54 protein-coding genes, 2 pseudogenes and 1 riboswitch (1 of these 57 cut by a window edge) are annotated in these 56,609 nt (G+C 62.7%); of the genes and pseudogenes, 36 read left to right on the forward strand and 20 right to left on the reverse strand.

Features of this window, described 5'->3' with window-relative positions; all coding sequences use genetic code 11:
* The first annotated feature begins 107 nt into the window (after positions 1-107).
* The 5 genes from ACR65J_RS13485 to ACR65J_RS13505 all read left to right on the forward strand — a co-directional run bounded on the left by ACR65J_RS13485 (position 108) and on the right by ACR65J_RS13505 (position 9,308).
* Entirely contained in the window at positions 108-959 is an 852-nt protein-coding gene (locus ACR65J_RS13485; protein WP_440169738.1) for a DNA-methyltransferase, read from the forward strand.
* Positions 960-1,347: 388 nt separating this feature from the next.
* Complete coding sequence (locus ACR65J_RS13490) at positions 1,348-2,859, forward strand: AAA family ATPase (protein WP_440169741.1); 1,512 nt, start codon at positions 1,348-1,350, stop codon at positions 2,857-2,859.
* Positions 2,860-2,885: 26 nt separating this feature from the next.
* The gene (locus tag ACR65J_RS13495) at positions 2,886-4,883 is read left to right on the forward strand and encodes a hypothetical protein (protein ID WP_440169743.1); all 1,998 of its coding nucleotides are present in this window, start codon (positions 2,886-2,888) and stop codon (positions 4,881-4,883) included.
* 133 nt (positions 4,884-5,016) lie between these two features.
* A complete protein-coding gene (locus ACR65J_RS13500; protein ID WP_440169746.1) occupies positions 5,017-6,930 on the forward strand; it encodes an ATP-binding protein in 1,914 nt (637 codons plus the stop codon).
* Positions 6,931-7,019: 89 nt separating this feature from the next.
* Complete coding sequence (locus tag ACR65J_RS13505) at positions 7,020-9,308, forward strand: nSTAND3 domain-containing NTPase (protein ID WP_440169748.1); 2,289 nt, start codon at positions 7,020-7,022, stop codon at positions 9,306-9,308.
* A 65-nt stretch (positions 9,309-9,373) separates the two neighbouring features.
* Here ACR65J_RS13505 and ACR65J_RS13510 read toward each other — a convergent pair whose 3' ends face one another.
* Positions 9,374-9,949, reverse strand: a complete 576-nt coding sequence (locus ACR65J_RS13510) for a recombinase family protein (RefSeq protein WP_440169751.1) — start codon at positions 9,947-9,949, stop codon at positions 9,374-9,376.
* A gap of 825 nt (positions 9,950-10,774) precedes the next feature.
* Positions 10,775-12,025, reverse strand: coding sequence for a hypothetical protein (locus tag ACR65J_RS13515; protein ID WP_440169754.1), 1,251 nt, complete (start codon positions 12,023-12,025; stop codon positions 10,775-10,777).
* Positions 12,026-12,263: 238 nt separating this feature from the next.
* Between ACR65J_RS13515 and ACR65J_RS13520 the strand changes: the two genes are divergently transcribed.
* Entirely contained in the window at positions 12,264-13,187 is a 924-nt protein-coding gene (locus tag ACR65J_RS13520) for a hypothetical protein (RefSeq protein WP_440169756.1), read from the forward strand.
* 530 nt (positions 13,188-13,717) lie between these two features.
* On the opposite strand, the gene ACR65J_RS13525 is transcribed toward ACR65J_RS13520, so the two are convergent.
* Positions 13,718-14,287: an HNH endonuclease signature motif containing protein gene (locus ACR65J_RS13525; protein WP_440169758.1), complete on the reverse strand. Its 570-nt coding sequence runs from the start codon at positions 14,285-14,287 to the stop codon at positions 13,718-13,720.
* A gap of 923 nt (positions 14,288-15,210) precedes the next feature.
* Positions 15,211-15,429: a helix-turn-helix domain-containing protein gene (locus ACR65J_RS13530; RefSeq protein WP_440169760.1), complete on the reverse strand. Its 219-nt coding sequence runs from the start codon at positions 15,427-15,429 to the stop codon at positions 15,211-15,213.
* A 116-nt stretch (positions 15,430-15,545) separates the two neighbouring features.
* Between ACR65J_RS13530 and ACR65J_RS13535 the strand changes: the two genes are divergently transcribed.
* The 7 genes from ACR65J_RS13535 (at position 15,546) to ACR65J_RS13565 (ending at position 20,451) form a co-directional block, all read left to right on the forward strand.
* The gene (locus ACR65J_RS13535; RefSeq protein ID WP_440169763.1) at positions 15,546-16,358 is read left to right on the forward strand and encodes a hypothetical protein; all 813 of its coding nucleotides are present in this window, start codon (positions 15,546-15,548) and stop codon (positions 16,356-16,358) included.
* A gap of 2 nt (positions 16,359-16,360) precedes the next feature.
* A complete protein-coding gene (locus ACR65J_RS13540) occupies positions 16,361-17,854 on the forward strand; it encodes a tyrosine-type recombinase/integrase (protein WP_440169766.1) in 1,494 nt (497 codons plus the stop codon).
* 339 nt (positions 17,855-18,193) lie between these two features.
* Positions 18,194-18,643: an Asp23/Gls24 family envelope stress response protein gene (locus ACR65J_RS13545; RefSeq protein WP_440169769.1), complete on the forward strand. Its 450-nt coding sequence runs from the start codon at positions 18,194-18,196 to the stop codon at positions 18,641-18,643.
* Complete coding sequence (locus ACR65J_RS13550) at positions 18,640-18,831, forward strand: hypothetical protein (RefSeq protein WP_440169772.1); 192 nt, start codon at positions 18,640-18,642, stop codon at positions 18,829-18,831. The genes ACR65J_RS13545 and ACR65J_RS13550 overlap by 4 nt, the downstream gene beginning before the upstream one ends.
* Positions 18,828-19,208 (forward strand): hypothetical protein, encoded by a 381-nt coding sequence (locus ACR65J_RS13555; protein WP_440169775.1) that lies wholly within the window; start codon positions 18,828-18,830, stop codon positions 19,206-19,208. Before ACR65J_RS13550 ends, ACR65J_RS13555 begins: the two co-directional genes overlap by 4 nt.
* Complete coding sequence (locus ACR65J_RS13560) at positions 19,205-19,843, forward strand: Asp23/Gls24 family envelope stress response protein (protein WP_440169777.1); 639 nt, start codon at positions 19,205-19,207, stop codon at positions 19,841-19,843. Before ACR65J_RS13555 ends, ACR65J_RS13560 begins: the two co-directional genes overlap by 4 nt.
* Positions 19,840-20,451: a hypothetical protein gene (locus ACR65J_RS13565; RefSeq protein WP_440169780.1), complete on the forward strand. Its 612-nt coding sequence runs from the start codon at positions 19,840-19,842 to the stop codon at positions 20,449-20,451. The genes ACR65J_RS13560 and ACR65J_RS13565 overlap by 4 nt, the downstream gene beginning before the upstream one ends.
* Before the next feature lie 21 nt (positions 20,452-20,472).
* On the opposite strand, the gene ACR65J_RS13570 is transcribed toward ACR65J_RS13565, so the two are convergent.
* A complete protein-coding gene (locus ACR65J_RS13570) occupies positions 20,473-22,296 on the reverse strand; it encodes a glycoside hydrolase family 13 protein (RefSeq protein ID WP_440169782.1) in 1,824 nt (607 codons plus the stop codon).
* Between the two features lie 140 nt (positions 22,297-22,436).
* Between ACR65J_RS13570 and ACR65J_RS13575 the strand changes: the two genes are divergently transcribed.
* The 5 genes from ACR65J_RS13575 to ACR65J_RS13595 all read left to right on the forward strand — a co-directional run bounded on the left by ACR65J_RS13575 (position 22,437) and on the right by ACR65J_RS13595 (position 27,129).
* Positions 22,437-23,726: an ABC transporter substrate-binding protein gene (locus ACR65J_RS13575; RefSeq protein ID WP_440169784.1), complete on the forward strand. Its 1,290-nt coding sequence runs from the start codon at positions 22,437-22,439 to the stop codon at positions 23,724-23,726.
* 7 nt (positions 23,727-23,733) lie between these two features.
* Positions 23,734-24,771, forward strand: a complete 1,038-nt coding sequence (locus tag ACR65J_RS13580; RefSeq protein ID WP_440169786.1) for a carbohydrate ABC transporter permease — start codon at positions 23,734-23,736, stop codon at positions 24,769-24,771.
* A complete protein-coding gene (locus ACR65J_RS13585; protein ID WP_440169788.1) occupies positions 24,768-25,667 on the forward strand; it encodes a carbohydrate ABC transporter permease in 900 nt (299 codons plus the stop codon). Before ACR65J_RS13580 ends, ACR65J_RS13585 begins: the two co-directional genes overlap by 4 nt.
* Positions 25,664-25,912, forward strand: coding sequence for a hypothetical protein (locus tag ACR65J_RS13590; RefSeq protein ID WP_440169790.1), 249 nt, complete (start codon positions 25,664-25,666; stop codon positions 25,910-25,912). Before ACR65J_RS13585 ends, ACR65J_RS13590 begins: the two co-directional genes overlap by 4 nt.
* A 161-nt stretch (positions 25,913-26,073) precedes the next feature.
* A complete protein-coding gene (locus ACR65J_RS13595; RefSeq protein ID WP_440169792.1) occupies positions 26,074-27,129 on the forward strand; it encodes a LacI family DNA-binding transcriptional regulator in 1,056 nt (351 codons plus the stop codon).
* Between the two features lie 19 nt (positions 27,130-27,148).
* On the opposite strand, the gene ACR65J_RS13600 is transcribed toward ACR65J_RS13595, so the two are convergent.
* Entirely contained in the window at positions 27,149-28,039 is an 891-nt protein-coding gene (locus ACR65J_RS13600; RefSeq protein ID WP_440169794.1) for a DUF8083 family protein, read from the reverse strand.
* Positions 28,040-28,073: 34 nt separating this feature from the next.
* Entirely contained in the window at positions 28,074-28,880 is an 807-nt protein-coding gene (locus tag ACR65J_RS13605; RefSeq protein WP_440169796.1) for an exodeoxyribonuclease III, read from the reverse strand.
* Positions 28,881-29,038: 158 nt separating this feature from the next.
* Between ACR65J_RS13605 and ACR65J_RS13610 the strand changes: the two genes are divergently transcribed.
* The 4 genes from ACR65J_RS13610 (at position 29,039) to ACR65J_RS13625 (ending at position 32,732) form a co-directional block, all read left to right on the forward strand.
* Complete coding sequence (locus tag ACR65J_RS13610; RefSeq protein WP_440169799.1) at positions 29,039-30,163, forward strand: enoyl-CoA hydratase/isomerase family protein; 1,125 nt, start codon at positions 29,039-29,041, stop codon at positions 30,161-30,163.
* Positions 30,156-31,172, forward strand: coding sequence for a 3-hydroxyisobutyrate dehydrogenase (gene mmsB / locus ACR65J_RS13615; RefSeq protein ID WP_440169801.1), 1,017 nt, complete (start codon positions 30,156-30,158; stop codon positions 31,170-31,172). The genes ACR65J_RS13610 and mmsB overlap by 8 nt, the downstream gene beginning before the upstream one ends.
* Positions 31,169-31,945 carry an enoyl-CoA hydratase gene (locus tag ACR65J_RS13620; RefSeq protein WP_440169803.1) on the forward strand — a complete coding sequence of 259 codons (777 nt, stop codon included), beginning with the start codon at positions 31,169-31,171 and terminating at the stop codon, positions 31,943-31,945. The genes mmsB and ACR65J_RS13620 overlap by 4 nt, the downstream gene beginning before the upstream one ends.
* A gap of 118 nt (positions 31,946-32,063) precedes the next feature.
* Positions 32,064-32,732, forward strand: coding sequence for a DedA family protein (locus tag ACR65J_RS13625; RefSeq protein WP_440169805.1), 669 nt, complete (start codon positions 32,064-32,066; stop codon positions 32,730-32,732).
* A 19-nt stretch (positions 32,733-32,751) separates the two neighbouring features.
* On the opposite strand, the gene ACR65J_RS13630 is transcribed toward ACR65J_RS13625, so the two are convergent.
* The 5 genes and pseudogenes from ACR65J_RS13630 to ACR65J_RS13650 form a co-directional block, all read right to left on the reverse strand.
* Positions 32,752-33,537: a MerR family transcriptional regulator gene (locus tag ACR65J_RS13630; protein ID WP_440169807.1), complete on the reverse strand. Its 786-nt coding sequence runs from the start codon at positions 33,535-33,537 to the stop codon at positions 32,752-32,754.
* 68 nt (positions 33,538-33,605) lie between these two features.
* Positions 33,606-33,941: a hypothetical protein gene (locus tag ACR65J_RS13635; protein WP_440169809.1), complete on the reverse strand. Its 336-nt coding sequence runs from the start codon at positions 33,939-33,941 to the stop codon at positions 33,606-33,608.
* A 120-nt stretch (positions 33,942-34,061) separates the two neighbouring features.
* Positions 34,062-34,265 carry a cold-shock protein gene (locus ACR65J_RS13640; protein WP_013599688.1) on the reverse strand — a complete coding sequence of 68 codons (204 nt, stop codon included), beginning with the start codon at positions 34,263-34,265 and terminating at the stop codon, positions 34,062-34,064.
* 132 nt (positions 34,266-34,397) lie between these two features.
* A complete protein-coding gene (locus tag ACR65J_RS13645) occupies positions 34,398-35,024 on the reverse strand; it encodes a response regulator (RefSeq protein ID WP_440169814.1) in 627 nt (208 codons plus the stop codon).
* Positions 35,021-35,641 (reverse strand): annotated as a pseudogene (locus ACR65J_RS13650) (sensor histidine kinase); the annotation flags it as partial. The pseudogene ACR65J_RS13650 and the gene ACR65J_RS13645, both read right to left, overlap by 4 nt.
* 256 nt (positions 35,642-35,897) lie before the next feature.
* On the opposite strand from ACR65J_RS13650, the gene ACR65J_RS13655 reads away from it, so the two are divergent.
* Both ACR65J_RS13655 and ACR65J_RS13660 read left to right on the forward strand, forming a co-directional pair.
* A complete protein-coding gene (locus ACR65J_RS13655; RefSeq protein WP_440169817.1) occupies positions 35,898-36,461 on the forward strand; it encodes a GlcG/HbpS family heme-binding protein in 564 nt (187 codons plus the stop codon).
* A 9-nt stretch (positions 36,462-36,470) separates the two neighbouring features.
* Positions 36,471-37,160: an ankyrin repeat domain-containing protein gene (locus ACR65J_RS13660; RefSeq protein ID WP_440169819.1), complete on the forward strand. Its 690-nt coding sequence runs from the start codon at positions 36,471-36,473 to the stop codon at positions 37,158-37,160.
* A 125-nt stretch (positions 37,161-37,285) separates the two neighbouring features.
* Here ACR65J_RS13660 and ACR65J_RS13665 read toward each other — a convergent pair whose 3' ends face one another.
* Genes ACR65J_RS13665 through ACR65J_RS13680 form a run of 4 tightly spaced genes read right to left on the reverse strand, consistent with a single transcriptional unit; the run spans position 37,286 to position 41,391 of the window.
* A complete protein-coding gene (locus ACR65J_RS13665; RefSeq protein ID WP_440169821.1) occupies positions 37,286-38,470 on the reverse strand; it encodes an acetyl-CoA acetyltransferase in 1,185 nt (394 codons plus the stop codon).
* Positions 38,467-39,138 (reverse strand): CoA transferase subunit B, encoded by a 672-nt coding sequence (locus ACR65J_RS13670; RefSeq protein ID WP_440169823.1) that lies wholly within the window; start codon positions 39,136-39,138, stop codon positions 38,467-38,469. Before ACR65J_RS13670 ends, ACR65J_RS13665 begins: the two co-directional genes overlap by 4 nt.
* Before the next feature lie 25 nt (positions 39,139-39,163).
* Positions 39,164-40,606: a short-chain fatty acid transporter gene (locus ACR65J_RS13675; protein ID WP_440169825.1), complete on the reverse strand. Its 1,443-nt coding sequence runs from the start codon at positions 40,604-40,606 to the stop codon at positions 39,164-39,166.
* A 29-nt stretch (positions 40,607-40,635) separates the two neighbouring features.
* Positions 40,636-41,391 (reverse strand): CoA transferase subunit A, encoded by a 756-nt coding sequence (locus ACR65J_RS13680; protein ID WP_440169827.1) that lies wholly within the window; start codon positions 41,389-41,391, stop codon positions 40,636-40,638.
* Between the two features lie 162 nt (positions 41,392-41,553).
* Here ACR65J_RS13680 and ACR65J_RS13685 point away from each other — a divergent pair, with 162 nt between their 5' ends.
* Positions 41,554-42,351, forward strand: a complete 798-nt coding sequence (locus ACR65J_RS13685; RefSeq protein ID WP_440169830.1) for an IclR family transcriptional regulator — start codon at positions 41,554-41,556, stop codon at positions 42,349-42,351.
* 105 nt (positions 42,352-42,456) lie between these two features.
* Here ACR65J_RS13685 and nadE read toward each other — a convergent pair whose 3' ends face one another.
* Entirely contained in the window at positions 42,457-43,311 is an 855-nt protein-coding gene (gene nadE / locus ACR65J_RS13690; RefSeq protein WP_440169832.1) for an NAD(+) synthase, read from the reverse strand.
* Between the two features lie 75 nt (positions 43,312-43,386).
* On the opposite strand from nadE, the pseudogene ACR65J_RS13695 reads away from it, so the two are divergent.
* The 5 genes and pseudogenes from ACR65J_RS13695 to ACR65J_RS13715 form a co-directional block, all read left to right on the forward strand.
* Positions 43,387-44,646: pseudogene (locus ACR65J_RS13695) on the forward strand (FAD-dependent oxidoreductase); the annotation flags it as partial.
* Between the two features lie 48 nt (positions 44,647-44,694).
* Positions 44,695-45,279: an orotate phosphoribosyltransferase gene (gene pyrE / locus ACR65J_RS13700; protein WP_440170132.1), complete on the forward strand. Its 585-nt coding sequence runs from the start codon at positions 44,695-44,697 to the stop codon at positions 45,277-45,279.
* 143 nt (positions 45,280-45,422) lie between these two features.
* Positions 45,423-46,169 carry a GAF and ANTAR domain-containing protein gene (locus ACR65J_RS13705; protein WP_440169835.1) on the forward strand — a complete coding sequence of 249 codons (747 nt, stop codon included), beginning with the start codon at positions 45,423-45,425 and terminating at the stop codon, positions 46,167-46,169.
* Positions 46,170-46,251: 82 nt separating this feature from the next.
* The gene (locus ACR65J_RS13710) at positions 46,252-46,872 is read left to right on the forward strand and encodes a hypothetical protein (RefSeq protein ID WP_440169838.1); all 621 of its coding nucleotides are present in this window, start codon (positions 46,252-46,254) and stop codon (positions 46,870-46,872) included.
* 69 nt (positions 46,873-46,941) lie between these two features.
* Positions 46,942-47,982 (forward strand): alpha/beta hydrolase, encoded by a 1,041-nt coding sequence (locus tag ACR65J_RS13715; protein WP_440169840.1) that lies wholly within the window; start codon positions 46,942-46,944, stop codon positions 47,980-47,982.
* On the opposite strand, the gene ACR65J_RS13720 is transcribed toward ACR65J_RS13715, so the two are convergent.
* Entirely contained in the window at positions 47,979-48,815 is an 837-nt protein-coding gene (locus ACR65J_RS13720) for an HAD-IIA family hydrolase (RefSeq protein ID WP_440169842.1), read from the reverse strand. The two genes, ACR65J_RS13715 and ACR65J_RS13720, sit on opposite strands and share 4 nt — an antisense overlap.
* A 72-nt stretch (positions 48,816-48,887) precedes the next feature.
* On the opposite strand from ACR65J_RS13720, the gene ACR65J_RS13725 reads away from it, so the two are divergent.
* The 4 genes from ACR65J_RS13725 to ACR65J_RS13740 all read left to right on the forward strand — a co-directional run bounded on the left by ACR65J_RS13725 (position 48,888) and on the right by ACR65J_RS13740 (position 52,220).
* Positions 48,888-49,547, forward strand: a complete 660-nt coding sequence (locus ACR65J_RS13725) for a TrmH family RNA methyltransferase (protein ID WP_440169845.1) — start codon at positions 48,888-48,890, stop codon at positions 49,545-49,547.
* 233 nt (positions 49,548-49,780) lie between these two features.
* Positions 49,781-50,614 (forward strand): putative endonuclease domain-containing protein, encoded by an 834-nt coding sequence (locus ACR65J_RS13730; RefSeq protein ID WP_440169848.1) that lies wholly within the window; start codon positions 49,781-49,783, stop codon positions 50,612-50,614.
* Positions 50,615-50,777: 163 nt separating this feature from the next.
* Positions 50,778-51,797 (forward strand): class II fructose-bisphosphate aldolase, encoded by a 1,020-nt coding sequence (fbaA, locus tag ACR65J_RS13735; protein ID WP_141158310.1) that lies wholly within the window; start codon positions 50,778-50,780, stop codon positions 51,795-51,797.
* Positions 51,798-52,220, forward strand: coding sequence for a DUF3151 domain-containing protein (locus ACR65J_RS13740; RefSeq protein ID WP_440169852.1), 423 nt, complete (start codon positions 51,798-51,800; stop codon positions 52,218-52,220).
* Positions 52,221-52,307: 87 nt separating this feature from the next.
* Here the strand turns inward: ACR65J_RS13740 and ACR65J_RS13745 are convergent, their stop codons facing one another.
* Together ACR65J_RS13745 and ACR65J_RS13750 are read right to left on the reverse strand one after the other, a co-directional pair.
* Positions 52,308-52,940 carry a uracil-DNA glycosylase family protein gene (locus tag ACR65J_RS13745; protein WP_440169855.1) on the reverse strand — a complete coding sequence of 211 codons (633 nt, stop codon included), beginning with the start codon at positions 52,938-52,940 and terminating at the stop codon, positions 52,308-52,310.
* A gap of 210 nt (positions 52,941-53,150) precedes the next feature.
* On the reverse strand, positions 53,151-54,359 hold the full coding sequence (locus ACR65J_RS13750; RefSeq protein ID WP_440169858.1) for a cobalamin-independent methionine synthase II family protein: 1,209 nt from the start codon (positions 54,357-54,359) through the stop codon (positions 53,151-53,153).
* Between the two features lie 13 nt (positions 54,360-54,372).
* Positions 54,373-54,477, reverse strand: a riboswitch (SAM riboswitch).
* Between the two features lie 410 nt (positions 54,478-54,887).
* On the opposite strand from ACR65J_RS13750, the gene ACR65J_RS13755 reads away from it, so the two are divergent.
* Together ACR65J_RS13755 and ACR65J_RS13760 are read left to right on the forward strand one after the other, a co-directional pair.
* On the forward strand, positions 54,888-56,177 hold the full coding sequence (locus ACR65J_RS13755) for an adenylosuccinate synthase (protein WP_175319083.1): 1,290 nt from the start codon (positions 54,888-54,890) through the stop codon (positions 56,175-56,177).
* Positions 56,178-56,368: 191 nt separating this feature from the next.
* Positions 56,369-56,609 carry the 5' portion of a YegP family protein gene (locus ACR65J_RS13760; protein ID WP_440169861.1) on the forward strand. Its footprint extends 131 nt past the window's final position, so only the first 241 of its 372 coding nucleotides appear in the window; the start codon lies at positions 56,369-56,371; its stop codon lies beyond the right edge, outside the window.

Genomic DNA, 56,609 nt, shown 5'->3' on the forward strand with positions numbered 1-56,609 from the left:
TCTCGGGAGTTAGAGCGTTGTGATCAGACAAACCGTCGGAGATGTCTTACACTGAGACCAGACACAGCGACGCATTAGCTGTCGTTAGAACTTCTATGAGGACTTACATGGCACAGGCTGTACCCGAACAATCGGAGCTAGCACCGTTTGCTACCGGCCACCGCGGCCTGCAGAGGTGGACCCTATACAACGGTGACTGTCATGCGGTGTTGCCGGAACTGGCCCCTGAGTCCGTCGATTGTGTCGTCACGTCGCCCCCGTACTTCTGGCAGCGCGACTATGACGTCGATGGCCAGTTCGGCATGGAGCCCTCTATCGATGGGTTCGTCGATAACATAGTCCAAACTTTCGAGGCTTTGAAACCCGCGCTCAAGGCCAGTGGCACAGTGTTTCTGAACTTAGGCGACACGTACTACAGCGCCAAGGGGCGGCCGCACGGTGAAGACAAGAAGCATAAAAGCCGGCGAATGTCGCAACTGCGGGCCGTTGACGGACCGGGGCTCGGATTACCACGAAAGTCATTGATCGGCATGCCGTGGCGTACCGTGCTCGGCTTGCAGGAGGCCGGATGGACCCTGCGGAGCGACATCATCTGGGTTCGTAATTCCGCTATACCCGAACCCACCGCCAAGGACCGCCCTTGGAGGAAGTTTGAGCACATCTTTCTCCTAAGCAAGAGTCCGCGTTACTTCTTCAACAGGGAAGGCCTTGCGGGCGAGGAGGATGTTTGGTTTATCGAGCCGGAACGCAAGTCCCTGGCAAGAGGGACGCACTATGCTCCTTACCCGCGCGACCTTGTACGAAGGGCAATCTCGGCCGGTTGCCCTGAGGGGGGCGTAGTGTTGGATCCCTTTGTAGGTGGAGGAACCACCATGGACGTAGCCTTGGACGAGGGTCGAGATGCCATCGGGATTGAGCTTAATCCTGCGTTCGCAGCGGGGATTGCTGCTGCTTTGTAATCAAGGTTGAATAGATTGATAGCCTGTCCACGTGCCATACGTGAGCCTGGAACTCCTACAACTGTCTGCCGCTGAACTTCGCGGATGCCATCCGCTAACCCTGATCAGCATTCCGGCGCTGTTGCGTCAGGCATCGATCGATCGCTCAGCTCCTACGGAGCTTCGCCCATTTGGCAGTGGGCAGGAGAATGCTCTACTCAAATGTTTTCGTGTAACAGAGGGTCCCCGGCCATTTGTCGGAGTGTGGAATGAGAAAGTACCGCCCCAGTTGGTCCGCGCGGATTACGCTGGGTCAACTCTTCAGCGACAGAGGACGCGAGACTCAGAGGCCAGGGCAGCCTTCGTCGATGACAGTAGCGCATCGAAGAAAAAACGGGAGAAGTTCGCTTTGAAGGCCGATGCCGGCAGCGCCCTGTTGGCCATCAACGTTAGGACCGTACCTAAAGCGGCTCTCGCCGCTTGGCTCAGCAGGGATCACGAATTTGCTCCCGGGGCGACAATGCAAGATCTCACGTCCTGGTTTGAAGAAGAATTCCCTACAAAGGGCACCGACCTTGACCTTCTCTACTCGAGCGAGGTTCCAGCCGAGCTCCAAAATGTACAACCGTTTTCCAATGAAAAACCTTCTGCCGACGAAATAATTGACGCGTTACAGATCGATGTGGAAGACGCCCGCCGTCATAAACGTGGAGGTCTAAGCGCAGCTGTTGTCGAAGAGCTGGAAGACGAGGGCTCTATGGATGACTTTCTCTGGACGCGAAACTCGGTAGTGGAGCCGCTGCGAGATGCTGATGTGGAGGGGATAAGCAAGAGGGCATTGGACATACTCAATGCACGTCACGTCTTGCTCCCGGACGCGGAGAACTTGGTTCGACGATGTGTTATCGCTTTACTTGGGGGACATCTAGTGCTTCAGGGGCCTCCCGGCACCGGCAAGACGACCCTGGCGAGGGCTCTGGGTGAGGCCTTCAATGTCGAATTGTTCGAGTCCACAGCAACTAGTGATTGGTCACCATTTCACGTTATCGGCGGGTTCCGCCCAAACGCGGACGGCGGGTTGATGCCTGTCTATGGAAAGATGACAGAGGCAATACTTAGGTGCGCGGACGTAGTTCGAGCTGAGGTCAAGAGCAACGAAGTTGCTGCTCCTGAAGAAGCCCAAGTTCCCAGTGACTCCTCGCGAAAGCAAGCAACTTGGTTGTTCATTGATGAGTTCAATAGGGCGGACATAGATAAGGCCATCGGTTCGCTTTACACGGTCTTGTCCTCCATCGACTCAGGTCATCTCGATCGTTCACCTATAGATCTGTGGTTTGAGGAGGATCCCCGCAGCCAACAGCTTTGGGTTCCGGCTCGTTTCCGTATTATCGCGGCGATGAACGATTTGGACACGTCCTACGTCAATTCACTTTCGCAAGGGCTAAAAAGGCGCTTCCGCTTTGTCACCGTGGGCGTTGTAGGCCTCCGCGGCACGACGGAGTTGCCCGTCTCGACGGAACTTCTTGCGGCTTTTAGAAACGCTTACGATTGGCTGTCTCGCACTTATGGAAAGACAGTGTCCATGGAAAATTCGGAAGATACACTGGCCAAAGTACAGCCGGCGATGGAGACGTTGCAGCAACTGGTAGACACTTTGAGGACGAGTACAGAGGACGGGCCGGGGCTCCCTCTAGGAACAGCGCAAGTCGTAGATGTAATGAGAATGATGCTTCTGGCAGTGGTAGGGGGCGGCAAGGATGCAGCAGGTGCTCTCGATCTAGCTGTAGCGGATGGCGTTGTCCCTCAGATGTCTAATGTCTACATAGGCCAGGGACAGCAGCTCAATGAACTCATGGGGCAGCTCAAGCTCCCCCTCTCTGCCTCGGCTCTAGCGGATCTGTTGCTTCTTGGGTCGGCCTGAGTGGCTGGCGATCCAGGCTGGCAGCGGTGATGGAGGAAGACGGTGCGCAGCTAGTTGGTCTTCCCGAGGGCTACTTTTCCCGAGAAGCTAGGGCCGCAGCTGCTCGCATTGCCTTGCCATTGGTAGCTTCCTACTTCGTTTCAGGACAAACTCAGCTGGCGCCAATTGCAGCTTTCGCCTCTACCGATAAACACTCAGCCCTTGACGCGGCAATCGTGGGCCTTCGACTCCGCGTGGCGCTTGCTATGGGCAGAGAACTTGAAAGCATCCTAAAGGCAGTGGTAGCGAGGCCCAACTTTCGGTATGAGCTGACAAAGTCACAGAGCGTCGGGGCCGTTGTTGGGCAGTTAGATGTCACTGAGTATTCATTGTCCAGAGGAGTCTTGACGGAGACGGCGATCTTCCCCGTCCTGAACATAGAACGCGGCCGAGTCACACCTGAAAATCAACTTGCAACACACGCTGTGATCTGGCTCCTTCAAGAGATTCGGGATACGGCACGGCTCACCAATGTCCCCTTAGATAGCCCCGAGAAACGTGAATTGACCCGGCTCACGAAGGCCTTGAAGCGTTTCCTAGTTCTTCCGCTCTTTACCTCCTGCCTGAAGTCGGTGTCCCATTTCCGTACCGGCCCAGATAGCCAACGCCTAGCCCGCATGGTTAGGACTAGGCTCCGACGCGGTGAAGTGGCGTTCCCAGAGGCTTATAGACAACTTGTGGATTGGACGACTCGATTCGCTGAGGGAACTCTCTCCGAGGAGGGTGCCAAAGAGTGGCTTCACTACGGGCCAGCCTTTGACACTCGGCTCTTCGAACTCTGGTGTGCCAGCCTGCTTGCCCAGACCATAAGCGACGCGCTGCTGTTGGCAGAACCCGACCTCTGCGCCGGCTGGCGGAGCAATGGGGTACTTTACCGCTGGGAAAGGCCCGGGGGCTTGCTCGAGCTGGTGTACCAACGGTCAGTCCCGACCATCACTAATGGCGAACGTCAGCCTCGCTGGAAGCGCACGACTGGGGGCAGAAAGGATCTCGGCGGCATCCCGGATCTTGTGGTCAAGGCCACGAGCGCGGTAGGTGACGTGCGGCTTGTCATCGTCGACCCGAAGCTACGGCAGCGACAAACGGTTCCCACGGAAGAGCTATACAAGATCTTGGGCTACTTCGAGAATTACCAGCTTTCGGCTCAAGCCCTTGGCGCAGTGACGTATTACGAGCCGGTCAAAGAGGACTTGTCCCTAGATACGTATGAAACCCATGACAATGGGAAGCTTTTCGCCATTCCGCTGGATCCGTTGCGTCCGCAAGCTGGTAAGCAGGTTTTGCGACCCCTCGTAGAGTGCATCCTCGAACAAATTGGTTATGTCACTCCACAACAAAGGAACCGCGAGCATGGGCGGGCCGAACAGGAGGGGCGCCCTGAAGCTGTAATTTTATCCAGGCTCGAAGAGCTGAAGTGCGTCGAAGTTACACTCGGTCCTGGACTCGAAGCGTCGAGGGCTCGTGTGGAGATGGCGCTGGGAGAGCGACGGTGGGCGGCATTGACCTCGTCGACGCAGAACATGCTTGCCACATCCGAACATGTTGGCTTCACGCTTAGTCACACTGCAGACTACTCGTCTGCAGTGGTCGGGCTTTGTGCCGCTTTAGAAGTTGTGATGTATGACGCTCTAGCAAGTCCAGTGCTGGAACGAGACTCGAATGCAAACGATGGTCGGCACATTATGCTTGGAGCCCTGATTGACGGAGTTCAACACGGGCTCGTAGGAAAAGGTAACAAGCTTTCGAAAGCCATCGGAGAACATCTTCACAGTGCTGGACTAAACCAGCCCGAACTCGAAAGACTTGTTCCGCTGTGGTGGGACGTGAACCGAGAGTTTCGGATTCCAGCGGCACATCGCGAAACGATGAGTGCGCAACAGTGGAGAAAGGCTTGGCGCAGTCTGATTGGCTCTGGGCAGGTCCTTGGCGCCACCATAGACGTGTTAATGCTCTCAAACAGGAGTTCCGAGAACTTGAATACCTGAGGCCACAGAGGTTCGAAGCCAGGGACAGAAATTCTGCCCTCACGGAGCTTCGCACGCCTCGGTGTCTGCATAAGATGTGAGTCCAAGCTTGCGGTACTAGCAGTTAGAAAGGTGTAGCTCGACTATGGGGCAATTGGAGTCTGATCTGGGGAGCGAGGAGAGAGACTTCCCGGCTGATTCCGGCTCCGAAGCGGGTGCCTCCATCAGCTATACCGTCGTTGAACCGGAATTTGACCTTGACGCACTCTTCGCAGAGATGGAAGAAGTGGACCTAAACCGGGAAACACTCCTGCTGCCTATCGAGAGTGTAACTCTCCAGAAGTTCAAGCAATTCAAAGAAGTTCAAGTCGATATGTCCCCGGGGATAACCCTCATGGCTGGAGGAAACAATTCAGGGAAGTCATCGGTCTTACAGGCTTTGGCAGTGTGGGAGTTCTGTCGTCTTGCAACCCTAATGGAGAAGGGGCCGGAGGGTCTGACTAGGGAACGGGTTGGGTTCCAAGGATTTGGACTGGGTGACGACGAGTTTTCACCGATCAACATCCCTACCCTCAAGCACATGTGGACGAACTTAAAGCCGCAGCAAAAAGAGGTTGGGCAGGACGGATACACACTCAAGATCGGTTGTCAGTGGATTACCGGGCTCGGCCGGAAGCATCTGACTTTCGGGTTATCTCTGGCGAACGATCGTTTGTTCGTGCGCATTGAAGCCTCGAATCTATCGGCATTGGATCGTACCCCTCGAATGGCCTACCTCCCACCGTTCGCGGGTATCACCTCGCGAGAAGGGCGAATCAATGGGGCTGTGAGGAGGCGCCGGATCGGGGAAGGCCTCGCAGGGGCCGTCTTGAGAAATCTCTTGCTCGACATGTACCAAGCGAACGTTCGGAAGCGAGCGGAACTCCTAACCGCGGCAGCTCTTAAGGGCAGCGTGCGGAAACCACGCATCAAGTCAAGGGATTTGGAGGAGCTTCGACGGTCGGACCCTTGGGAGATCCTGCAGCAGTCTTTGAGAGAGGTCTTTGGTGCGGAACTAACAGTGGGGGAGTTCCGGGAGGAGTACCACTCGTACATCCAGGTCTTCGTGACGAAGGGCACGGTGAGTGGACACATTCTGACTGCGTATCCCAACTTCACTAAGCGCGACCTTATGGTGGAAGGAAGCGGTTTCCTCCAATGGCTGAGTGTCTTCGCCCTTGCAACTAATGAGGACGTCGATGTTCTTCTATTGGACGAACCGGATGCCCATCTTCACCCGAAACTGCAGAAGGAGCTCGTGAGGCGCTTGGGACTTATTGTTGCGGGTTCCCAAAAGCAAATCTTTATCGCGACTCACTCGAGTGAGATTTTGCGAAGCGCCGCCGCTGAAAGAGTAATGGAGTTCCGTCCTGGGAGGTCACCTCGATACCTCAGCGGAGACTTCCAAAAGGTGGGAATGCTGGAGGGAATTGGATCTGACTACGCGCCCCACATTGACCGCATAAGGCAGACTAAAAAGGTCTTCTTCCATGAGGGGACTAGTGACCTAAGCGTCCTAAAAACCATTGCGGACACGCTAGGTACACCGCTCAGTTCAGAGTGGGTTCCTTGGAGGACCACCCACGGACAGCGCGAGAGAAAGATGCTCTGGCAGGCGCTCACCGAGGACGTCCCCGGCATCGAAGCCATAAGTCTCCGAGACCGCGACGAAGGGGAGGTCGCTACTGTCGGTCCTAACCTTGAGGATAAGGACTCAACATCGGTGGCGGGCTTCAGGGCCCTTAAGTGGCGGAGGCGCCACATCGAGAACTATCTCCTACTTCCTTCTGCCATTGCCGGTTCCACTGGTTTGTCAGAAGACCAGGTGATCCGGAGTCTCCAAGAGGATCAAGGGATCTTCATCAATGGAGAATTCACAAGATCAAACGCCGCAAGCACATATCTCGAGGCGCGTGGGAAAGCCGTGCTGACGGCCTTCAAAACAGACGCGGTCTCAGTTGCGAAGCACATCGATGCACGGTTCGTCTGTGACGATCTCAAAACTGTTATTGCGGCTCTCCGCAATTAAGCACCCATGGCTCAATGTGTAAAAATGGCAGTACTAATTTGACCTCGGCCAGCGCTAGCAAAGTCGAGCAGGTGACCATTTAGGTAGGAATGTCCCATAACCTTGAGGCGCTTACAGCCTTCGATTTTGAGTCACTTGCAAAGACTGTGCTTGACGAGACTCTAGGAGTCGATCTCGAGATCTACAAAGCTGGCCGGGATAAAGGTATTGATTTACGCCACGCATGGGGTGGCGATGCCGGCCAACTCATCGTTCAGTGCAAGCACACACCTGCAGCTAAAATCGGTACCCTTCGGACACAGTTTAAGAACGTGGAACTCCCGAAGATGCTTGAATTAAAGCCGCAGCGGTACGTTATCTTCACGTCCGCCGGGCTGACGCAAGGAAACAAGGCTTCGCTCAAAGCCGATATGGCTCCTTTTGTTACTCAAGAGAGTGACATCTATGGCAGGCAGCAAATCGAGTACTTCCTGGATACGCACCCAGATGCAGTGAGATCACATCTCCGCCTTTGGCTGTCGAACAGCAGTGTGCTGCAAGCGGCGCTGAATCAAGACGTTGCCCTGCGGTCTGCAGATCTGATACGCAAAATTCGTGATGAACTCAGCATATTCGTTGATACTCCAGCGTTATCAAGGGCCCAGGAAATCCTTAAGAAGCAGCGTGTTTGTCTAATCTCAGGTCCGCCGGGCATCGGAAAAACAACGCTCGCACGTATCCTCTGTGCTGAGCTGATGGCTCTCGGCTATGAGGCCATCCAAGTCACGGGCAGAATCTCCGAAGCACTGAGATTGTGGCAAGAGGACAAGAAACAGGTTTTCGTTTTCGACGACTTCCTAGGACGGTCGGCCCGAGGTGACCAGGTTGAACGAAACGAGGACGACGATATACCCGCTTTCGCGGAGAGAGTTTATGCTGCAGGCGACAAGTACTTCATAATGACTACGCGGGGCTACATTTTAGGTCAAGCCCGCGACACCTACGATCGACTGTCCAGCCCGACGCTGAAGTTTGCTGAGTGTCTTCTAGAAGTACAGGATCTAGACCTGCGGTCTCGATCGCTAATTCTCTACAACCACGTCTGGGCAAGTAAGTTGACGCCCAGTGAGAAGTCCCTCTTTGCTGAGCATGATGTCTACTGGCCCGTCCTAGAGCACAAGAATTACAGTCCCCGGCTCGTGAGCCTTAGTCTGGAACGCTATTCGCGTGAGCACGAGGACAACGCAAAACTTTCGGCCCCTCAAATCATGCTCAGGAATCTCGATAACCCTGGGGAGTTGTGGGAACATGCCATAACTCGACAGCTCGCTGAGGAGCCCAGAGGAATTCTTGACGTTTTCGCCAGTATTGGTGCCCGGCTGCGTCTATCGCAGCTGAGAGACATCTGGACAGATGCGCTGGACACCGGGCATGTATCCACTTCGGAAGACAGGTTCGAGAGGTACTTGGGCGTTTTGGAGGGTGACTTTCTCGCCGTAGGAGGATCTGCCGGCTCTCCCACGATTTCGAGTGCCAACCCATCCATCGACGACTTCATGGCAAGCCGATTGCGAGAAAGACCACGGGTGCTGGCCGAGTTACTAGTTAGGACGCCCTCGTTCCGCCACGTCGAGGGCATTCACCGCCTATTTAGCTACCGCGCAGACTTTGGTGCAGCTGAAGTGGCCAAGTCTCCATGGAAGGAGTTTCTTCAACCGAAGGTGTTCGACGCCTATCACCGCTTGGTTGAGCAGGGCGATCCTCTTGCAGAGTCTGCGGTAATTGATGGGGCCGAAAGGTTCCGAAGATTAGTGCAGCTTTGGAGCGTGGTTTCCACGCAAGTCCAGGCAAAGATTGCATCGGAACTTACAGCTAGCTTGGTTGAAGACAGCGGCAGCAGCATGGACCTCCTTACCCTGGACTCCTTTGGACCGGCCGTGTCGTTGCTCGAAAAGCTAGAGGAGTTACCGGAGGAGCACGGTCTGTATCAGAGCTTGCTTCAGCAGCTAATTGATGTCGTAACAGAAAGCGCGTTCTCGTGGGACGATGCCAGGTCGGCTCTTTCCCACGTTGGGCGGCTATCGACGTCTGACAGCCGGCACCTGGAGTCCCTAATTGAAGAAGCTATGGAGTACATGGTCAGAGACGAACTTGCCTCTTGGCAGGACATCGAAGGTCCATACGATGGGGGAAATTACTCAATGGATCTTGAGAGCATGGTTTCTTACGCGTCAATGACGAGTGACCCAGAGAAGTTCTATCCGGGCTACGAACGTGCAGCTAGTTTCTTGGACAGGGTATCTGAACAGCGAGATCTGGATGCGGAAGGACTATGGCGAGAACCTGCGAAGGCTGGCCCTAGCTTTGACGTCGACCATCTCATGAGCGGTCTCGAATAGCACCCGGAGCGCACCGCCCAGCAGAGTTTGGTTCTCCGGCTGACGTCACCCCAGCAGCAACAGACTTAGCTTTGCTCGCGAGCGTCGGTCATTTTAAGGTACCGGTAAACAGTTGCACGTGAGGCACCGATTAGCTTTTGGATCTCATCCACACTATTCCCCTTGCTATGGTAGGCCTTCGCTTTAGCCACTTTGTCATGGTCAACTGTCACGCTTGGCCGCCCCGCTTTTCGCCCGTTGTTCGCAGCGACCGCCATGCCAGCCCTGGTCCGTTCAGCCAGTGTGTCGCGCTCCAGTTGCGCGAATGCCGACATCACTGTGAGCATTGCCTTTCCCATCGGGCCTGCGGTGGTAATGCCCTCTGTCAGGGAACGGAATCTCACGCCTTTACCTTCCAATTGTTCAACCAGCTCCAGCAGATTCTTCGTGTTGCGCCCTAATCGGTCGAGCTTCCAAATGACCAGCTCATCACCTTTGCGCAAGTGGTCCAGCATCCTGTCCAGTTCAGGTCGACTGGCTCGCGAACCGCTCACGCCATGATCTGTAAAGATTCGCTCGCATCCCGCCTCCTTAAGGGCCCTTGTCTGGAGCTCTGCAGATTGCTCTGCTGTGCTGACTCTGGCGTATCCAATGGTTCCCACGAGCCTCCTATGTGCGTCTCATAAATGCTTCTCTGTTTAAGTTTATGAGAATAGCATGATGAGACCCATTATTGAGACGTCGGCTGTTATATATTTTCGGTCTTTTCCCTAGAAGCGAGACGGGCCAGACGAAGTCCTTATAACCGATCCTTTAATGAGACCTTCTCAATGCCGGTATGCCGGTATGCCGGTATGCCGGCTCCGTCGAACGAATAGAGACTGGTGGATCGAGCGATGATGGGCAGCGCGATTATAGGTACAGGTCTCCTGCCGGTACCCCTAACCGAGGTGCCATGCGGTGCTAGGCTCGCGGGAAGGACGGTCACTTGCATAGGAATGGAAGAGGTCAGGGTGGGGAAATTGACGGAGTCGGATTTTAAGACGCTAGTGGATTCCGCGACGTGGAACATGGCCCGCCTCAGAAACGTCTCAGTGCAGGGGCTTGGTGTCACAGCAACGTTTAGCTCTGCTTCCGGGAAACAGACGTGGGACGCCCACTACTCCTTCGACCAGGAGACCGGAGATTTCCACTGCACGACGCCTTATCCTGACTCTGCGCAGGCCTGGATTTTTGGTGACAACATTCAAAAAGGAATCCGCGAAATCTTGGCGCGACCCTAGGTTCGCGAGGGAGTCAAGGGGGTGGGGGTACCACCCCCGCGCGCCCTTATTGCTCCCCGGTGGTGGTTAGCTCCTTTTTTTGTGTACGGGTTTAGAAGTTTCCCGTAACCACTGCATTGCGGGGCCGTTGACTCGCATGTTCACCAAGCCGAAGTCTTCTTAATCCTTCACAGGAAGAGCGAAAAGTCCGGAACGCCGCGAGATCTAGATTGCGGGGAGAGCTAGAAGTGCAGCACCTATCATCGTGCCAGAGCGGATTTCATCGACTAGATTTGTGAGCTTTTCGTCGTCAACCGAGTTGCCGAAGACGATGCCCAGGGCCTTGTGAGCCCGCACTGCTTGTAGCCACTTGTCACCGGTGGCTGGGAAGGGAACAAAAAGATGCTCTTCAGGTTTTCCGTCTGTCCCTCGTCCGAGAATTTGGATTTGTGACCTCCAGACCAGACAGCTCCACCCCCGTGACGCATTGGGTAAGAAATGGTCGGTACTGTCAGCAACCCCAGAAGGGAATCCGGCGGCAACCAACGCCTCAATGGTCCTCTTGCCTCGGTCGGCGTCAAAGTCGTCGAGATCTATTACCAGCAGTGCGCTATCCCTCACCACGAATGGAGAAATCCGCGGGATGGTGTGTAGCTTGACGCCGAAAGCCTTCGTTTTTCCAGGCGTCACTGGTCTCGCACGTTTACGAATCGCTGCCCCCAACATGTCGGCGACGGAACGGGAAGCGGTCGTAAAAGGATCACTCTGTGCCTGCCACTGCTTGGCAGGAATCCGTACTCCGATTAAGTGTCCGAGTTTAGCGAGGCGTTGTAGCTCAACCAACGCGTTTCCGGACAGAATGATGCGGTCTATATCTACGTCCCCGCTTACTACAGTTATCTCGCCCTGATGTAAGGCGAGGGTAGACCACAACTCGTTATCATTACGCATCTGTTGTTCCAGCATTGGGCTCCCGTTGCTGTCTAAAATAGCCATACTGTAAGTGGCAGGATCGATTTTTGCTGACCAATCACCAAGAAAAACAGCAGGTTTACCGACTGCAGTCATCACCTCCCAGCCTGCCGCCATAAGTCCAGCCACCCAAGGGGATAGTCTCTCTCCGCTGGCGAGAAAAGTTACTCCCGGAGAGTCCGGGGCCACAAATATCAAAGCTCGATTCTCACGAGCACCGGGAACTAGAATGCAGATGGAACTTACGTCGTCGGAAGGCGTCTCCGAACTGGCGCGTCCCATATAGATGATTTGGGATTCGGCACACGTGTCGTGGGCGAATACGATAACGCCTTCATTCAGATAGCTTTCAACCAAAACCGAGGCATCGTCTCCCTGAAGGGTTGAAACTTCAGCTCGGCAAATTGGACAAAGCCCTGAGGCGCCTTCTTTGCGTATGGCGTCGGCACGCGCTTGTCCGAGTGCCTCCATGACTTCGGGGGAGATTGCAAGTTGCCCAGGCATTTTCCTCTTCCGTTCTATCAACCGACCTCTGCCCCCAGAGTGGTCCTCAGATTAGCCCACCCGGTGTGGTATGAATAGGTCATGTTGCACCCCGACTTAAGAAGAGGGCAAAGAGCGATCCCGTATTCCTCTTTCTCGAGGATCCACTACCGAAAATCGGGGCTTGGGTCGCTCCCCCCTCACACGCCGGGGAGGAACTGTGGAGGCCAAGACTGATCAGCGGGTCCGACTCGAGGGCATGCAACTCCACCTGACGGCGGAACTCGGCCCCCGGTTGCCAGTTATCCTCGTGGTTCGCAATGTGGAGAATCTTACGACACTGCTGCGGACACTCATGGGCGTGGGTGTTCTACGCACGGTTCTTGACCAGCTACATGATCAAGTTCTCGATGATTCCTTCGGAAGTCAACTCATAGCTAGCCCTGGGGCGCCGCTTCACCTGACCAGAGACTCTCTCGTTGCCATTCTTGAGCAGTTCAATTTAGGTGAACACGTAGATCTTGACAGGGTATTGGCATCTGTCAATGGTGTTGGGTATGCCGGAAGTGCGCCAATTCGCAGTGCTTTGGCGAACGTATTGTTGGATTCTGAACCCGACGTTCTTGATACGCTGGCCGAAACTGTAGATGCAGAATGGCATCTTGTCAGCTTATCGTATAGAAATCCCCTAGACTTTCTAATCCAAATTGCTGGCCCCACAGCTGCGGCTGTGGTTGCGGGAGTCGCTTGGTTGATTACTACATGGCAAAAGTATAAAAAGACTCAGGCTGACATAGTGGCAGTCAATGCATCTACTGAAAAGGTGCGTGTCGAGACGGAAATTGCCAAGGCGAAACTGGGCGCTGAGCAAACGAATGCTGAGTCGGCGAAGGTTGCTCTGAGTAAGCAGCGAGTCGATCTCGAAGCCGCTAAGTTGGCCTTGGAAATGGGAAGGCTCGAATTGAGGACAGCTCAAGAGCGCCAACTAGACGCAGTTTCCCTTCAGGATCTGCGCGCTATCAATCCGGCAGAAGCTCCTATAGATGTCGCTTCGACTTACACCAGGGCGACTATTGCGGGAAGTCTCGGCACTCCTGTGTCTTCGGACAGCAGAACACTGCGGCGAGTAGCTGAAGTTGTCCGTAACCTCCCGGAGATTAGCGATGTTTCACTCGATCAATAGCGGCTGTCTGTTCCACAAGCATGCGTGAGATAGCGTGGTAATGCTCAATATCCAGCGGTATCCAAAGCTGCGCCCAAAGGGTCACGACCGCGCTGACCATCCCCGTTATAGCCAGTATGGTCTACGGAAAGGTGAAGGCATTGCCGACGCTCCTGTCATACACGAACGCTTGAAAGGTTTGTCGGGTATACGGAACAAGCACATTCCAGACCTCTGCCTCCAAGCGGGGGGGGGCAGGAAGAGACTGTTGCTGTTGCAGGGCCTGATGCATTCTGAGGGCGCTATCGATAAGGCTCCGCCGTGCCTGCTTTACCAACACAAAGAGGCGAATTGTGGAATGGCTTCGTTCTTCTAGCTCACTCCATGGGGTACAAACCTCAGGTGAGCCAATACGGCACCCCAGGCTCGATAATCAGCTCCGCGGTGAACACCGCTGCGCCCGTTGTACGGCCACGACTGTGCGGCCACGACCAAAGCCAAATTCTCTGCGAGGAGCTCGAGCTTTGACTCTAGCCGTGGCCTGACCCCGATTAACTAGTTCGTGGCATCCGGGACATGCTTAAGGTGTCAAACGTTGCGGGACTCGTCGACCTTACTGCTCGTGCCCCTTGACGAGCAGGCAGGACAACGGTGCCCCCGGTGGGCAAGCCCAAGGCAATCGCCAGCGTCAGCTCCTGAACCGTAGTCGCCCCCGTCTTCATACGGACAGGCCGTCCTGCCGCGGCTTCAGCTTTACGGAACTGCTTCCTTCGTTGGTTTTCTGCCTTGGTTACTGGTTCTAGATGATTCGGAGCAACGCATCTTGCGTTCACACATACATGGTCCAGTTCAAGCCCTGCCGGAATCGGTCCCACCATCATCTCGTAAATCCACCTGTGAGCCTTCCTGTTCCCGTTGTTTCGCCAGAAACGTGCGTAGTTGTCCTTATCCTTGGCTGCTATCCAGTTCCAACAGCCGGTCTCCCAGTCACCTTGAGTCTTGCGGAAGAATCTCTGTAGGGCGGGGCTCAGCCAAGTGTCGATTGGGTCATCTGTGGTCATAAGCAGTTCCTCAGTTGTTGTAGCCGTTGTTGTAGTTACCATCTGTTTTCTCTCTTTCATGGGTGAGCCTTTAACTCATCGTGGGTGGTTGCCGCGTATGATCACGCGGCGTCATGGGGGATCCGCGGTAACGATCGCAGGCCCCTGCTGGGCCTGCTGCTGAGCATGGAACCGAAGCCCCTTGGCGGAGGTCTTGGTCCGTAACCTAAGAACTTCTTCGCCTAGGCATCGCTTCGCTCGCCTTATATAGATTGCGGTTTTAGAACGGAGGTTCCCATGGACCCCATGGCGGGGATTGCGGGCACTCGGTGTCCAACGAGTCCCACCAAGCCAACTCGCCGTCGCTCCAGATCCGGCTGGTCATAGGCGATACCCCGGGCTGAGGGGGATGGATACCGCTTCCAGGCCAGGCCAGCTGCTGCACGGGCGAATTGTTGAAGCGGTACTTTGTAAGCAGGAACCCTGCCTCACGTGCCTTCGCGAGATGTGAGCTGACGGTCGCTTCCCGGATGTCCAGTCTTCGTGCTAGTCGCCTGCCGCTGACGGTAGTTCTACCCAACTCGTCAGAGCTATACAGCACCTCGAGCAGAGTGGCCCGCACCTTCCCTTTGAGTTTTGAAGCTTCCAGGTGTTCGTGGAAAGTATCAGCGGAAAATGCAGCGTCCTCACCTCCAGCCTCGCACCTCGGACGAGCCTGCTGGCGGCGAAGAAACCACGCCGGGCTTGATGGCTCGTGACGTGCCGCAGGGTGAACCTGATTCTGAAGGACGATGCGTTCCATAAAGGACCCCTGTGGCCGCTCGCCAGTCTTAGCGTGGTCGGCTTTGCATCGGCTGTTCCTCCGGAGGTTCACCCCCCTCAATGACCGGGGCGCAACCCCCGGCTTCACCCGGGGGAGTGACGTCACCAAGTCGTTTTGGTTTAGCCGGACCGGGCCGACGGACACTCGCATCCTCGTCAGCACTGTGGTGAGCGGGCGGTGCTCATTGATGTTTGCCCTCATGCGAAGCCATGTATGAGTCGAGTGCCGCTACGGAGTATCGGACGAGGCCCCCGATCTTGATGTAGCGAGGACCCAGCTTGGCATTATTTGCCAACCAGTGTGCAGGAACGTTGAGGTACTTTCCTGCTTCCTTTCGAGTCAGATAGATGGAGCTGCACAGATCGGCTTCTTGTTTGTCGTAGGAGAGTTGGGCGGGCATGTTCAGACTCCTTCAAGGCTTTTCGGTTTTGTTCATAGTTGTAAACTTTGATCTCACGTCAGTAAGATTAGGGGGACCGATTCAAAGTTGTCAACTATGAACGAAGGGACGGCCCTATGAACGACTACAGTGAAACTATGAAGACGCCCGACATTGGCCCAATGCTGAGGAAGCTAACGGAACAGGCGCGGGACTGGGAGTGGCCGACTATTCCTGCTCGTCCCCAGGAGCGCTTCTACGAAGAGCACGCTCTTCTAGGCTTCCTTGCTGAATCGGGGTGGGCAATTGGTATACGGCTGGACTTCTCTGATGAGGATTGGTCCGTGGCGGAGGTATTGGCTTTGCCTGGCGAAACTGCGCGGGGTTTGCCTGACCTTAATACTCCTGACCTGCGCTCCTACCTCGACAAGGCTGTCGACAGAGCCCGCATCAGGCGGTCGGCGATGATTGAAAACCGGGAACGAGCACTGCGAAACTCAGAATTCGTCGACTCTCGTTTCGAGACTTGGGCGGATAAGTCGATGCCCAAGGGCAATGTTGAATATGCTGCCCTAGCAGCCAAGTATGCGGAACAAGTTCGCCTTGGCAACTCGAAGGCTACAGCGACTCTTGCTCAACAGGTCGGCGTGTCTGCACCTGTGATGGCCCAGCGCGTCAAGGAGGCGCGACGTCGCTTGCTTCTTTCGAGCGGCGATCGGGGACGTGCCTCTGGGTCCTTAACACCGCTTGGCGCGCTCTATACTGATCCGGAATTTCCCGGGATGCGTGAGTTGTTCAAGTCCCGTATGAGGATTGGCGAGATCGCGGACAAGTACGGCCTAGATGAGCGTTGGGTGTGGGCAGGGATGCAAGCGGAGCGTCCGGACGGCGGCGGCCTACCCCTGGGTGAGTTCGATGAGTTCATCGCCTCAGTTGACGAGGGGCGGTAGGAGTGGCTGTAAAGAAGCTCGACTGGGCGGTTTCCTATACGTCCGCCTCCGGAAAGCGGCTTCGGAACGAGTACGACACGGAGGCGCGAGCTAGAGAGTTTGCGGCTAGGCAAGAGATTCGTGCGATGGAGTTGAGTCTTGACGTCCCTTCTGTCGTGAAGCTAAAACCTAGGCGTTGGGAGGCTGGGTTTCAAGACCATCAGGGCCGATGGAAGACAAAGCGGTTTGCAACCAAGGATGAAGCGAATGAGTTTCTTAACGGGCAACTGCGCGCGGTCAGAACAGGGACATATGTAGACCCCAAGTACGCAGCAGGAATGTCAGTGGGTGCTTTATTTGAGAGCTGGATTGAGCGGGTCAGGTCCGTGGGTGCTTCTGGGAGGCGTGCGGCTACTCCCAAGACGGTGCAAGGGTACGAGTGGCTCTACACACGGATGATCAAGCCATATTGGGAGGATTATCCCCTAAGTAACGTCACCTATGAGGGTGTCGCCGAGTGGACGAGGAAGATGATCGGCGTTAACGGCGGTGTTGCTAGCGCGGATACGCGAGCAAGAGCGACAAAGCAGTTCTCAAGGATGCTGGACCATGCTGTTGCAATAAAAGTTCTGCGTATCAACCCAGCTAAAGACTCTGTTGGTGGCCGTGACTATGTGCCCTCCGCAGGGGATCACCGGGAATCCGTCTACCTCACCCGTCCCCAGCTGGAACGTCTTGCCGCTTTCGCGGGCACGCATGAACTCATGATCCGGTTTACCGGGCTTACAGGGTTGCGGTGGGGTGAAGTAACGGCCCTAACAGTGGAAGATTTAGATTTGGGTTCTCGTCCCTACGTATCCGTCAACAAAGCGTACTCGGAGGTGAAGGGCAAGCTGATTCTGGGAAGTACTAAAGGGCATGCGAGCCGCGACGTCCCTCTTCCGGCATCTTTGGTTGCCGATCTTTCGCGCCTTGTTGTTGGTAAGGGCCCTGGAGCGTTGCTATTCCCCTCGGCGGAGGGACATGCCATGCGTAATTCGAACTTCACCAGACGGTACTACCAGCCGGCCCGTCTCTTGGCAGCTGGGTGTGTGGCGAGGGTGCAGACGGCGCTTGGAGTATCCGAATCAAGGAGGGGCCTCGCGGTGTTCGGCGACTCTATGCTGACTGCGGTTCTCGACTTTCAGCAATCGTCGGGTCTAGAGATCAGGCCAATGGTTGGGAAGGACATGTGGCTCGCCCTAGCAGAGTGTGTACCGGATTCACGAAGGCAATCCATGCTGGATTCAGCTCGCATCTCCCTAGTCCTGGGCGACTCCGATTTCCGGCCCCCCGTCTTCCACGACCTGAGGCATACTGCTGTGAGTCTGTACTTAGCGGTCACCAAGAACGTCAAGCACGTTCAGCGGATTGCGGGGCACAAAGACGCTACGACAACGCTCAACACCTACGCCGAGCTGTTCGAGGACGACTTCTATAGCGCTGCGGCTGGGCTAGACAAACTGATCGCCAGCTAACGCATCCCAGTGATCCCTTGGTAAAGCTCCGGTATTTTTACAAGCCACCGCGAGTTTCATAGGGAATAACGACGACTAACGTTCGACTGAAAATCGAAAGGTCACCGGATCGACGCCGGTCGGAGCCACCACTGGGAAGCATCAGTTCTTCGGAACTGGTGCTTTTCTTCGTTTAACCCCTCGTGAGTCAACGGCTGTGACGGCGCCATGTTGTCCCCGCCCCACGCTCCTGCTCCCTGGCTACACCCGGAAATTCCCTTGCGCCCGGCCCGCGCAGTCTTCCGGCGCATGTGTCGCAGCCTGGGGATAGGGTGGAACCAACAGAAGGGGGAGTGCCTGATGGAATACCAGAACCCGCAACCCGTGGTGCCAAGCCGTCCTGCCGCCAGCCCGGCTCCCGGTCCGGGCCGGACCGTCATTTCCGAGACCGCCGTGGCGAAAGTGGCGGGAATCGCCGCGCGGTCCGTTCCCGGCGTCTACTCCCTGGGTTCGGGCCCGTCCCGTGCCCTGGGCGCCATCCGCGACGCCGTCGGAAGTTCAGACCACGCCGCCGGCGTCCACGCCGAAGTGGGCGAAACGCAGGTAGCCGTGGATATCACCCTGGTGGCAAGCTACGGAACGCCCCTGCATGCGCTGGCCAATGACGTCCGTGCCGCCGTTTACCGTGCCGTTGAAGAACTGGTGGGGCTGCAGGTGATTGAGGTCAACGTCGAGATTACGGACGTCTACGTCCCGCCGCCGGTCAAGACGACAGCCCCTGGTGCTCCCGAACGGGAGGCGCTGCTGTGAACCTCACAGTGGCAGGCGCGGCCATGGGCGCGTTCGTGGCATTCATGTCCCTCCAGTTCGGCCTTTGGGGCTTCCTCGTTTCCCTTCTTTTCATGGCGATCGGGGCGCTTCTGGGCCGTGCCGCGGAAGGGAAGCTGGACCTGCGGGGCGTATTTGATGCCATCACCGGCCGGCGCTCTTCCTCATGAGCTCGCCCGCGCCCGATGTGCGTGGGCAGGCGCTCAGCGGCCATAACCGGATCAGCACGCAGGCTTTGACCAGCCTCGCCAAGGCAGCTGCGGCGGAGGCGTTGGGGGTCGATGCCCAGGACGTGCGGGCGGACTGGGCGGACGACGACGGCCTGCTGGCTTTGTCCCTCGTCGCCCCCATCAGCATCCCGCCTTTGCGGACCGTTGTACTGGATCCAGCCAGGGTCGATGGTACCGGTGGATCCATCTGGGACCGGACGGTGCGGGCCAAGGAAAGCATCCTGGCAAGGGTCTCGGAACTGAGCGGCTCCCAGTTGAGCCGGGTGGACATCCGCATCAGCGGTGCAAGGATCAGTACAGGAGGGCGGGTACGGTGAGCAGCAGCGTGGAAAACCGCCGGGCCAACAGCGGATCCCGGGGACGCAACGGCCCGGACATGCGTAGGGTGATTTACCGCGAGACCCATTCCTCCCGGGCCGTGGTGTCGGTCGTGGCCGCCGTCCTGGTCCTGGTACTGGCCGGTTACGGCGTCCTCGAATCCGGCGTGCATGCCGTGGGGCAGCCGGCGTGGCTGATCGAGCCGCAGGTGGCTGCCCAGCGCATCGTTGACCTCCCCGCCGGAATCCCTCCGCTGCTGCTGGTGGCCATCGGCGCCGTGCTGGCCATGCTGGGATTGATCTTCCTGCTCAACGGGGTCCTCCCGGGCAGGCGTGCGCGCCATCTGCTGGCCGGCGCGCCGGGTGAGGGGCTCCCGGCCGTTGTGGTTGACGACGAGGTCATCGCGTCCTCGCTCGCACGACGCGCGCGGCTGGCCGCCAACGTCACCCCCGAACAGGTCATGGTGGTCGTCTCCCAGCGGCAGGTGCTGGTGAATGTCCGCCCCACCTCCGGTGTGCCCGTGGATCCGGACACTGTCCTTGACGCCGTCCAGGATGAGCTGGACCAGATGCTGCTGGAGCCGGCACCTGCTCCGCGAATCAATGTGACCCCGTCGGGGGTGATCGGGGCATGAACAGCACCCCGGCACTGCTCAACCGCATCCTGCTCACCGTGCTGGGCCTGATCCTGCTGGGCACCGGGTTCCTCCTGGTGCTGCTGGCAACCGTTCCTCCGGTGGGCTCCTGGTGGCATTCCTGGTCCGCCGGAGCCTGGAACGGCATCAGCCGGCTGTTCGACTCCACCCGGTTCCCGGGCAGGCCGGAGAGCTGGCTGTGGATCGTGGTGGCGCTGGCTCTGCTGGCGCTGATGGGGCTCATGGTTGCCTGGATCGCCCAGCAGGGCAAGGGCCGGTCCAATCTGCTGGCCGCCGAATATGATCCGGGTGAGGTTCCCGGTGATGTCCGGATCGGCGGCGGGGTTGCAGAGCAGGCCCTCCGGCAGGCCCTTGAAGGACGGCCGGACCTTGCCGGCGCCACCGTCACCACTTATGACGTGAAAGGTTCCCCGGCGTTGAAGGTCCGGCTCCTGCCGCGCCAGGGGGTGGCCCCGCACCTGCTCGCCGCCGAGGTCCATGGACTTATGAACGCCCTGGAATCTGTGGTGGGCAAGGAGATTCCCGTCCTCATCCACATCGGAGCGGGCGCGCGGACGCGTTTCGGCCGGGCCGAGCGCGTCCGCTGAATTGCCTTCGCGCTGTGGAGATCAGGGCACCTGCCGCTCCCGGCCGCTCATGAGGTACACGGTGCTGTCCACGGGAACTTCCCGCATGCCGGCCCATTCGTCGGCCGGTTCGGGACCGCTGGACAGGACTACGGCATAGCCCTCGGGCACGGGAGCGGAGGCGAAGCCCATGTTGGACAGGACCACCACATCTCCGTTCCGGAACGCCAGCAGTCCGCTGTCCGGCGCGTGTTCGCCAGTCCATTCCACGCTGCCGCGGCCCAGCCGCTGTGCTGACCTGAAAGCCAGGGCGGCCCGGTAAAGCTCAAGCGTTGAGCCCTCCTCGCCGTCCTGCTGGTCTGCGGCCAGGGGGCCGAAGCTTTCCGGCTGGGGGAGCCATGGCCCGGACGCCTTGCCGGCGAGCGTTCCGGAGAACCCGAATCCGGGCTGGTCCTGCGTCCACGGCAGCGGGACCCGGCAGCCGTCGCGCCCAATTTCGCCACCATGGGTCCGGAAGAAGGTGGGGTCCTGCCTGGCGGAGTCGGGAAGCGTGGTGTGCTCGGGAAGTCCCAGTTCCTCGCCCTGGTAGAGGTAGGCGGAGCCAGGCAGCGCCAGCGCAACCAGCGTGGCGGCACGGGCGCGCGCAAGGCCCAGGGCCGGGTCGGGCTGTTCGTCGGCAGGGCCGATGCCTTTCGGGAACGTCGTGGGATCCTTGAGTCCGAAGCGGGTGGCGTGCCGCACGGTGTCATGGTTGCTGAGCACCCACGTACACGGAGCCCCCACAGATGCTGCCGCTGCCAGGGATGCGACGATGGCGTCGGCCATGCGTTCGGCATTCCACCCCGCCAGCAGGAAATCGAAGTTGAAGGCCTGCTGCATTTCATCGGGCCGGACATAGCGGGCCAGGCGCTCGGCCGGTTCCACCCAGGCCTCGGCCACCATCATGCGGTTCCCACCGTATTCGGCCAGGACGCGGTTCCAGTCCCGGTAGATGGCGTGGACCCCGTCCTGGTCAAAGAACGGTGACGGCGGATACATGGGTGACACTGCCCTGTGGGGTTCCTCGGCATCGGTATGGGCATGGGGCGCATCACCGGGCAGGTGGCTCTCCAGGCGGGGAACAGAGGTCCCCTCCACCATGGCTGCAACGCCCTCCCAGTCCGGAAGCCCCGCCTCCTTCACCAGGCCGTGGGCCACGTCCACCCGGAAGCCGTCGGCGCCGCGGTCCAGCCAGAAGCGCAGCACTGACCGCATCTCCTCCTGGACTTCCGGGTTATCCCAGTTCAGGTCCGGCTGCCGGGTGTCGAAGAGGTGGAGGTACCACTGGCCCGGTGACCCGTCGGCTTCATTCACGCGGCTCCAGGCCGGACCGCCGAAAATGGACTTCCAGTTGTTGGGGGCCCGGCCGCCGTCCCCGGATCCCGGCACCTCATCCTTTCCGTCCCTGAAGATATACCGGTCCCGCGCGGAGCTCCCCGGAGCTGCCGTCAGTGCCTCCTGGAACCATTCATGTTCATCCGAGGTATGGTTCGGAACCAGGTCCACGATGACCTTCAGTCCGCGGCCGTGGGCTTCCTGCAACATGGCGTCGAAGTCCGCCAGGGAGCCGAAGAGGGTGTCCACCTGGCGGTAGTCCGCCACGTCGTAACCGCCGTCGGCCTGCGGCGACTTGTAGAACGGTGACAGCCAGATGGCATCCACTCCCAGGGCTTCAAGGTAGGGAAGCCTGCCGGTGACGCCGCTGAGATCGCCCATGCCATCACCGTTGCCATCCGCGAAGGAGCGGGGGTAGATCTGGTAGACCACAGCGTCGGCCCACCATGCAGTGGAGGCTGGACGCGGCGCGGGAACGGACGGATTCGGCATTTGGTTCCCCTCTGATAACTTTTTGATGTAAACGCTTGCATTGCAGACAGCAACCTTACTAGTGTGATGGTCACCACATCAACCTCACCTAGCAAGCGCACTGTCGACTTACTTGTCACTCAGCGAGGAGCTTCAAGCTAATGAAAACCCCGAGATTCCTGCTTCCGGCTGCCACTGCCGGCATTCTGGCCCTTACGTTGTCCGCCTGCGGCGGCGGAGGTGGAGGGGGCTCCACGGGCGGTGGGGGCAGCGACGCTGACGCCAACCTCGACGGCCGCGGCCCCATCACGTATGTCCAGGGCAAGGACAACAGCAACGTTGTCCGCCCCCTGGTCGATAAGTGGAATGCGGCGCACCCGAACGAGAAGGTCACCTTCAAGGAACAGACCGACCAGGCCGACCAGCAGCACGATGACATCGTCCAGCACTTCCAGGCCAAGCAGTCCGACTACGACGTTGTGGATGTGGACGTTGTCTGGACCGCGGAATTCGCGGCCAAGGGCTGGCTGCAGCCGCTGAAGGACAAGATGGCGATCGACACCAGCGCCATGCTGAAGCCCACCGTGGACAGCGCAACGTACAAGGGCACCCTGTACGCTGCTCCGCAGACCTCTGACGGCGGGATCCTGTACTACCGCAAGGACCTGGTTCCCACTCCGCCCAAGACCTGGGACGAGATGATGGGCATGTGCTCCATCGCCACAGCCAACAACATCGGCTGCTATGCCGGACAGTTCGCCAAATATGAAGGCCTCACTGTGAATGCTTCCGAGGCCATCAACTCCGCCGGCGGCTCGGTCCTGAACAAGGACGGCAAGCCCAACCTGAACACGCCGGAGGCAAAAGCCGGACTGGAGAACCTGGCGAAGGCCTATGCCGATGGCAACATCCCCAAGGAAGCCATCACCTACAAGGAAGAGGACAGCCGCCAGGCGTTCCAGAGCGGCAAGCTCATGTTCCTGCGCAACTGGCCTTACGCATTCAACCTGATCACCACGGAAGGCTCGTCAGCCGTGAAGGACAAGACCGGCCTGGCTGCCCTGCCGGGCAAGGACGGTCCCGGTGCATCTTCCCTTGGCGGACACAACCTCGCGGTCAGTGTCTACTCCAAGTACAAGGCCACGGCACTGGACTTCCTGAAGTTCATGACGTCGGCGGAAACCGAGAAGTTCTACGCAACCCAGGGTTCGTTGGCTCCGGTGCTTGGCTCGCTGTATGAGGATAAGGAACTGGTTGCCAAGCTTCCGTACCTGCCAGTGCTGAAGACGTCGATCGAAAACGCCGTTCCCCGCCCCGTAACGCCGTTCTACCCTGCCGTAACCAAGGCAATCCAAGACAACGCATACCCAGCTATCAAGGGAGAAAAGTCAGTGGAAGCCGCACTCTCTGACATGCAGAAGTCCATCGAATCCGCCGGTGCGGGATCGTAGTTCTGCCATGGCAACCGAACTAGGCCCGACGCCGGTTAAGTCACCGGCGTCGGGCGGTACCCCCGTCCATCATGCGCCCAAGGGCGTAGGGGAGGACAACAGGATCGCAAGCCAGGGGCGTTGGGCCTCATGGCTGCTGGCACCGACTATCGTGGCGCTGGCTGTGGTGATCGTTTACCCGATCGTCAGCGCCATCGTTATGTCGTTCCAGAAGGACGCCGGCCTGGACCCCGCTACTGGCCTCTTCACGCAAGGTGGCTCTGCGGGCATCCAGAACTATGTGAACTGGCTGGCACAGCAATGCTCGGCACCGGGCGGCGGAACCGTCGCCTGCCCGCCGGGCACCCTGGGCGGCCAGTTCTGGTCCGCTACCGCCACAACGTTCTTCTTCACCATCGTCACGGTTACCTTGGAGACTGTCCTGGGATTCTGGATGGCGATGATCATGGCGCGCACGTTCCGCGGTCGCAGCCTGGTCCGGGCCGCCGTGCTGGTGCCGTGGGCCATCCCCACCGCCGTGACGGCCAAGCTCTGGTTCTTCATTTTCGCCTTCGAGGGCATCGCCAACAAGCTGTTCAACACCACCATCCTGTGGACGGGCAGCGAGTGGCCGGCCAAATGGGCCGTGATTATCGCCGACGTCTGGAAAACCACGCCCTTCATGGCGCTGTTGATCCTCGCCGGTCTGCAAATGATCCCGGCGGAAGTCTATGAAGCAGCCAAGGTTGATGGCGCCAGTGCCTGGCAGCGGTTCCGGCTGATCACCCTCCCACTGGTAAAGCCGGCGCTGATGGTGGCAATCCTGTTCCGTACATTGGATGCGCTGCGCATGTTCGACCTGCCGTACATCCTTACCGGCGGTGCCAACAACACAACCACCTTGTCCATCCTGGTGATCAACCAGATCAGGCAAGGCTTCAATTCGGCGGCCGCACTGTCCACCATCACCTTCATCATCATCTTCCTGGTCGCCTTCATCTTTGTCCGCTTCCTCGGGGCAAACGTGGTTGAGCAAAGCGGCGCCACAGGAAAGGGGAAGAAATGACCACGGCAACAGCAGACGCCTCGGCACTGCGGGCCCGGCAGGACAAAGGCCGCAAGGCCGCGCAGAACCGCGAAAAGTGGGCACAGGGGCGCACCTACATCAGCGCCGCGGTCATCCTGCTCTGGTGCCTGGCGCCCGCGTACTGGATGGTCGTCACCGCGTTCCGCGACGTGGGCTTCACCTACGACACGTCGATCCTGCCCAGCCACGTCACCCTTGACAACTTCAAGACCGCCTTTGATACCTCCTTCGGCAACAGGTTCGGCCAGGCTCTGCTGAACAGTGTGTTCATTGGCGCGGTGGTCACCGCCATCTCGCTGCTGATCGGTGTATTCGCCGCGTACGCCCTTGCCCGGTTGAACTTCAAGGGCAAGTTCCTGGTGCTCGGCTTCATCCTGGGGGCCTCCATGTTCCCCGGTGTTGCCTTGATCACCCCGCTGTTCCAGCTGTTCACCAACATCGGCTGGATGGGTACGTACCAGGCGCTGATTATCCCGAACATCTCGTTCGTGCTCCCGTTGACGGTCTACACCATGACCTCGTTCTTCCGGGAAATGCCCTGGGAGCTTGAGGAGTCAGCCCGGGTGGACGGCTGCACCCAGGGACAGGCCTTCCGCAAGGTCATCATGCCCCTGGCTGCACCGGCGATCTTCACCACGGCGATCCTGGCGTTCATTTCCTCCTGGAATGAGTTCCTGATTGCCAGCCAGCTGTCCAGCGACGCAACCCAGCCGGTGACGGTGGCCATTGCCAACTTCGCTGGTGCACAGCCCAACCAAATCCCGTACACGGCCATCATGGCCGCCGGGACCATCGTCACCATCCCACTGGTGATCCTGGTACTGGTCTTCCAGCGCAAGATCGTGGCCGGCCTTACGGCAGGTGCAGTCAAGTGACCGGCAACGGTTCCCGCCCCCGCACTCCGGGGGCGGGAACCCGCAGCCGGTTGGTCCGCTCGGGCGAAGACTTCGACATCATCATTGGCTTCCTCGCATTCTGGGCGCTGGTCCTCCTGGTGGTCACGGTGTGGATGGAAGTTACCGCCCAGCCTGCCCTTGGCTGGGCGCTGGGCCTGCTGGCAACCCTGCTGGCCCTGTATGGCATGGTCCGGCTGCGCAGGAAACTTCCAGCCCGCCGGTAGCTGGGGGACGGCGCCGGCCGCCCAAGCCGTGGCGGGGAAGGCGCGCGCAGCCACCGGGCCGGTTAACATTCCCTGCCCGCGGAATGGAAAAATACAGGGCCGAGGGTAGACGCAGGGCCGGCCGGCCTTACGCCGCAAAGGAGTCAAAGAGGGGGCCCACTGTGGCACGGACAACGGAAAGGTCCCAGCGGGGCGGCCATAACGGCGTCAGCATCGAGGACGTGGCGGCGGCCGCCGGAGTCTCAACAGCCACAGTCTCCCGGGCAGTCCGCGGACTGCCCAGGGTTTCGCCGGCCACCAGGGAGAAAATCCTGGAAGTAGCGGGAAACCTGGGCTATGTGGCATCTTCTTCGGCCTCCGGCCTGGCCACCGGACGGACCAAGACCATTGGCGTCCTGGCGCCATTCGTCAGCCGGTGGTTCTTCTCCAAGGCCATCGAAGGTGCAGACCGGGAACTGCACGCCCGCCACTACAACCTTTCGCTGTTCAATCTCGGGGGCCATGGCAGCAACCGGGAGCGGCTTTTCAGCAAGACCATGGTTTACAAGCAGATCGACGCCCTGCTGGTCCTGTGTATGGCGCTGACGCACGAAGAGATCGAGCACCTGCAGAAGATCGACATCCCGCTGATTGTGGTGGGAGGTCACGTGGAGGAATGCCCGTACATCGGCATCGACGATTACGCTGCCGCCTCCACCGCAGTCCGGCACCTCATCGACCTCGGCCACCGGGACATTGCCCTGCTGCACGGCGACGACGAGACCGACCTGAACTTCGACGTCCCGCGGGTGCGTATCCTGGCGTTCAAGGACGTCATGGCGGCGGCCGGCCTGCCGACGCGGCCGGAATGGGATGAATGGGGGGACTTCACCGTCCGCAGCGGCCAGGAAGCCTTCCGCCGCCTGTGGTCCCGGCCCGGGCAGAAGCCCACCGCCATTTTTTGCGCCTCGGATGAAATGGCCATGGGCATCATTTTCGAGGCCAACAGCATGGGCGTCAGCGTTCCCGGCGAACTGTCCGTAGTGGGCATCGACAACCATGACTTTGCCGACGCCATGGGCCTGACCACCGTGGGGCAACGCCCTGACGAGCAGGCCGAACTGGCCACCAAAATGCTGCTTGACGAACTGGATGGCGAGGACGGGGCAGTCCGCTCAGCCGTCGCACCCCACGAACTGATTATCCGGCGCACCACCGCGCCTCCCCGCAACCTGTAGCAGCCCGGGAACCAAAGGCCTACGACGCGCGCGCCAGCTGCCGGATAGGAATCCAGCGCGAAGCCAGCCGCCGGTAGGCCGCCGCAGCGCCGGTCATATCACCCTCCGCCAGGCATTCGATACCCAGCCTGATGTCCATAGGGGACTCGTCCGGGTACACCTTGTCCGCCACGGCGCCGTAGTCCAGCTCCACCATGGAGTCCACGTGGAACAGCTCAAGCCATTCCTTCAGCTGCGCCAGGTCATCGAGCATGTCCAGGTCCGGGGCGGCGAGGGCCAGGTTGGCCACCGCGTAGCGGGCCCGCTCCAAGGCATCGGTGATGGATGCCCAGACGCGCACAGTGAGGATACGGCCGGCGGCTTCCACCACATCCTTGCGGTCGGATTCCATGAACAAGGAGAACCAGCTGAACGGGATTCCCCAGGTGGACGCCCGGGTGTGGACGCGGACGGAACCGTCACGCGCCTTCATCAGGTCGATCCGCTCCTGGTGCCGGTCCCGCTGCTCCTCCGGAATCAGGAGCTCGGCCAGCGGGCCGTGGATCCCCTCCATCAGGGCGTTGGCGGCCAAGCCGGCGCGCAGGACAAGCTGGCTGGGGCAATACAGAAGGACGGGCTCAGTGCCGGCGTCAGCGTCGTCGTCGGCCGTTCCGCCTTCCGGCGACGGCGCCGCGGTGACGCGCACCAGGTCGGTGCGCCCGGTGGGGAACGGGTCCCCGCCCGACCGGGTAATCCGTCCCAGCGACGCCAGCAGTTCGGCGTTTTCGACGGCGGCCCGGGACACGGCCTGCGCGCCGGCCGCCTTGATGGCCGGGCGTTGTTCCTCCGGAAAGGCTTCCAGGGGCTCGTAGACGCGCAGGGTGGAGGAAAAAGGCAGGCCGGCCTGGCCCCGGTAGAGGTTCCCCGTCATCACGGTCTCCTTGGCTGGGTCCGGGGTGCAGTCATCAGTCCGCCAGTTCCACCAAAACGGGAGCGTGGTCAGAGGCGCCCTTGCCCTTGCGTTCCTCGCGGTCGATCGAGGCTCCGGTGACGCGCGCAGCCAGGGCGGGGGAGGCCAGGACGAAGTCGATGCGCATGCCTTCCTTCTTGGGGAACCGCAGCTGCGTGTAGTCCCAGTAGGTGTAGACGCCGGGGCCGGGGGTGTAGGGGCGCACCACATCGGTGTAGCCGGCTGTTTCGAACGCGTGGAACGCTTCCCGCTCCGGCGGGCTGACGTGCGTGGCACGGTTCCTGATGAACAGGTCGATGTCCCAGACGTCGTCGTCGAAAGGCGCGATGTTCCAGTCGCCCATCAGGGCCACCTGCGCCTGCGGGTTGTCCGTGACCAAAGCCTGGGCGTGCGTCTTAAGGCTTTCCAGCCATTTGAGCTTGTACGGCATGTGCTCGTCGTCCAGCGAGCGGCCGTTGGGGACGTAAAGGCTCCAGATGCGGATGCCTCCGCAGGTGGCGGCCATGGCCCGGGCCTCCTGGACGGGGTCCTTGCCGGCCTTGCCGAACGACGGCTGGTCCAGGAACGTCCGTTCCACGTCCTCCAGCCCCACCCGGGAAGCGATGGCCACGCCGTTCCACTGGTTCACCCCGAAGTGGGCAATCTCGTAGCCCATCCGTTCAAAGAGCTCCCACGGGAAGTTGTCGTCCTTGCATTTGGTCTCCTGGATGGCAAGGACGTCGCAGTCGCTGCGCTGGAGCCAGGCCTCAACACGGTCGGCACGGGCGCGGAGCGAATTCACATTCCAGGTAGCTATCTTCACGGTTCCTAACTTACCTTGGCCGCCGCTTACGGGGTAAAGCCCCGGGCAGGCGCGCCAGCGCCGCGGTGTGGTTGGTCCCGGGCAGCAGGCGGCGGGTATATTCGCAGCAGAATGACCTGGATCACACGGCCGGCCACCATGCGAAGGAGCACCAGCCGATGACGGCAGCCACGGGCAACACAACGGACAGCGCGGCAGGAAACGGAACCGCGGAAGTACTCTTTGACCGCCGCGGCCGGCTCGGCGTCATCACCCTCAACCGGCCGCGGGCCGTCAATGCGCTCACCGCGGGAATGGTGGACCTGCTCCTGCGGCACCTCACCGCGTGGGCAACGGACGACGGCGTGGCCGCCGTCCTGGTGCAGGGCGCCGGGGAGCGGGGCCTGTGCGCGGGCGGGGACATCGTGGCCATCTACCGGGACATGCTGCACGGCGGAACCCAGACCGCTGACTTCTGGCAGACCGAGTACCGCGTGAACTCTCTCATCGCCCGGTACCCCAAGCCATACATCGCCCTCATGGACGGGCTGGTCCTTGGCGGCGGGGTGGGTATCTCGGCGCACGGGAACGTCCGCGTGGTCACCGAACGGACCAGGATGGGGATGCCGGAAACCACCATCGGGTTCGCACCCGACGTCGGCGGCACCTTCCTGCTGTCCCGCGCACCAGGCCAGACGGGAACCCATGCCGCCCTGACCGGGGCACACCTTGACGCGGGCGATGCCTTGTTCCTGGGCCTTGCCGACCATTACGTCCCGTCGCACGCGCTGCCCCGGCTGGTGGCGGCGCTTGAGGACGAAGGCCCCGAAGCCGCCGTCGCCCGCTGCGCCGGACAGCCTCCTGCCTCGGCACTGGCCGGGCAGCGGGACTGGATCGATGCCTGCTACGCCAGCGACGATGCCGGGGACATTGTTGCCCGGCTCCGGGCCTGGACCGGGCCCGGCCGGGAAGATGCCACGGAAGCGGCGGACACCATCGAAGCCAAGTCACCCACCTCGGTCAAGGTCACCTTGGCGTCCCTGCGCCGGGCAGCAAACCTGACCCTTGATGAGGCCCTGGCCCAGGAGTACCGGGCAGGAATCCGCTTCCTGGCCGGGCCCGATTTCCGGGAAGGTATCCGCGCCCAGGTGGTGGACAAGGACAGGAACCCGCAGTGGAAGCCGGCCACGCTGGCCGAGGTCCTGCAAGGGCGGGTGGACGGGTTCTTCCAGCCGCTGGACGGCGGGGAACTGGACCTGCAACCCGGGCCGGATTTGGAAGCGAAGGAGGCGGACCATGCCTGACAACAGCAGCGTGGCCTTCCTGGGCCTGGGACACATGGGCGGTCCCATGGCCCTGAACCTAGTCCGTGCCGGTTACCGGGTGGCAGGGTTCGATGTGGTGCCAGCAGCCATGGACGCGGCGCAGGCGCAAGGCGTGGCGGTGGCGGCCAGCGCGGCGGAAGCCGTGGCGGGCGCCGACGTGGTGCTGACCATGTTCCGCAGCGGCCAGGAGGTCCTGGACGCTTACCGGGGCCGCGCTGGACATGCCGGACAGCCGGGGCTGCTGGCTGCCACGCAGCCCGGAACCATGTTCCTGGACTGCTCCACCATCAATGTGGATGAGGCCCGGGAAGCCTCCCGCCTGGCCATCGAAGCAGGCCACCGTTCCGTTGACGCCCCCGTTTCCGGCGGCGTGGTGGGAGCCGAGGCAGGCACGCTGACCTTCATGGCCGGCGGTGAGGTGGAGGACTTCGAGGCAGTGCGGCCGCTCCTGGAGGTCATGGGTAAGCGGGTGGTGCACTGCGGCGGCCACGGAGCAGGCCAGGCCGCCAAGATCTGCAACAACATGATCCTGGGCGTCTCGATGATCGCCGTCAGCGAGGCATTCGTCCTCGGGGAAAAGCTGGGCCTGACGCACCAGGCCCTGTTCGACGTCGCCTCCGCCGCGTCAGGGCAGTGCTGGGCGCTGACCACCAACTGCCCCGTGCCCGGGCCGGTCCCCACCAGCCCGGCCAACAGGGACTACCAGCCGGGCTTCGCCGCGGCCCTCATGGCCAAGGACCTCAACCTTGCCGTCAACGCGCTCGACAGTACCGGGGTGGCGGGACAGATGGGAGCGCTCGCCGCCCGGATCTACGATAGGTTTGCCGCGGAGGGCGGTGCGGGCCGCGACTTCTCCGCCATCATCACGGACATCCGCGGCGCATCGGAGCGGCAGGGCGGGGACAGGCCCGCAGGGGAGGACGCCGAGGCGGAGAGACCGGCCGGGCACAGAGCCACAACAGCACACGACGACGGGAGTCCGGAATGACGGAGTACGCCAACATCCTGGTGGAGCAGCAGGGCAGGGTAGGGCTGGTGACCCTCAACAGGCCCTCGGCACTGAACGCGCTGAACAAGGCCACCATGGAAGAACTGGTGGCCGCCGTGACCGCCATGGATTCCGATCCGGGCGTCGGCGCCGTCGTGATCACCGGCTCCGGCAAGGCCTTCGCTGCGGGCGCCGACATCAAGGAGATGGCGGACCAGGGCTACATGGACATGTACGTGGCGGACTGGTTCCGGGGCTGGGAAGACTTCACCCGCCTGCGGATCCCCACCATTGCCGCGGTGTCCGGCTTCGCCCTGGGCGGCGGCTGCGAACTGGCCATGATGTGCGACCTGATCATCGCCGGCGACAACGCCAAGTTCGGGCAGCCGGAAATCAACCTTGGCGTGCTCCCCGGCATGGGTGGCTCGCAGCGCCTCACCCGGGCTGTGGGGAAGGCCAAGGCCATGGACATGATCCTCACCGGCAGGTTCATCGACGCGGAGGAAGCGGACCGGTGCGGGCTGGTGTCCCGGATGGTTCCGGCGGCAGACGTGGTGTCCGAGGCCCTCAAGGTAGCCGGCCTGATCGCCGCAAAATCAAAGCCGGTGGCCATGGCGGCGAAGGAAGCAGTGAACGCTGCCTTCGAAACCGGACTGGCCCAGGGGGTGGTATTCGAACGGCGGCTGTTCCACTCCCTGTTCGCCACGGAGGACCAGAAGGAAGGCATGGCGGCGTTCACCGAAAAGCGCCAGCCGGACTTCAAACACCGGTAGCCCGCCACATACAGCCGTGCCGTGCGCGGCCGGCGCGGTCCCGCATCCCGCGGCCCCCGTAAGGTAGACAGCGCGGGCCAGCACGCGGCCGCGGCACGCAGCGGAACGGGATAAGCGTATGTGGACAGTCATGACCGGTGCAGCCAGCCCCACCGAAGGGCTCACGGGAATCGTGGGCTTTGCGGCGAGGGCCATTGACGCGCTGGGCGAGTGGGGCGTGGGGGCGTTTACACTGGCGGAGACGGTGGTGCCTCCCATCCCCAGCGAGGTGATCCTGCCGCTGGCCGGCTATCTTGCCAAGCAGGGGTCCCTGAATCTTTTCCTGGTCTTTGCCACCAGCACCGTTGGCGCATACCTGGGGGCACTGTTGCTTTATTCGCTGGGTGCGAAACTGGGGCTGGAACGGTCCATCCGCTGGTTGTCAAAACTCCCGCTGGTGGACCGTGAAGACTTCAAGCATGCTGCACACTGGTTCCGGCGGCACGGCAGGTCATCCATTTTCTTCGGCCGCCTGCTGCCCGGGGTCCGGAGCCTGATCTCCCTCCCCGCGGGCGCGGCGGCCATGCCGCTGGCAACATTCACCCTCTTCACCCTTGCCGGCAGCGGGCTGTGGAACGGCGCCCTCATTGGGCTGGGCTACCTCCTGGGTACCCAGTACCGGCTCATAGAGGAATACTCCAGGTTCCTGAACTACGCCGTCTACGGTGCATTGGCCGTTGCGGTGGTGCTGCTCGTCATCCGGCGGACCAAGCGGGCCAAGGCACAGCGGGAAGACTCAACGCCGTAGGGCGGCTTCTGCGCTTGTCCTAGAGGTGCTTCTCCACGAAGCTGAGCAGTGCGGCCCGGACGAAGCGCGCCCCCTCCGCCCCGCCGTAATTGGCGGCAAAGCGTGGGTCTTCGACATACATGTCCGCCAGCCCGGTGATGTATGCCCGGACATCCCCGCGGCTTTTGGCTGCAGGTGTTCCGGGGATGGACTTCAACCACGCTACATGGCGCCCTGCCAGCTCCCGGGCTTCCGGCCCGTCCGCCGCAACGCCGGCACCCGCAGCGGCTGTCCAGTCCCGGGCAAGGCTTTCCGCAAGGGACTTCCACTCCCGCTTTTCCGCGGCCGCCATGCCGCGCCACCACGCATCGGATGCGGCATAGGCGTCCTTACCCCAACGTTCCTCAACTTCGTCCTTGTACTGGGTGTGGTCAAAGCCCTGGAACATGTCCTCTGCCATTAGCTGGCCTCCTGCCTTCACTGTTTCTATTGTTTTCCGGACGGACTCCGCCTGCAGGGCCAGCCGCTGCTGCTCCTGGACGAGCCAGTCCAGGTGGCGGCTGAGCCCGGTGACGGGGTCGGCCTGGCGTTGGAGGAACTCCGCGATGGCCGGCAGGCCCAGGCCCAGTTCCCGCAGCAACAGGATGCGCTGCAGCTGGAGGAGGGCGTCGCCGTCGTAGTAGCGGTAGCCATTGTGGCCTACCCGGCTCGGCTTCAGCAGGCCGATATCGTCGTAGTGCCGGAGCGTGCGGCTGGTGGTGCCGGCGATCCTGGCCACGTCCTGGATGGACCAGTCCCTGCTGCCGGTGTCGGAGAAATCCTGCATGCTGCGAGCCTAGGGGTTGACGCAGCGTCAAGGTCAAGGGCGCAGTCAAGGTCAACGGTGCGGGATGGTCATCCTACCCGGCGGCCGTGGGGCCTCCGGTGCCGTGCCTGGGCCACCAGGCGCGTGAACGCGAAAACAAAGATGGCCTCGATGAGCAGCATGAGGCCCAGCAGCAACCACTGCTGCCGGCTGATGAAGACGATGCATCCGGTCAGGGCCAGGATGGTTCCCAGGGCCAGCGCATAAATGGCGAAGCCGACGGCCACCCGGGCGCTGCGTACCCCGGTCCGGAAGCCGAAGCCGTGAGGCTCCCCGCCGGGCTGTCCAGGGACGCGGTCCGGCGCCGCGGGACCCAGGGAGTCGAATTCCTCCCACGGATCCCTGTCATGGTCCTGTCGAGTCATGAATCAATTATCCCAAATGCGGAAAGCCAAAGAGCTGCCGCACAAAACAGCGGCTCCTCCAACTGATGTTGGAGGAGCCGCTGGATGGGGTTCCGGCATCTGCCGGAGGCCGCCGAAGACTTAGAGCGGGCGGATGTTCTCTGCCTGCGGGCCCTTGGGACCCTGGGTCACATCGAATTCGACCTTCTGGTTCTCGTCCAGTGAGCGGTAGCCGCTGGAGGCGATTGCCGAGTAGTGGGCGAATACGTCAGCGGACCCGTCATCGGGGGCAATGAAGCCAAAACCCTTTTCGGCGTTGAACCATTTAACTGTGCCTGTTGCCATGGCTGCATTCCTTCATGTGACTCTGATTCTCTCCCCGGGAATCGTCCCGGAGTGTGCGGGAGTTAGTCCCCCACAGACCCCAACGTACGGGGCGCAGGCTCCGGGTGCAAGGGTATGCGCCATAAAGTGCCCTCAACGCATGCCCTCGCGCCGGATCGCGGTGGCGATGGCGGCCGCCCTGGTGTCCACCCCGAGCTTGGCGTAGATGTGCGCCAAATGGGTTTTGACCGTGGCCTCGGAGATAAAGAGCCGCCGGCCGAGTTCGCGGTTGCTGAGGCCCTCGGTGAGGAGGCCCAACAGCTCGGCCTCCCGTGGCGTCAGGACTTCGTCGGGATTGCGGAGCTGCTGGAACAGCCGGGATGCCACCGGCGGGCTCATCACGCTCCTGCCCACTGCCGCCCCCCTGATGGCGGCAAAAATCTCCTCGGGTGCGGCGTCCTTCAACAGGTAGCCCATGGCGCCGGCATCCACGGCCCGGACGATATCGGCGTCAGAGTCGTACGTGGTGAACACCAGGATGGCCTGCCGGCCGTTGAGGTCCCTGATCCGCCTGATCGCTTCGAGCCCGTCCATGCCCGGTCCCATGGCAAGGTCCATCACCACCACCGAGGGGGAGAAAGCCTGGGCCAGTTGCACGGCATCCTCGCCGGACGCGGCTTCGGCCACCACTTCGATGTCGGGCTCCGTGCTTAGCAGTGCGCGCAGCCCGCTCCTGACCACCAGGTGGTCGTCCACCAGCAGGACGGTGATGCTGTTCATGTGCCCGCCTCCACCGGCAGCTGCGCCGCCACGATTGTTCCGTCGCCGGGGGCGCTCTGCAGGGAGAATGTTCCGCCCAGCTGCTCCACCCGCTGCCGCATGGCGCGCAGCCCATAGCCTCCCGCGTGCGACGGCGGAGCTGCCGCGGCCGGATCGAAGCCGGCGCCGTCGTCGTAAATGTCCAAGGTCACGGCGTCCGGCAGGAAGCCCAGCGTCACGGTGGCTGCCGACGCCGAAGCGTGGAGCAGGATGTTCGACGCCGCGCTTTGCACGACGCGCAGCAAGGCGTGGCGAACGTCAGGGGAGACCGGCCGCAGCTCACCGGTCACCAGCAGCGTAGCCCCGGGAACGTACTGGCGGGCGGTGGCCAGCAGTGCCTCGGGCAATGGAACCGATTCCAAACCGGGCGAGGCCAGCTCGTGGACCAGGCTCCGGGTCTCCGCCAGGTTCTCACGGAGCAGGCTGGTGGCCTGGAGAAGGCCGTCACGGGCTGCTGCGCTGGGCCATCCGCGGGCGGCGGCCTCCAGCAGGAGCAGGCTGCTGGCGAGCCCCTGGGTGACAGTGTCGTGGATTTCCCGCGAAACCCGCTCCCGTTCGGCAATGGTGCCCGCCCGGCGCCCTCACCGGCGACCGCTTGCGCTGGCCCGGTGTGTTCGGTGGTGTCTCTGGCGGGCATGCTGGATCCGGATCTGGTGGCGGGAAGTGCTGCCTTCCATGCTAGGCCTCACGGCCTCTCCGGTGCCTCAGCCTTTTGGCTGATACGGCTGGCCTTTCGTCGGAGCCAGGACCAGACGAAGGCCCGATGGCATGGGCCGTTCTTCCCGGAAACATGGAAACCGGCAACTCGATCCCTCCCCGACCTAAGGAAGTACCTTGAAGAAGTCCACCAAAGCTTTCGCCGCTGCCGCAGCCGGAGCCCTCCTGATCACTGCCGGAGCAACCGCTGCCGCCAACGCCGGCACTTCGGAAGCATCCGTCGTCGTACCTGCCGTTGATGTCCAGCCGGCTCCGGAAACCGTGGTGCAGCAAAACCGGATTGCGGCCGGTGCCTCCGCCCAGGCTGTCACTGCTGCGCTCGCAAAGTGCCAGGCCGACAAGCTGCCGTTCGTCACGGTGGCCCTGGTTGACCGCTTTGGGATGGTCCAGGCTTTGCTCCGGGGTGACAACGCCGCCGCCCACACCATCGAAGCGGCCAAGCAGAAGGCCTATACGGCGGCCGCCTTTGGCGCCCCCACCAGCGAGTTGGCCAAGCGCGCCAACGGCAACGGTCCCTCAATCGCGGACCTGCCGGGCACCCTGTTCCTGGCAGGAGGTGTGCCCCTGAAGGTCAACGGCGTTTCGGTGGCCGGGATCGGCGTCGGCGGGGCCCCTGACGGCGCCTTGGACGAAGCCTGTGCGGCGGCCGGGGCGGAAGCCATCGCCGGCGCCGCGAAATAGGCTGGCCGCATGAGGCGTGGCAGCACATCAGCGCTCATGGCTGCGGCCGCGCTGGCGATGTTCCTTGCCGCCTGCCAGGCCAGTCCCGGCGCGCCACAGGAAGTTGATACCCCACCACCAGTTGCTTCGGTCAGTCCGAGCGCCGGTGCCGGGACACCCGCGCCGCCTTCCACTGCGTCCCCACCTGCGCTTTCCCGCGCGGACCAGGAACGGCTGGACCAGGACCTTATTGCAGCCGCCAAAGCCAACAACGCCCCGTTGGTGGCCGAACTCATCGGCCGGGGTGGAAACGTCAACGCCAAGGACTCCATCCAGGACTCTGCGTTCCTTTTCGCCGGAGCTGAGGGCTTCGACGAGGTGCTGCAGTTGACGCTGGCTGCCGGGGCAGATGTTGCCAGCACCAACCGGTATGGCGGCACCGCGTTGATCCCGGCCAGCGAGCACGGACACGTCGAAACGGTAAAGATCCTCATTGCGGCCGGAGTCCCGGTCAACCATGTCAACAACCTTGGCTGGACCGCGATGCAGGAGGCCATCCTGCTTAACAACGGCGGGCCGCGCCAGCAGGAGGTGGTGCGGCTGCTGCTGGCGGCGGGCGGAGACCCCGGAGTCCGCGACCCGGAAGGCCGGACGGCGCTGCAGAACACTGAGCGGCTCGGTTTCCTGGAGATTGCGGCCGTGATCAGGGATCAGGGTTAGCCCGCTGGCTTGCCGAACCGCCGAATTCCCCCACCTTTGCGGGATAACGACGGCGGCGCACCGCACTTTTGGTGCGACGCGCCGCCGTCGGGTTTGGAAGCCGGGAAATTCAGCGGCCCCTCAACTCAGACCGCTTCCAGGACGCTGACGTAGTTGGCGATGCCAACGCCGCCCATGTTCTGCACAGCCGCCCGCCGTGGCGCCGGCAACTGCATGCCGCCCGCAGTACCGGTGAGCTGCATTGCGGCGATGACGTGCTGGGAGACGCCGGTGGCACCCACCGGGTGGCCCTTGGCTTTGAGGCCGCCGGAGACGTTGATGGGAAGCTTGCCGTCCTTGAAGACCCAGCCTTCCATTACCGCCCTGGCCCCTTGGCCGGGTTCGGCCAGGCCGATGGCCTCGTACATGAGCAACTCCGCGATGGTGAAGCAGTCGTGCACCTCGGCGAAGTCCAAGTCTTCGAGTCCGACGCCGGCCATTGCCATGGCGCGCTGCCAGGAGGCGCGGGTGGCTGCGAAAGCGGTGGGGTCCCGGCGCTCGGCCGGGAAAAAGTCGTTGGCCTGGCCGAAGCCCGCGAGCCGGACCGGGGCGGTGGTGCCGCCGGTGGGGGCGACGCTGAGCACCACTGCGGCCGCGCCGTCGGAAACGGGGGAGCAATCGGTGCGGCGCAGCGGGTCTGCCACCATGGGGTTCTTGTCCGAGACGGTCCGGCAGAACTCCTCGCCAAGGTCCTTCCGGAGCTGGGCATAGGGGTTGTCCACGCCGTTGCGGTGGTTCTTCGCCGCGATGGTGCCCAGGACGTCGGAGACGGGCCCGTACCGCTTTTCGTAGTGCTTCGCGACCTCGGCGAAAAGACCGGTGAAGCCGGTGGTGGAGGGCTTGCCGGCCATGTCGTAGTCAGCTCCGAGGAGGCCGGCGCCCACTACGTCCGCTCCGGCGTGGGTCATCTTCTCGGCGCCGACCACAAGCACGGTCCTGGCAGTGCCGGCCAGCAGCGACTTGGTGCCCTGCTGGAACGCGGCCGATCCCGATGCGCAGGCGTTTTCCACCCGTGTGGAAGGGACGTTGGCCAGGTCGGGGGAGACCTGCAGGGCCAGCGATGACGGGAACGCCAGCGGCATCATGCCCGAATTGAACTGGCCGATGTAGATCTCGTCAACCTGCCCGGGCTCGATTCCGGCATTGCCGATCGCCTCGGTGGCTACCTGGACGATCAGGGACTCGAGGGTCTCCTCCGCCAGCTTGCCGAACCGGCTGTGTCCCCAGCCGGTGAGCAGGACGTCCTTGCCGAACTGTTCCTTCAGGCTCATGCCGCCACTCCCTTGGTCTCAAGCCGCACGTCGAAGCCGGCCTCGGTCTTCTCCCGGATTTCCTCTTCGGTGACCCCCGGTGCCAGGCGGGTCAGCGTGAGCTGCCGCCCGCCGTCGTCCGTTTTGTAAAGGTCGAAGACGGCGAGGTCGCTGATGATCCGGTCCACGCAGCTGAGCCCGGTCAGCGGCAGCGTGCATTCGCGGACGATCTTTGCGGTGCTGTCCTTGGCGTTGTGCTCGGTGAGGACCACGACGCGCGGGGTCCCGGCCACCAGGTCCATGGCCCCGCCCATGCCCTTGACCATCTTGCCCGGGATGGTCCAGTTGGCCAGGTCGCCGTTGCCGGAGACCTGCATGGCTCCCAGGATGGCCACCTTGACGTGCCCGCCGCGGATCATGCCGAAGGAGGTGGCGGAGTCGAAGATGCTCCCGCCCGGCAGCACCGTGACGGTCTGCTTGCCGGCGTTGATCAGGTCCGCGTCCTCTTCGCCTTCATAGGGGAACGGGCCCATGCCCAGCAGGCCGTTCTCGCTCTGCAGGACCACCCGCACGCCTTCGGGCAGGTTGTTGGCCACCAGCGTGGGGATGCCGATCCCCAGGTTCACGTAGTCGCCGTCGTGCAGTTCCTCGGCCGCGATGGCAGCCATTTCATCCCTGGTCCATCCCATGGGGTTTCTCCTAATCTTTTTAGCTCTACTTAGTTGGTATTACCGGCGGCACGAACTCGAACGTCATGCCCAGCAGCCACGCGAGCAGCAGCACCACCGGCAGGTGGAACAGGAACTGCTGGAACGTGAAGCCCACCAGGTCGCGGGCCCGCAGGCCCAGCACCGCGAGCAGCGGGAGCATGAAGAACGGGTTGACGAGGTTGGGCAGGGCCTCGGCCATGTTGTAGATCTGCACGGTCCAGCCAAGGTTCATGTTCACGTCCGTGGCGGACTGCATGACGTAGGGCGCCTCCACGAGCCACTTTCCGCCGCCGGACGGGACGAACATGCCCAGGATGGCCGTGTAGATGGCGATGATGACGGCGAACGCCCCGTTGCCGCCGATGCTGGTGAAGAAGTGTGCCAGGTGCTCGGATACGGACAGGCCTCCGGCCCCGGTGGCCTTGGTCAGGATGGCGGCCATCGCCGCGTACAGCGGAAACTGCACCAGGATTCCTGCCGTGGCGGGGACGGCCTTGGTGACTGACTGCAGGAATTTGCGCGGGGTGCCGTGCAGCACCAGTCCCAGCATCAGGAAGACCAGCAGGTATCCGTTGAGTGAACTGACCACGCTGAGGATGGGCAGGGTCAGCAGCTGGGACACCAGCCAGCCAAGGGTCAGCACGCCGGCCAGGATGGGCAGGACCCTGCTGTATTCCAGCCATTCGCCGGGCCGGGACTTTTCGGCCGGCGGTTCAGGCTGGTCATCGAGGTCGACGCCAAGATCGGCCGCCGTCTTCACGCCGGCTCCCGTCGGGGCCGAGAAGTGCGCGATGACCGTGGTCAGGAGCATAAGGATGGCAAGGGTCACCAGGGACTGCCAGGTGAAAATGGTGGTCCCGAAGTCCAGGACGCCGGTGATCTTCAGCAGTGCCGGGGGAATGGAGGCCTTGGTCGCCTGCAGCTGGGCGGCGGAGGAAGACATGCCCAGGGCCCAGACGGCGCCCAGGCCCATGAAGGCCGCGGCGCCGAGGGCGCGGTAATCGACGTGCAGGTCCGTGCGCCGGGCCACGGCCCGCGCCAGGAGCCCGCCGAAGATCAAGCTCAGGCCCCAGTTCACGAACGAGACGGACATGGACAGGACGGCGACGAAGCTGACGGCGGAGCGTGCTGTACCGGGAACCTGTGCCAGCCGGTCGATCAGCCGGGCCACGGGCGGTGATGTTGCCACCACGTAGCCGGTCAGTACCACCATGGCCATCTGCAGGGTGAAGGCTGTGAGGTCCCAGAATCCGTTGCCGAAGGAATCCACGACAGCCTTGGGGGAGGCACCGATGGCAAGGGCCGCGATGGCCACCAGCAGCACGCCGGCCAGGGCGAAAATGTAGGCGTCCGGGAACCACTTCTGCGTCCAGCCGGCCAGCGTTTCAGCCATCCGGGCCAAACCCTTCTGGCGGACGTCCTGGTGGTTGAGCTGCGTGCTGGTCATGAGGGTGTTTCTCTCCATTGAGTGCTGTTTCAGGGGCGGGCGTGGGTTCGGTGAGGCGTGGGTTCGGTCAGGCCGGGGACAAGGCCGCTGCGCTGCCGGACGGTGCGCTGCTCGATGTCCTTGACCCGGTCCGCGGCCTGAACCAGCCGCTGGACAAAGACGCCGGGGGTGGCGATGTGGTTCGGGTCCAGGTCACCGGGCTCCACGATCACTTCCGCCTCGGCCACGGTCAGGATCCCGGCCGTGGCCACCACCGGGTTGAAGTTGCGGGCCGTGAAGCGGTAGATAAGGTTGCCGTCCGTGTCTGCCGTGTGGGCATGGACCAGTGCGACGTCGGCGCGGATGGCGCGCTCCTGGACGTACGTTTCGCCGTCGAACACCTCGTGCGGCTTGCCTTCGGCAACCAGGGTGCCCACACCGGTCTTGGTGTAGAAGGCCGGGATTCCGGCGCCGCCGGCGCGGAGGCGCTCAGCCAGGGTGCCCTGCGGGGTGAACTCCACCTCCAGCTTGCCGGCGAGGTACTGCTCGGCGAACAGCTTGTTTTCGCCAACATAGGAGGCGATCACTTTGCGGACCTGGCCCGCCTCGATGAGGATGCCCAGCCCTTTGCCGTCCACGCCCATGTTGTTGGAAACCACGGTGAGGTCCCGCACGCCGGAGTCCCGGACGGCTTCGATCAGGTCGGCCGGGATGCCACTCAGGCCAAACCCGCCGACGGCGAGGGTGATGCCGTCCTGCAGGGCCCCGTCCAGGGCTGTGGCGGCAGAAGCCTGGAGTTTCTTCATGACGTCTCCTCGTTGAGCGCGGGAGTCCACTTAGTGGACGCTTGGGATCTGAGTTTGGAGACTACGGGCGCCTGTCGGAACGTGTCAAGAATCACGGGCGCATGCCTTACAGTATGGACAGTAGGGTGTAAAGCATCCATATTATGGACAAAAGGGGAAGTGATGGCATCGACGCCGGTGCAGGGCGCCCAGGTGGTGGCACGGATCGCTGAACTGCTGCGGCTGGTGGGCCGCAGCGCGGAGGGGATGCCCCTCGCCGTCGTGGTCCGGGAATCAGGCCTCACCCGCCCGACGGTCCACCGGCTCCTGACATCGCTCGCCGCGGAGGGCCTGCTGGACCACGATCCCGTTACGGGCAATTGGGTCCTGGGCCCTGAAATCCTCCTGATGGGATCGGTGGCCTCGGCACGGTTTCCCATGGAGGACATCGCCCGGCCCAGCTTGCGCCGGCTTGCCCAGGCCACGGGGGAGAGCGCTTTCTTCTCCATCCGCCGAGGCAATGAGACGGTGTGCCTCCTGCGCGAGGAGGGCAGCTTCCCTGTCCGGTCCTTTGTCCTGCACGAGGGCGTCCGCTTCCCGCTCGGGGTTGCATCGGCCGGGACAGCCATCCTGGCCTTCCTGCCAAAGAATGAGCAGGAGGAGTTGCTGGGCCGGTGGCCGGAGCATGCGGGCGCCTTCGCGGTGAACCACACTGTTGACCTGGTCCGGAGGAACCTTGCCCGCACCAGGCTGGCCGGTTATTCGGTGAACCCAGGGCTTGTCCTGGAGGGAAGCTGGGGGATGGGCGCTGCGGTGTTCGACCGTTCCGGACGGCCGGCCTGGGCGTTGTCACTGACCGGCATCGAGCCGCGGTTCAAGGCCGAACGGCAGGAGGAGCTGGGTGGCCTGCTGATGGCGGAGGCGCACCGGATTACGCAGCAGCTGGGCGGAGGGGCCGACGGCGGGCGCCGGACACGCTAAGCCCCCACGGCTTTGCCGGGACACGACGACGGCGGGCCGCGCTTTTTCGGCGCGGCCCGCCGTCGTACTCCCCGAAGGTGGGGAAAATCAGCAGAAGGCCGGGGGCTACAGGCCCGCGCGGGGCTCCACGGGACCTTCGCCCTTCCACCAGGTGTCAAAGATGGTCACCGGCACGGTGCGCTTGTGGCGGGTCCGGAGGTACTTCTGTTCAATCGACTCGGCAACGGCGCCCGGAACATCGCGGCCTTCAAGGTAATCGTCGATCTGGTCGTAGCTGATGCCCAGCTCGTCCTCGTCCGTGCGGCCGGGCCGGTCATCGAGCAGGTCGGCGGTGGGCACTTTCTCCCAGACGCGCGCGGGGGCTCCCAGTTCAGCCAGCAGGGCCCTGTTCTGGCGCTTGTTGAGGCCGAACAGGGGAAGGACGTCAGCGCCGCCGTCGCCGTACTTGGTGAAGAAGCCCGTGACGGACTCGGCGCCGTGGTCGGTGCCGAGCACCAGGTAGTTGAACTCGCCGGCCAGCGCATACTGGGCGATCATCCGGGTGCGGGCCTTGGTGTTTCCCTTGTGGAAGTCGGAGATCTCCGAGCCCACGGTTTTCTCGAACTCGTCCTCGAAGCCGTCCACCGCTGCCGAGATGTTGAACGTCCATTCGGTCTTGGCCTTGATGAAGTCCAGTGCAGCCTGGGCGTCTTCCTCATCGTGCTGCACGCCGTAGGGCAGGCGGACTGCAACGAAGTTGGCCTCTACGCCCTCGGCTTCAAGTTCATCAACCGCCAACTGGGCAAGCTTTCCTGCGAGCGAGGAATCAAGTCCGCCGGAGATGCCCAGGACAAATCCCTTGGTGTGGGTGGCCTTCAAGTATTCCTTGAGGAATGTGACGCGCTTGCGCACCTCCCCTGCGGGATCGATCCGGGGCTGGACGCCCATTTCTTCAATGATCTTGGCCTGGAGTTCGCGCATGTTCTCCAGCCTAGCCAGCGCTGTCAACAACCCTCAACTGTTCCCGGCCGGCCCTGCGCGGCGTAGCTTAAGTGCATGGAGCGGACGGGATGTGCCGTGGTGGGCGGGGGCCCGGCAGGAATGATGCTGGGGCTGCTGCTGGCACGGGCCGGAGTGCACGTGGCAGTCCTGGAAAAGCACCGTGATTTCCTGCGGGATTTCCGTGGTGACACCGTGCATGCGTCCACCATTCGGCTGATCGACGAGCTGGGGCTGGGGGCCGGATTCCGGGCCCTGCCGCAGAGCCGGCTGAGCAACGTCGCCGTCCCGGTCCCCGGAACGGGGCTGGTCACGCTTGCGGCTTTTGACTCCCTGAAGCCCCCGTACAACTACGTGGCCATGATGCCCCAGTGGGACTTCCTGGATTTCCTCGCCTCGGCCGCCGCCGTGGAACCGACGTTCACCCTGCTCATGGAAACGGAGGCCACCGGCTTGGAGTTCGACGGCGAACGCGTCACCGGGGTGCGCTACCGGTCCACCGCCGGTGGCGCGGAGAGCCCGGAACAGGTGCTGCACGCCGACGTCGTGGTGGCCGCGGACGGCAGGCATTCAGTCCTGCGGGATGCAGCCGGGATGCGGGCGAAGGAGTACCCGGTGCCCTTCGACACCTGGTGGTTCAAAATCCCGCGCCACGCCTCCGAGCAGGGCGAGGTTGCCGGGGTGGTCCCCGCCCTGGGGGACCGGGATGCCCTGATCGCCCTCAACCGCACCGACTACTACCAGATGGGCTATCTGGCCCCCAAGGGCTCGGATGCCAAAATCCGGGAAGGCGGCGTGGAACGGTTCCGCCAGCGGGTGGCAGCACTCCGCCCGGACCTCGCCGACCGTGTTGATTCGATCCGCAGCCTGGCGGACCTGCACTGGCTGGATGTCAGGCTGAACCGGCTGCGGCGCTGGTACACCGATGGTTTCCTGTGCATCGGGGATGCGGCACACGCGATGTCGCCCGCGGGCGGTGTGGGCATCAACCTGGCCATCCAGGATGCAGTGGCGGCCGCGGAACGCCTGGCCCCTGATTTGCGCCAAGGGCACGTACGGACCAGGACCCTTGCTTCCATCCAGCGCCGCCGCAGCCTGCCAACGGTGGTGGTCCAGGCCGTCCAGCGGGTCATGCACCGGGTTGTGTTCGTTCCGCTCTTCGCGGGGACATTGTCCGGGGGCAAGCTGGCCAGCATGGGCGCCGGGAATCCGTTCTCCCTCCAGCGCCTGCTCTTCTTCATCCTGCGCCACAACCCCGTGGTCAGGCGTGTGCTGCCCCGGGTCATTGCCATCGGGCCGCGTCCCGAGCACGCGCCAGGCTTCGCCCGCCCGCTCACCGTCCCGCCACCCACTAAACTTGGGGCCATGACTTCGCCCACTGACACTGCGGTAGACACCGCGGCTGCCCGCGCCCGACTGCTCGAACTGATCAAGGAACTCGCCGTTGTCCGCGGCAAGGTGATCCTCTCCAGCGGAGCCGAGGCCGATTACTACATCGACCTGCGCCGCATCACCCTGCACCACGAGGCGTCCAAGCTGGTGGGCCAGGTCATGCTGGCACTGGCGGACGACGCCGGCATCGACTTCGAGTGCGCCGGCGGCCTCACCATGGGTGCCGACCCCGTTGGCACTGCGGTAATGCACGCTGCCGCTGACGCCGGCCGGACCGTTGACGCGTTCGTGGTCCGGAAGGCCCAGAAGTCTTACGGCATGGGCCGCCAGGTGGAGGGCCCGTCCGTTGAAGGCCGAAAGGTGCTGGTTTTGGAGGACACGTCCACCACGGGCGGGTCCGCGCTGACCGCGGTGGAGGGCGTCCGGAAGGCGGGCGGCAACGTCGTGGCAGTGGCTGTGATCGTGGACCGCGATACCGGCGCCAAGGAAAAGATCGAAGCCGAAACCGGCGTTCCCTACCTGTTCGCGTTCGGCAAGGACGAGCTGGGCCTGGCTTAAGCAGCTCGGGGCCGGCCGCAGGGGCCGGCCCCGGAATGTATCGGGGCCGGTGTTTGGCCGGCCACTGAAGGCTGCTTTATGATATGCGTTAACACTTTTTAGTTGCTTGGAGACCCTGCACTTTGCTCCCCCCACAACAGCCTTTGAGCGCAACCGATCAGGTCCAGAACCTCATCCTGGAAAGCGCCGATTTCGAGGCCTTCCTCAACGAGTTGGCCCGCTTCTCTGCGCACCAGATGGCAGGCGACGGCGACGACGCCCTGTGCGGCATCACGCTGCTCCGCGACCGCAAGGCGGCAACCATCGGCTGGAGCAGCGAGTCGGCGCGGGAAGTGGATGAAATCCAGTACTCCCTTGCCAAAGGGCCATGCCTGTCCGCGGCAAAGGAAGAGCGCGAAGTCTACGTCCCGGATCTCTTGCAGGAGCACCGGTGGGGCCCGGACTACGCCGCTGCGGTTGCCTCCCACGGCTTGCGTTCGGTGCTTTCCCTGCCGTTCAACCTGCAGGGGGAAGCCAAGGCCGCGCTGAACCTCTACTCCGACGCCCCGCACAAGTTTGACGGCCGGGCGGCGGACAGGGCGCGGGACTTCACGCGTGAGATTTCCGAAGCGCTGCGGCTGGCTGTCCGGTTCTCGCTGCACGCAGACAGTGCATCGAACCTTCGGGCGACACTTGAGTCGCGGACCATCATCGATATCGCGATCGGCATCGTCATGGCGCAGAACCGGTGCAGCCAGGAAGCCGCCGTCCAAATCCTTACCGAGGCGTCCAGCAACAGCAACACCAAACTGCGGGACATTGCCAAATCGTTGGTGGATTCTGTGGGCGGCGCCGGTGCGCGTACCCATTACCAGGAACCGCGCAAAGTCAGCCAGGGTCCGCGTTCCTGAACGGCAGGTTGTGCAGGGACGCAGGGAGAGTTACGCTTGCGGAGGTTGAGCCGTCGGCCATAGAACCTCTTTTGGAGTACCTATGGACCGCGCGCTAGACGCACTCGTTAACCTTGATGTCCCCGCTGACATTGTCCGGATTGAAGTCCGGGGATCCCTTCACCACCACTCCCGCGCTGAACTGGTCCACATCATCCGCCGCGTCCGGAGGATGGGCATCCGCTGCCGTATCTGCGTCGATCTTTCACAGGCTGAGCTTGTTGAGTCCTGCGCACTGGCCGGGCTGCGGAGCGATCTCAACGCCATGGACACCACGTCCCTGCCGGGCTTTCCGGCTGCCGGGGTGTCGCTTCAGCTCACGCCCGCAGTGCACGACCGGGCAGTACGGGACGCTTCCAGCCGACGGCCGCTCCTGATGGACGATGACATCAGGGAGCTTTTCCCCGGTGGCGAGTACGCAGGAGAATACCCGCAATTGCCGGTCATGTGGATTGAAGAGCTCTACGGCCGTCCGCTGACCGAATACACGGACCAGGAACTGCTGTACGCCAGTGACTCCGCCTTTGCCCTGCTGGACACCCCGGAGGCACCCGACGGCGCTGACCTGCTGGGCCGTTACAACGACATCGGCTTGGAAATCCTTCGCCGCCGGCAGGAACCGCAGGCGCCCTTCCCGGCGACGGAAGGACAGGCCGCCAGCTGACCCCCGGGCCACCGACCCCTTACGGCCGCACATTGCGGCGCGACGTTTGGGTGGGCTTACGGTAGGACTGTGCCGTATGAGGGGGAGGTCAGTCCGCAGAACCGGCGCGGGGTCTCTGATGCCCGTCTGCTGGTGGAAGCGGCTGCCCTGAAACGCTTCTCGCGGCGCACGTTCCTGGCAGGTGCCGGCGCGTCCGGGCTGTTGGCCGCGGACATGCTGATGACCCGTGAAGTGCAGTCGCAGCGCCGCACCACCAGGATCCTGACTGTTGCGGACGACTTCGCCGATGCCTACTACCCGGACGCCAGTTGGTTCCTGTTCCCGGGGTATAAAACCAGCTGGGAAGAGGCGCAGTGGATCCTGAACACGCTTAGGGGTTCGCTGAACAAGCGCGCCCGGCTTGCCGCCGTCGGGTATTCCAACCTTGGCCTGAACATCACCGAGGTGGTCAAGGCGATCACCGACTACATCGCCGCTGAGAAGATCACCAAGCTCTTCTTTTACGGGCACAGTTTCGGCGGCATGCTCGCCACCCAGGTGGCCGCCCGGCTCCTGGCCTTGCAGAACGTCCAGGTGCAGTTCATCCTCCTGGACTCCAGCCCCTACAGCGCCCACGACGTCCTGGACCAAAGCTGGTTCGACGGCGTGGTGTTCCTCTACGAGAGCGGCGTCAGGTTCCCCTCCACCCTGCGCGGAGGCTACGAACTGGGGGAGCGGATCATCCACAAGGACGAACGGAGCTGGCGGCAGATCCTGAACCAGACGCTGGAACAGCTGTCACCGATCGCCCCGTCCAATGTCCTGGTCCAAACGGAGTCCGCCTATATCTACCACTTCGAGGGAAGCCAGTTCGCCGGCCATCTTGGCACCGCCAAGATGGCCTACATCGGCAACCCCAAGGACGGGACCGTGGACTACGAGACCGCGGCCGAAACCTGGGCCGTGGTGTTCAAGGACAACATGGTCTCCAGCAACCTGCAGACCACCGGGGCGGCGCCCGCCCACGCCAGCCCCGGCTGGAACCCGCAGGTCTACCGGCCGCTGGTGACGGAACTGCTGGACGAATACTTCCCGCTGCCCCGGGGCGGCTCCAGGGTCAGTATCTTCTAGATCTGGTTCTTCAGGTCCGCCACGGAGTTCAGCACCTGGTTGGGCCGGAACGGGTACGCTGCGATGTCGTCCTTGTGGGTGATGCCGCTGAGGACCAGGACGGTGTGCAGGCCGGCCTCCATGCCCGCGATGATGTCCGTGTCCATCCGGTCTCCGATCATGGCGGTGGTCTCGGAATGGGCATCGATCTGGTTCATGGCACTGCGGAACATCATGGGGTTCGGCTTGCCCACAATGTACGGCTCACGCCCCGTGGCTTTGGTGATCAGGGCCGCGATGGCTCCGGTGGCCGGCATGGGCCCGTCCTTGGACGGGCCGGTGGCGTCCGGGTTGGTTGCGATGAACCGGGCTCCGGCGAGGATCAGGCGGATGGCAGTGGTGATTGCCTCGAACGAGTACGTGCGCGTCTCGCCGAGCACCACGAAGTCCGGGTTCTGGTCGGTGAGGATGAAACCTGCCTCGTGCAGCGCCGTCGTCAGCCCTGCCTCGCCGATGGTGTAGGCGCGGTTGCCCGACTCCGAACCACCGGCAGACACCTGGTCCTTCAGGAACTGGGCCGTGGCCAGGGCGGAGGTCCAGATGTTCTCCTCGGGGATCTCCAGCCCGGAAGCGCGCAGGCGGGCGGCGAGGTCGCGCGGCGTGAAAATGGAGTTGTTGGTCAGCACCAGGAAGCGCCTGGACGTATCCACCCAGCGCTGGATCAGCTCCGCCGCACCGGGGATGGGCTGGTTTTCGTGCACCAGGACGCCGTCCATGTCCGTCAGCCAGCACTCAATCTCCTGGCCGCTCCGGTATACCGCCGGGTTGCCTGCTACCTGGTCCTCGTCTGCCATGCCCTGCCTCCGCCTGTGATGTTTGCCCAGAAGAGTCCAGTCTAGTGTTGAAGGGTGAACCAAACGCCCGGCATGACAGACGAACCCGACCACCAGCCCGGGGAGGCCGACCCCGCAAAGGCGGAGGTCGGCGTCGGGCCCTGGGAAGGGGAACTGCCGGAAGGCGACCATTGGGACCCTGACCTCCTGGCCGACGGCGACCGGCGCAATGTCCTGGACAAATACCGGTACTGGAAGCACGAGGCCATCGTGGCGGAGCTGGATTCGCGGCGGCACAACTTCCACGTGGCCATCGAAAACTGGCAGCACGACCTGAACATCGGCACCGTGGTGCGCACCGCCAACGCCTTCCTCGCCAAAGAGGTGCACATCATCGGCCGACGGCGGTGGAACCGGCGCGGCGCCATGGTCACCGACCGCTACCAGCATGTCCGCCACCACCCCACTGTTGAGGACTTCGTCCAGTGGGCGCAGGGGGAGGGGCTGGCGATCATCGGAATCGATATTTTCCCGGACTCTGTGCCCCTGGAAACGTACGAACTGCCGCGGGACTGCGTGCTGGTCTTCGGGCAGGAGGGGCCCGGCCTGACGCCCGAGGTCCATGACGCCGCCGTCGCCACCCTGTCAATCGAGCAATTCGGTTCCACGCGCTCCATCAATGCCGCCTCCGCCGCGGCGATCGCCATGCACGCCTGGATCCGGCGGCACGTCTTCAACCAGCACGTGTCCTGACCCGCGAGATGGCATTTGACGGCAGTCGCCGAGGCGATGATTGCCGTCAAATGCCACCTCGCGGGTCCCTCGTGCGCTTTACCTGTGGATAACCTCTCCCGGGCCTGTCCTGCGCGTCAGAATGGGGCATGCGCAGGGCCAGCCTTCCAGAACATTTGATGACGGGGTCTTTCTCCCTCCGGGCTTCCGACAAAGCCGGAGTCACCCGTACGCGAACGGCGGCGAAGGACCTGGTGACCGTCTCAAGGGGCGTCCGGGTGCCGGTCCACTCAGGTGCCAACCGGGCAGCGGCTTTGCGCGCCTACACCGACCTTGATGACACCTCCGTCCTCGCATCCCTGTCCGCCGCGCACGTGTGGGGAGTACCGCTGCCGTCCGGTTGCGGCGGCGACTGGAGGATCCACCTGGCCCGGCGGCGGGGATCCAGTTTCCCCCGCCGCTCCAACGTCGTGGGCCACCTGCTGTCTTTCCTGCCGGACGAGGTAGTGGAGTACGACGGCGTCAGGGTCACCTCGCCTGCCCGGACCTGGCTGGATCTGGCCTCGGGGTTGGCGGTTCAGGACCTTGTGGCCGCAGGAGATTATTTAGCCTGCTCCCATGGGGACGGCTTTCCCCGTCCGAGGGCGGCGTTGTGCAGCACTGACGAACTCCGGGACATCATCAGCAGGCATCGGGGCATGCGGGGCATAAAGACAGCGCGGGAAGCGATCGAACTGGTGCGCGTAGGCGCCGACTCCGCTCCGGAAACACACATGCGGTTGGCGCTGATTGACGCCCACCTGCCCGAACCAGTGCTGAACCACGTCCTGATTGATCAGTGGGGGGTTCCACAACTCTGGCCCGACGCTGCCTATCCGCAGTTTGGCATTGCCCTCCAGTACGACGGCGGCCACCATGCGGAGGAAGAGCAGTACCAGCGGGACATCGAACGCCAGGACCGGACCCTGGCGCTGGGCTGGCTTGAAGTACGCGTGGGCAAGCAACACCTCGAAGGTGACCGGCCCGCCGTCGTGCGTAAGGTGCGGGAGGCACTGCAGAGCCGCGGCTGGACCCGAGATGGCAGATGAGGGCAATCCCTGGCCGCAACACTGCCGCGAACTGCCATCCCGCGGGGGGAGGGGGCGTAACCCAGAGCACTCCGCGCCCGGGAATGGCTAGGATGGTGCCAAGCCGTAAGCGGTCTATTTGAGGGTCATCCACCCACAGACGAAACTCAGCAGAGGAGCCAGCATGCCCATTGCAACCCCAGAGATCTACGCCGAGATGATCGACCGTGCGAAGGCGGGCGGATTCGCCTTCCCCGCCGTCAACGTCACGTCCTCGCAGACGCTGAACGCGGCACTGCGTGGCTTCGCGGAAGCAGAGTCCGACGGCATCGTGCAGGTCTCCACCGGCGGTGCCGCCTACTGGTCCGGCGCCTCCACCAAGGACATGGTTGCCGGTTCCCTGGGCTTCGCCGCCTTCGCCCGCGAAGTGGCCAAGAACTACGGCGTGAACATCGCCCTGCACACCGACCACTGCCCCAAGGACAAGCTGGACGGTTTCGTCCTGCCCCTGCTGGAAGCCTCAGAGGCTGAGGTCAAGGCCGGCCGCAACCCGCTGTTCAACTCCCACATGTGGGACGGCTCCGCCGAGACCCTGCAGGAAAACCTGAAGATCGCCCGCGACCTGCTGGCCCGCACCGCTGCCGCCAAGATGATCCTCGAGGTGGAGATCGGCACCGTGGGCGGCGAGGAAGACGGCGTTGAAAACGCCATCAACGACAAGCTCTACACCACGGTGGAGGACGCCCTGGCCACCATCGACGCCCTCGGCGCCGGTGAAAACGGCCGCTACATCACGGCCCTGACCTTCGGAAACGTGCACGGCGTGTACAAGCCCGGCGGCGTCAAGCTCCGCCCGGAGATCCTCAAGGACATCCAGGCGCAGGTGGGTGCCAAGATCGGCAAGGACAACCCGTTCGACCTCGTGTTCCACGGCGGCTCCGGCTCCTCCGACCAGGAAATCGCCGACGCCGTTTCCTACGGCGTAATCAAGATGAACATCGACACGGACACCCAGTACGCCTACACGCGTCCGGTAGCTGACCACATGTTCAAGAACTACGACGGTGTCCTGAAGGTCGACGGCGAAGTGGGCAACAAGAAGACTTACGACCCCCGTGTCTGGGGCGCCTCCGCCGAAGCCGGCCTGGCAGCCCGCGTGGTCGAAGCCACCAAGCAGCTCGGTTCGGCCGGAAAGACCTTCTAGATGTCGGACGAGTTCCGCCGGAACCTGATGGGGCCGGAGCCCACGCTCCTGCCCGCCGAAACCGAGGTGTACGGGCAACTTGAGGCCGGCCACGAGCCCCTGGACCTGGTGGCGAAGCACCCCACGTCCTCGCTGCTCTGGGCCGTGCTCGCTGAGGAGGCGTGGACGGAGGGCCGGACCATCGACTCCTACGCCTACGCCCGGGTTGGGTACCACCGGGGCCTGGATGCACTGCGCCGCAACGGCTGGCGCGGCGTGGGTCCCATCCCGTGGGAGCACGAGCCCAACCGCGGGTTCCTGCGGGCCCTCTATTCCCTGGGCAGGGCTTCGTCGGCCATCGGCGAGGCTGACGAGCCGGAGCGGATCGAGAAGTTCCTCAACGACTCCGATCCCACAGCCAAGGCAGCCATCGAGGGCAAGTAGGTCCCCGGGCACATAAACAACGACGGCGGGTGGTCACCTTTTCTTGTGAAAGGTGACCACCCGCCGTCGTGTGTTTGAAACTGCTGGCTAGGCCTTGCGGGCGATGCCCGTGCGGGCCATGGCGTCGGCGTAGGCCGCGCGCATGTCCTCGAGGTACTCCTCCTGGCGCGCCGGGGAACCGGCGAACGCGCGGCCACTCAGTGACCGGACCTTGTAGGTCTTCAGGCCACGGCGCCACAGCAGGGGCACCTCGGTCTTCAGCAGCAGGTTGGCCAGGCGGTTGGCCTCGGTGCCGTGTGCCACGATGACCGAGGCGCGGGGCACCAGTGCCAGGAACTTCAGCAGCGGCTTCAGGCCCGCCTGGATCTGGTCAGGAGTGAACTTGCCGTTGGCTTCGCCGGGGACGTGCCAGGGGTGGACGTTCCACGGCATCACGAACTCGGGGCGCAGGCCCAGCTTCCACTGAAGGCCAAGCATGCGGGTGGCGGCATCCTGGTCCCCGGCAGTGATGAACCCCGACGGGTCCACCTCAGCGATATTGGAGAACAGGCTGATGATGCGGCATTCCTCGACGTCATGCATGGGGTCCACGTAGGGGACCACGGTGCCGGGCTTGGCCTCCTGCAGGGAATCACACAGCTCGTTAACGGCGGCAACGCTGGGTTCGTAGCGGCGGCTCATGAGCTGTTCGTGGAATGTTTCGGGTGCCAGGGCTGTCATGAAGTGCTGGTTCTCCTGCGGGGATTGGCGTTGCTGCCGCCACAGAAATGGGCACGCGGGGGCGCGACCATCAGCGGCGGTTGATTGGGGTGGACCGATTCCTGGTCGGCCTTACCCAGTTTAGCAAGCCCCGGGAAACGAAACGCCGGTCCCGTGCACCTGATTCAGTCAGCGCACGGAACCGGCGGTTTCCCGGTCCGCCTCCCGCAGCTACCAGAGGCGGCTGGTGGCCCGGCGCGCACCCTCGCCGAGGGCCTCCAGCTTGGCGAAGGCGATCTGCGGGTGGACCCGGCCGCCCAGGCCGCAGTCGGTGGAGGCAATGACGTTCCCGCGGCCCACGACATCGGCAAAGCGGACAATGCGGTCTGCCACCAGGTCGGGGTGTTCCACCACGTTGGTGGCGTGCGACACGACGCCCGGGATGATCACCTTGCCCTCGGGGAGCTTGGTGTCCTCCCATACCCGCCATTCGTGTTCGTGGCGGACGTTGGCCGCTTCGAAGGAGTACGCGCCGGCGTTAACCTGCAGCACCGATCCGATGATGTCTGCGAAGGGGATGTCCGTGGTGTGCGGGCCGTGCCAGGAACCCCAGCAGACGTGCAGCCGGATCTGTTCCTGCGGGAGGTCCCGCAGGGCCCAGTTGGTGGCCTCGACGCGCAGCTGGATGAACTTCACGTAGTCCTCCAGGGATGGTTCGGGGTTGATCTGGTCCCAGCTTTCGGCCAGGGAAGGATCGTCGAGCTGCACGGTGAGGCCGGCATCGATGATGGCCTTGTATTCCTCCCGCATGGCGTCGGCGCAGGCGTAGACGAGTTCCTCATCCGACGTGTAGTACTCGTTGGCCACGCGGGCGCATGAGCCGGGGGAGAGGGATGCGACGAAGCCGTCCGAGAGGCCTGCGGCGGCGAGGCCCTTCTTCAGGTTCCTGATGTCCGAGGCCACCAGGTCCTGGCCCGTGTAGGTCAGGGGGCCGGTGATCTTGGGCTGGGTGACGCTCTTGCGGTGCGACAGGATTCCCGAAGAGGGATCGTTGTAGGCCTCGTTGAAGGCCTGCCTGTCCCGCCGGTCCGGGAAGGAGGTCAGGACGATGTTGCCGGGGGACGAACGGTGCACCTGCGCATCGGCCCAGCGGTCCACGTTGGTCGGTTCCAGGCCGCCGAGCCGTGCGAAGGAGTAGTTCCACCAGGCGCCGTAGTCCACCGAGCTGGACATCGTGTGCCCGTATTCGCCGTCGTTGGGAATGTCGATGCCGAGGTCCTTCTGGCGCTGGACCACGTCCACCACGGAGGACTCCAGGAGTTCCAGGAACTCGGGGGTGACGCCGTCGGTTTCCTTGGCGGCGTTGGCCGCGATCAGTTCCGGGGTGCGGGGCAAGGATCCCGCGTGGGTGACGCGGATGTGGTCGGTGTTCAGGGACATGCTGGAATCTTCCTTTCCATCGGTCCTGGCAGTAGCACCTTCGGCCGGCAGGAATGCTGCTGGACCGTGGTTGCTGCGGCGTCATCGAGCCAGGTCTCTCGGCCGCTCCGGATGGTTCACTCTCACATAAATCCAGATGCCTCCCTTTGGGCAAGTCGGCTCCGCTTTATGTCGCGGCGGCCTGTCGTGGCCACGCTTGCTCCCGGGAATCGAAAGCTGTCAGCATGCCGCTGCATGGGACACGCTCGCCGAACTGACGTCCCGGGCTGCCGGGGAGGCTGAGGACCATAGCACCAGGGTGCACGCCACGGTCCTTGCACAGAAAGGGCCGCGGCGGGCAAAAACAATGGACAAAGTGCCCTATCGGCTAAACTTGGGTGGTAAGAGCCCCGGAACTCTTGCTTCGTTGCGCCGTGCTGCGGCTGTGCGAAGGCCGGTATGTTCGGGGCATTCTCATGAACGGCGCTGCATAGGCCTGCCACCTGGTGGCCGGAACCGGGCGGCCCCGAACGAATGGGGGAGGATCCCATGCCAGCAATTGTGATCGTAGGAGCCCAGTGGGGCGACGAAGGAAAAGGCAAGGCCACCGACCTGCTGGGCGGCCGTGTTGACTACGTCGTCAAGCCCAACGGCGGCAACAACGCCGGGCACACCGTCGTCGTAGGCGGTGAAAAGTACGAACTCAAGCTGCTGCCGGCAGGCATTCTCAGCCCCAACGCCGTTCCCATTATCGGCAACGGCTGCGTGGTGAACCTTGAGGCCCTCTTCCAGGAAATCGACGGGCTGCAGGCGCGCGGCGCCGACACCTCGAAACTCCGGGTCTCCGCCAATGCCCACCTGGTGGCCCCGTACCACCAGGTACTGGACAAGGTCACCGAACGCTTCCTGGGCAGCCGGGCCATTGGCACCACCGGCCGCGGCATCGGCCCCGCCTACATGGACAAGGTGGCCCGGCTGGGCATCCGCGTGCAGGATGTCTTCGACGAGTCCATCCTTCGCCAGAAGGTGGAAGGCTCGCTCCGCCAGAAGAACGAACTCCTGGTCAAGGTCTACAACCGCCGCAGCGTCGTGGTGGACGAGATCGTGGAGTACTTCCTGTCCTTCGCCGAGCGGCTCCGCCCGCTGGTCATCGACAGCACACTGGTCCTGAACTCCGCCCTGGACGAGGGCAAGGTAGTGCTGATGGAGGGCGGCCAGGCAACGTTCCTGGACGTGGACCACGGCACCTACCCGTTCGTGACCTCCTCCAACCCCACCGCCGGCGGCGCGTCGGTTGGTTCCGGCATCGGCCCCACCCGGATCTCGCGCTCCATCGGCATCATCAAGGCCTACACCACCCGCGTTGGTGCCGGCCCGTTCCCCACGGAACTGTTCGACGAGATGGGCATGTACCTGCAGAAGACCGGCGGCGAGTTTGGCGTCAACACCGGCCGGCCGCGCCGCTGCGGCTGGTACGACGCCGTCCTGGCCCGCCACGCTTCCCGCGTCAACGGCTTCACTGACTACTTCGTCACCAAGCTGGACGTCCTCACCGGCATCGAGCAGATCCCGGTATGTGTGGCCTACGACGTGGACGGTGTCCGGCATGACGAGATGCCCATGACGCAGACCGAGTTCCACCACGCCAAACCGATCTTCGAGTACTTCGACGGCTGGACCGAGGACATCACGGGCGCCCGCACGCTGGCGGACCTTCCCGAGAACGCCCGCAACTACGTGCTGGCGCTGGAGAAGCTCTCCGGAACCCGCTTCTCCGCCATCGGCGTTGGCCCGGACCGGGACCAGACCATCGTGGTGAACGACCTCATCAACGACTGATGTGTGGGCCCCGCCGGCTAGGGAGCGGGCGGGGATTACGACGGCGGCAGGCCACCTTTGCGGGTGGCCTGCCGCTTTTCTTTGGGCGCGGCAGCGCAAATTTACACAGGCTTAACGCGACCGGCCTTGTGAGGCTTCCGGTGCCGCGGCCAGACTCGTCTGTACCACCTGGTGCCCAAGGAAGGATCGTCATGGCCGGAAAATTTGAAGCATTCGTTGACGCTGAGTCGTTTTTCCGGTTCCGCCTCCTGGCGCCGGATGGGGCCGTGATCGCCGTCTCCGGCCCTTTTGAGGACAAGGCCGCTGTGGCGGCAGGGATCGCTGCCGTGCGTGAATGTGCCGGGACGGGCTTGGTCACCGACCTGTGTCCCGCCGGAGCCGTTGCCCGTCCCGCGGCTGTACCCGTTTCGGTTGCTGCCGCTGCTCCGGTGG

Source organism: Arthrobacter sp. SAFR-044 (assembly GCF_059414985.1).

Coding starts and splice junctions, on each gene's coding strand:
- fbaA (WP_141158310.1), top strand. CDS start 50,778: ATGCCCATTGCAACCCCAGAGATCTACGCCGAGATGATCGACCGTGCG.
- ACR65J_RS13710 (WP_440169838.1), top strand. CDS start 46,252: ATGGACCGCGCGCTAGACGCACTCGTTAACCTTGATGTCCCCGCTGAC.
- ACR65J_RS13485 (WP_440169738.1), top strand. CDS start 108: ATGGCACAGGCTGTACCCGAACAATCGGAGCTAGCACCGTTTGCTACC.
- ACR65J_RS13685 (WP_440169830.1), top strand. CDS start 41,554: ATGGCATCGACGCCGGTGCAGGGCGCCCAGGTGGTGGCACGGATCGCT.
- ACR65J_RS13625 (WP_440169805.1), top strand. CDS start 32,064: ATGTGGACAGTCATGACCGGTGCAGCCAGCCCCACCGAAGGGCTCACG.
- ACR65J_RS13600 (WP_440169794.1), bottom strand. CDS start 28,039: ATGACGGGGAACCTCTACCGGGGCCAGGCCGGCCTGCCTTTTTCCTCC.
- ACR65J_RS13660 (WP_440169819.1), top strand. CDS start 36,471: ATGAGGCGTGGCAGCACATCAGCGCTCATGGCTGCGGCCGCGCTGGCG.
- ACR65J_RS13505 (WP_440169748.1), top strand. CDS start 7,020: ATGTCCCATAACCTTGAGGCGCTTACAGCCTTCGATTTTGAGTCACTT.
- ACR65J_RS13520 (WP_440169756.1), top strand. CDS start 12,264: ATGCAACTCCACCTGACGGCGGAACTCGGCCCCCGGTTGCCAGTTATC.
- ACR65J_RS13630 (WP_440169807.1), bottom strand. CDS start 33,537: ATGCAGGATTTCTCCGACACCGGCAGCAGGGACTGGTCCATCCAGGAC.
- ACR65J_RS13535 (WP_440169763.1), top strand. CDS start 15,546: ATGAACGACTACAGTGAAACTATGAAGACGCCCGACATTGGCCCAATG.
- ACR65J_RS13570 (WP_440169782.1), bottom strand. CDS start 22,296: ATGCCGAATCCGTCCGTTCCCGCGCCGCGTCCAGCCTCCACTGCATGG.
- ACR65J_RS13545 (WP_440169769.1), top strand. CDS start 18,194: ATGGAATACCAGAACCCGCAACCCGTGGTGCCAAGCCGTCCTGCCGCC.
- ACR65J_RS13580 (WP_440169786.1), top strand. CDS start 23,734: ATGGCAACCGAACTAGGCCCGACGCCGGTTAAGTCACCGGCGTCGGGC.
- mmsB (WP_440169801.1), top strand. CDS start 30,156: ATGCCTGACAACAGCAGCGTGGCCTTCCTGGGCCTGGGACACATGGGC.
- ACR65J_RS13635 (WP_440169809.1), bottom strand. CDS start 33,941: ATGACTCGACAGGACCATGACAGGGATCCGTGGGAGGAATTCGACTCC.
- ACR65J_RS13680 (WP_440169827.1), bottom strand. CDS start 41,391: ATGAAGAAACTCCAGGCTTCTGCCGCCACAGCCCTGGACGGGGCCCTG.
- ACR65J_RS13670 (WP_440169823.1), bottom strand. CDS start 39,138: ATGGGATGGACCAGGGATGAAATGGCTGCCATCGCGGCCGAGGAACTG.
- ACR65J_RS13745 (WP_440169855.1), bottom strand. CDS start 52,940: ATGACAGCCCTGGCACCCGAAACATTCCACGAACAGCTCATGAGCCGC.
- ACR65J_RS13555 (WP_440169775.1), top strand. CDS start 18,828: ATGAGCTCGCCCGCGCCCGATGTGCGTGGGCAGGCGCTCAGCGGCCAT.
- nadE (WP_440169832.1), bottom strand. CDS start 43,311: ATGCGCGAACTCCAGGCCAAGATCATTGAAGAAATGGGCGTCCAGCCC.
- ACR65J_RS13720 (WP_440169842.1), bottom strand. CDS start 48,815: ATGGCAGACGAGGACCAGGTAGCAGGCAACCCGGCGGTATACCGGAGC.
- ACR65J_RS13755 (WP_175319083.1), top strand. CDS start 54,888: ATGCCAGCAATTGTGATCGTAGGAGCCCAGTGGGGCGACGAAGGAAAA.
- ACR65J_RS13575 (WP_440169784.1), top strand. CDS start 22,437: ATGAAAACCCCGAGATTCCTGCTTCCGGCTGCCACTGCCGGCATTCTG.
- ACR65J_RS13585 (WP_440169788.1), top strand. CDS start 24,768: ATGACCACGGCAACAGCAGACGCCTCGGCACTGCGGGCCCGGCAGGAC.
- ACR65J_RS13675 (WP_440169825.1), bottom strand. CDS start 40,606: ATGACCAGCACGCAGCTCAACCACCAGGACGTCCGCCAGAAGGGTTTG.
- ACR65J_RS13565 (WP_440169780.1), top strand. CDS start 19,840: ATGAACAGCACCCCGGCACTGCTCAACCGCATCCTGCTCACCGTGCTG.
- ACR65J_RS13530 (WP_440169760.1), bottom strand. CDS start 15,429: ATGCCCGCCCAACTCTCCTACGACAAACAAGAAGCCGATCTGTGCAGC.
- ACR65J_RS13610 (WP_440169799.1), top strand. CDS start 29,039: ATGACGGCAGCCACGGGCAACACAACGGACAGCGCGGCAGGAAACGGA.
- ACR65J_RS13645 (WP_440169814.1), bottom strand. CDS start 35,024: ATGAACAGCATCACCGTCCTGCTGGTGGACGACCACCTGGTGGTCAGG.
- ACR65J_RS13640 (WP_013599688.1), bottom strand. CDS start 34,265: ATGGCAACAGGCACAGTTAAATGGTTCAACGCCGAAAAGGGTTTTGGC.
- ACR65J_RS13525 (WP_440169758.1), bottom strand. CDS start 14,287: ATGAAAGAGAGAAAACAGATGGTAACTACAACAACGGCTACAACAACT.
- ACR65J_RS13515 (WP_440169754.1), bottom strand. CDS start 12,025: ATGCCTGGGCAACTTGCAATCTCCCCCGAAGTCATGGAGGCACTCGGA.
- ACR65J_RS13620 (WP_440169803.1), top strand. CDS start 31,169: ATGACGGAGTACGCCAACATCCTGGTGGAGCAGCAGGGCAGGGTAGGG.
- pyrE (WP_440170132.1), top strand. CDS start 44,695: ATGACTTCGCCCACTGACACTGCGGTAGACACCGCGGCTGCCCGCGCC.
- ACR65J_RS13750 (WP_440169858.1), bottom strand. CDS start 54,359: ATGTCCCTGAACACCGACCACATCCGCGTCACCCACGCGGGATCCTTG.
- ACR65J_RS13665 (WP_440169821.1), bottom strand. CDS start 38,470: ATGAGCCTGAAGGAACAGTTCGGCAAGGACGTCCTGCTCACCGGCTGG.
- ACR65J_RS13725 (WP_440169845.1), top strand. CDS start 48,888: ATGACAGACGAACCCGACCACCAGCCCGGGGAGGCCGACCCCGCAAAG.
- ACR65J_RS13740 (WP_440169852.1), top strand. CDS start 51,798: ATGTCGGACGAGTTCCGCCGGAACCTGATGGGGCCGGAGCCCACGCTC.